The organism is Pseudooceanicola antarcticus, from assembly GCF_900215355.1.
Taxonomy (GTDB): Bacteria; Pseudomonadota; Alphaproteobacteria; order Rhodobacterales; family Rhodobacteraceae; genus Pseudooceanicola; species Pseudooceanicola antarcticus.
In genome coordinates, this window is record NZ_OBEA01000007.1 from 226,685 (window position 1) to 273,026 (window position 46,342).

Sequence of the window (46,342 nt, forward strand, 5' to 3'; positions counted from 1 at the left end):
CGTCTAATTCCTATGTAAAAAACATATAAAAAGCTGACATTTGCCAAAACGGAGATGAATGGTGAAAAGCCGACCCTATCTGGCGACATTCCGAAAAGTACCAGCATCATCAGGCCTACAAGAACGTGAAGCCCGATCATGTATCTAATTGCTTGGAGAGTAAGAGACACAAGTTTTTCCTATACCGACTGTACGTAAGCCGTAAGACACATGCGGCGACTTCATAGGACCTAGAGATCAATGTCAACAAGGGCTCTAGCCGACCTTCGCGGCATTTGCACAGACCGCTCAAAAACGACCGTTTTTGACATGGCCGAAACCGCCAAAGCCGACCTTGGCGCAACCGCAGCGAAACGGTGCTTCGTTCGCAGTGTGGCAGTCCCTGAGGGGAACAACGAAGGTCTGCTATCGCAAATTGGCGTGGAGGGCCATGGGTCCGCTCCGGGCTGGCTCCGGTCATTCGCTGCGCCTGGCGTGAAGGTCTGCTTCGGGCTGATTGTGGATGATCTCGCTCGATACTCCAGAACTCGCCTGTCTATCCGCACACTCCCTTCCTGCCTGCACGCTCAGCCAAGCGCACTGTTGCACATCTACCGCAGCAGATTCCTCCGCCTCACTGCTTCCTTAGTGCTTCCGCGCGCCAAATCGCCCGCCCCAAAGAACAAAGGGGAGCGACGTAAGCGCATGATATTAAAGTGAAAAATGGTGCCCCCACACGGACTCGAACCGCGGACCCACTGATTACAAATCAGTTGCTCTACCAGCTGAGCTATAGGGGCAGTTCCTGCCATTTACGCGGAATGGAATGCGGGATCAAGTGGGGCCTCAGCGGTTCGCGCGGGCCAGAAGCGCCACGGCCGTCAGGCCGACGAAAATGACCATCAGGGCGGCGGGAGCGGCCTCGCCAAGCTGCTCGAGGCTGGCTTTCTCGTGCACGCGCGTGGCCAGCGTGTCGTAGTTGAACGGGCGCAGCAGCAGGGTGGCGGGCAGCTCCTTGACCGCATCGACGAAGACCAGCAGCAGGGCCGAGGCGAGAGAACCACGGATCAGCGGGAAATGGACCTCGCGCAGCACCGCGCGGCGATTGCGGCCGAGAGAGCGGGCTGCCATGGGCAGAGAGGGCGCGATGCGGCCCATGGCGCTGTCCGTGGCGCCCTGGGCAATGGCGAAGAAGCGCACCGAATAGGCCAGCACCAGCGCAAAGCCCGTGCCGGTCAGCAGAAGGCCCGGATCACGTCCCGTCAGCGCGGCCAGCGTATCGGCCAGGCGATGGTCGAAGGCGGCCAGGGGCAGCAGGATGCCGACCGCCAGCACGGCGCCGGGGGCCGCGTAGCCGATGGTGGTGACCGGCATCAGCAGCCGCGGCAGCACCGCGCCCGAGAGGCGCACGCCGTAGACCAGGAAGACCGCCGCCAGCACGGTCACCAGCGCCGCCGTGCCGCAGACCGTCAGGGTGTGGACCAGGGCCCGCAGCAGCCCCGGATCGGTCCAGGCCCCGGTCTCTCCCACGGCATGAGAGGCGATCACCGCGCCGGGCAGCACGAACCCCAGGGCGAAGGGCAGCGCACAGGCTGCACAGGCCAGCCAGCCCTTCGGCCCGCGCAGGGGCAGTTTCTCGACCGGGCGGTGGCGGCTGGACAGGTTGTAGTAGCGCAGCCGGCGACGCGAACCGCGCTCGAGCAGCACCAGCGCCACCACGAGGCCTAGGATCACGCAGGCGATCTGCGCCGCGCCGCCGGCGTTGTAGCTTTGCAGCCAGACCGAGAAGATCCCCGTGGTCAGCGTCTGCACGGCGAAATAGTCAACCGTGCCGAAATCATTGACCGTTTCCATCATCACGATGGCCACCGAGGCGGCGATGGCGGGCCGGGCCATGGGCAGGCCGACGCTGAAGAACCGCCGCCAGGGGCCGCGTCCCAGCGACCGTGCAACCTCTTCGGCACCGCCCGATTGCTCGCGGAAGGCGGCGCGGGACAGCAGGTAGACATAGGGAAAGAGCGAGGCCGAGAGCACCAGCACCGCCGCCCCCATGGAGCGCACCTCGGGGAACCAGTAGTCGCGCGAGGTCTGCCAACCGAAGAGGTCTCGCAACATCCGTTGCACAGGGCCGGAGTACTCGAGGAAGTCGACCAGCGCATAGGCGCCCACATAGGCCGGGATCGCCAGCGGCAGCAGCAGCAGGTATTCCAGCCAGCGACTGGCGGGGAAACGGTAGCGGGTGATCAGCCAGGCGGCACCGCTGCCGACCATGCCGGTCACCGCCCCGACCGAGGCCATGAGGATCAGCGAATTGCCCAGGTACCGCGGCAGGGTGGTCGAGACGAGATGCGGCCAGATGTTGGTTTCGGGCCAGAGCGCGGTCCAGATCACCGACAGGATGGGCAGAAGCACCACCGCCGCGATCACCGCCGCACCGATGGACCAGCCCGAAAGCCCCATGGGGCCTGCTCTTTCGGCACCGGGGCCGATTGTCCTGCGTCCTGTTCTCATGAGGACACTGGTTGCCCGAAACGACTTTGCCTGTCCAGACGGCTTACTGTACATAGGCGCGGACGAGACAGAAGGCGGGCCGGTATGGAAGTCGTTCTACATGCGGGGGTACATGAGACCGAGGCGGACCGTGTCGTCAAATGCCTGCTGCGGAACATCGACCGGCTGCATGCCGAAGGCGTCTCGGTCCCCAGCCCCGGCAGCTATCGCCGCCCGCTGCGCGACGCGCTCGCCCTGCTCTCGGATCGCGCCCCCGACCCCGGTGCCCGCCAGCAGCTGCTGACACGGGTACTCGACGGCAAGGAGACCGACCGGCTCATCCTGTCGAACGAGAATTTCTTCTGCGTGCCGAAGCTTGCGGTGTCGCGGGGCAAGTTCTACCCGCTGGCCGAGACCAAGATGGCCGATTTCCGGGAGTTCTTCTCGGAGGATCATATCGAGCTCTTCCTGGCGATCCGCAATCCGGTGACCTATCTGCCCGCGGTCTTTGCCGCCTCTCCCCATGACGACTTTGCCACCTTCCTCGATGGCACCGACCCGCTGACCCTGCGCTGGTCCGAACTGATCGACCGGCTGCGCCTGACCCTGCCCGATGTCGAGCTGACGGTCTGGAGCCAGGAGGACACGCCGCTGATCTGGGGAGAGCTGTTGCGCCAGCTGGGCGGCCTTGCGGAAGGTCCGGCCATGGCCGGTGAATTCGACATCCTGCAAGAGATCATGTCCGGCGAGGGGATAGAGCGCTTCGTGTCCTATCTCACCGATCACCCCGAGCTCTCGGAGCTGCAACGCCGACGGGCGGCAGCAGCCTTCCTCGACAAATTCGCCCTCGACGAGGCGATGGAGGAAGAGCTGGAGGGACCGGATTGGGACGAGCTGACGGTCGATCTGATGACCGAGCTCTACGAAGACGATATCGAGGAAATCGCCGAGATGCCCGGCGTGCGCTTCCTGAACCCGTAGCGGGGAAAGCCGCACCGGCGGGGCGGCGCAGGTCGCAGGAGGGGCGGTCGTGCCGCCCCGCCCTCGGCCTCAGCTCATGCCGAGCGCTTCCTTGTACATGTCCAGAACCGCCTCTTCTTCGGCGATGTCGTTGGGCTCACGCTTGCGCAGGGCCACTATCTTGCGCAGGACCTTCACGTCGTAGCCACGGCCCTTGGCCTCGGCCATGACCTCTTTCTGCTGGTCCGCGATATCCTTCTTCTCGGCCTCGAGCCGTTCGTAGCGCTCCACGAAGGCGCGCAGTTCTCCGGCGGTGACGCGGTAGTTCGCTTCGGCCTTGGTGTCTTCGTCTTCCATCATGATCCGTCTCCTCAGAGCTGCGCGGGCAGGGTCTCTTGCTAGCCTCGGGCGTCCGCGGCTGCAAGGGGGCTTTCGCCTTGCCCGGCGGCACGACGCTTGCATGCGGCGTCCCGGCAGGCTAGGCGCGAGGCTGCATCATCAGGAGGCGTTGATGGAGTTTCTGATCTGGGGCGGAGCCGCCCTTTCGCTGGCCGGGCTGACGCTGCTGGTCTGGTCCATCGTCAAGGTGGCCAAGGCGCGCGCCGCGCAGCTCGAGGACGAGGCCCTGCGCGCGGTCATCGCCCGTGCCATGCCGCTGAACCTCGGCGGTCTGTTGTTGTCGGTTTTCGGGCTGATGCTGGTGATCTTCGGCATCTGGCTGGGCTGAGCCCCGGCGCGATTCGCTCCACAGGGCGGCAGAACGGCCCCTGGGGGCCATGCCGCGTCGCCGCATCACGGGCGTTTGCCCCGGCGATATCCGGGCCCCCGCCGCCCGCGGCGAGGACCCGATGGTCACGGAGTGCACTCCGGATCGGCAGCCTAGATCGGCAGATTGTCGAAACGGCTTTCGATCGCCTCGTTGGTCAGGTCTTCCTGCAATTGCCTCAGGCGGGGCGGAACCCCCACCCCCTTGCGGGCAAAATCCCCCACAAGCGCATGCAGTTGCGGCAGATGCCGATGACGGTTTCCGGGCCTCGTGCCCGAAATCAGATCCGAAACATCGGCCAGTTTCCGGTGCAGCTCCTCGGTGGTGATGGCATTCATGAATGTCTCCTCCGGGGTTACGGGGGAATGCTGCAACGCAGAGCGAATGCGGCAGTCTTCCCGGCTATTTCGGTGAACGGGGCCGCGCTCCTCCTGCGGACCCCCGTGCCTTCAACTATAGCGAAAGTCGGGCGATGCTCCCAAGGGAAATGCGCAGCAGGTGGCAGAAGGTCGCTATACTCCGCACACGGAGCTTCAAGCCATCTGGACAGGGCTGCGTTGCCCTCTTAGGACTTGCATATGGATATTCGTCAGATCACCGCCAGCTACTCCGTCACGCCCCAGATCGACCCTGCCGACATGGCAGCGATCCGCGACGCCGGCTTCACCCGCATCATTTGCAACCGTCCGGATGCCGAGATCCCGCCGCACCTTCACGCGGCCGAGATGGCCAAGGCCGCCAGCGCGGCCGGCCTGGAGTTCGAGGTCCTGCCGCTGACCCATGACACGATGACGCCCGAGAACATCGCCCGCCAGATGTCCCTGATCGACGCATCGGGGCCGGTGCTGGCCTATTGCGCCTCGGGCACCCGTTGCTCGGTCATCTGGTCGCTCGGCAAGGCCACTGAAGGCGAGCTGAGCGTCGACGAAATCCTCTCGACCACCGCCCGCGCCGGCTACGACCTCTCTGGTCTGCGCCCGCGCCTGGAACAGATCGCCGGCTGAGCCGCGCAAAGGCCCGGAGCACTCCGGGCCGCCTTCCGGCAAGAGCGCCCGAACCAGGCTTGCCGCCCTTCTTGCCCCCCTGCCCTTTCGACATCCATTGCCCTGCCCTGACCCCCGACGGCCTTCGCCTGCCGGGACGGGCGGCGGCCTATCTGACGGTATCTGCGCCGCGCCAGCCCCCCGGCGCACATCGGTCTAGCCCCAGGGCCGGCAATCGGCCCAGCCTCTCTACGGCGGGTCATGATCCCGCCCCTAGTCCTCGAGATCCGGAAGATCCGCGAGCGACATTGAGGGGAAGCCCCCATCCTCGTCGCCGCCATCCTCCGCGTTGAGTTCGGGCAGGTCCGAAAGGTCGGGGAGGTCCGGCAATCCGCCCACGGCGGGGAAATCACCCGCTCCGCTCTCGTCATCCTCCTGCGCAAGCTCCGGCAGGTCCGAGAGATCGGGCAGTTCACCAAGGTCCGGCGACGCATCTTCGGGATCGGGAAGATCGTCGAAGGCGGGCAGATCGGGCAAGGCCTCGGCCTCGGGCGCATCGAAGTCCAGGGACAGCCCGCCGCCGCCGCCCTCCTGCGCGGCCTCGGCGGCGGCGCGGGCTTCGGCCAGGCCCGCCATGGTCAGTCGCACCGCACGGAAGCCGTTCATCTGTCCCAGCCGCACCTTGCCCAGGCAGGTCTTGCGCCCGTCCTCGCCGGGCGTTTCGAGCCGTGTCTGCTCCAGCGTCTCGCGGGGAATTTCGATCACGTCGCCGGCCGCCAGCCCGCGGACCTTGGCGAAGGGCATGGTGACCCGGTGCAGCACCGCCTCGATCGAGGCAGGCGCGGCCATCACCGCATCCCCGACCGTGGCCCCGCCGCCCGCCGCCTCGCCCTCGTGCTCCGGCGCAGGCAGGTGGCTGCGGTCGGGTAGCGCGATCAGCATCTCGCCCTGCCTCGTGTTGCCGAACTCAATGTGCAGACGGAAGACGTGAAACTCGGGCGTCTCCAGCGCCAGGGTCAGCAGGCGCACGTTTTCCAACCGCACCCCGAAGGTGTAGCCGGTCATCCAGGCGGCGCTGCGGTCGCCTTCCAGCATCATGGCGATGCGCAGGAAGACATCGTCGATCAGCGGCCCGACCAGCGCCGCATCGGTTGTGGTGGTCGCCCGCGCCTCGGGCTGCAGCGGGCTGACCCGGCCCATGGTATTCTGCTCTACCAGTGCCGATGTCGCGTTCAGATCCAGCATCAGCGCCCCCGGCACCCGCTGCGCCCCGTCCAGCAGGATCAGCAGCGCCTCGTCCGACAGATGCTCTGACAGCTCTTCGGCGGTCAGGAAGTCATAGGTGCAGGACAGCACCACCAGCGGCAGGTCCAAGAGCTCATCCGCGCTCTTGGACAGCGACAGGCGCAGGGCCTTGTCCGGGGACATGGCCCGGGCCTGATAGGTTTCGCGCGCAGCTGACGCCTTCTTGCGCAGGACTGCGTTTGATTCGCTGGATGCCATTGTACCGCCACCGCACTTCGCGGACTCCTTGCAGGGGTTTTAGGCGTCAGATGGTTACCATTAGCTTTAGCCGTCCCTAGCGAGCCGCAATCGCCCGCGCCTGCGGCAAGACCACGCGGAAGGCCGCGCCCCGCTGTCCCGGCAGGTAGGAGATGCCACCGCCCAGCCGGGCCATGATCTCGCGGCAGATCGCCAGCCCCAGGCCGGCGCCGCCGGCCTTCTGCTCACCGATGCGCGAGAACTTCTCGAAGATCATCGCCTGCTGGTCGGTCTCGATGCCGGAACCATTGTCGATGAAATCCACCATCATCTGGCCCTCGGACTGGCGCAGTGAAATGCGCAGCTCGGGCTGGGCCGCGTCGCAATACTTCTCTGCGTTGGCTATGAGATTGATGAAGACCTGTGCCAGACGGTCGCCATCGGTCTCCAGCCAGATCTCTTCCTGCGCCGGGGTGCGGCGCAGAACCATCAGCCCGCGATCCGCGCCGGTGGCCGAAACCGCCTGGTCCAGCACATCGCGCAGCCTGACGCGGGTCACGTTCAGGTTCACCTGGCCGTTTTCCAGCACCGAAAGGTCCAGCAGGTCGTCCAGCAGGCGGGTCAGCCGCAGCGCCTCGTCGTGGATCACCTGGGCATAGCGCGCCTTCTGCCCCTCGCTCAGGTCGCCGGAATCGCGCAGGATCTCCGAGAAGGAACGGATCGAGGTCATCGGCGTGCGCAGCTCGTGGCTGATCTGGCTGAGGAAGGCATCCTTCTGCACCGAGAGCTGGGTCAGTTTCTCGTTGGCCAGCCGCAGCTGCCGCGCGGTGCGGGCCAGCTCGGCGGACTTGGCCTCGAGCTGGCTGGAATACTCCATGATCTGCGCGGTCTCGTCGGCCACGGCCATCAGGTCCTCGACCGAGACGGCCGTGCGGCCGACGATCTGACCCACCATGGCATGGGCCGTGGCCGCACCGACCGAGCCCGAGAGCTCGCGCTCCAGCACCTGCAGGAACTCGCCCGTGGGCTCCGGCAGGTAGCCCTGCACCCCCTGCCGTGCCGCCTCGCGCTGGAACAGCAGCTGCGCCTCCCCGGCCCCCAGCAGGCGCTGCGCCATGACCATCAGGTCCTCGCTCTGTGCCGTGCCGCCCTCCCAGCCGCGGGGGCTGGCGGAATGCTGAAAGACATTGACGAATTGCGCGCCCTGAAGACGCTCCATCGGCGAGGGGAAGGAAAACAGCGAAATGCCGGTGAAGAGCGCGGCGTTGATCAGAATCGACCAGAGCACCCCATGCACCAGCGGGTCCATGCCCTCGATCCCGAAGAGCGCATAGGGCCGCAGCCAGCTCAGCCCCAGCGGGCCCTGTTGCATGACGCTGGCCGGGATCACCACGCCCTCGCCGAAGGAGGGCAGGAAGAGGCACCAGAGCCAGATGGCAAAGCCCGCGCCAAGCCCCGCCAGCGCCCCGCTGCGCGCCGCGCCCCTCCAGAAGATGCCGCCGATCATCGCCGGCAGGAACTGCGCCACGCCCGAGAAGGAGATGAGGCCGATGGCCGCCAGCGCCGCGCCACCGCCCGAGAGCCGGTAGTAGAGGTATCCCAGGAAGAGCACCGCCACGATGGAGATCCGCCGCGCCATGATCACCACGTTGCGCACATCGCCCGAGACCACGGCCCCGCGGCCCGGCTCCAGCTTCAGCCAGATCGGCATGACGATATGGTTCGACACCATGGTCGACAGCGCGATGGCCGCCACGATCACCATCGAGGTGGCCGAGCTGAAGCCGCCGATGAACGAGAAGACCGCCAGCCCCGACTGCCCCTGGCTGAGTGGCAGGGTCAGCACGAACATGTCCGGGTTGGCCCCGCGCGGCAGCATGGTCAGCCCCGCCACGGCAATCGGCATGACGAAGAGGCTCATCAGCATGACATAGGTCGGGAAGGCCCAGGAGGCGGTGCGCAGGTGGCGCTCGTCCTCGTTCTCGACCACCAGCACCTGGAACATGCGCGGCAGGCAGATGAAGGCGGCGGCGGCGAGGAAGATCAGCCCCGACCAGCGCCCGCTGGCCACGTGCCATTGCCCCAGCCGGGGCGAGGCGTCGATCCGCGCCAGGGTCTCGACCACGCCGCCGCCCAGGCCCCAGACCACGTAGATGCCCACCGCCAGCAGGGCGCAGAGCTTCACCACCGCCTCGACGGCGATAGCCATGACGACGCCGTGGTGGCGTTCGTTCGCATCCAGGTTGCGGGTGCCGAAGAGCACGGTGAAGGCCGCAAGCCCCATGGCCACCCAGAGCGCGGTGGTCTGGGTCTCTTCGCCGGTCCGTGCCGTGGGATCGGCGGCGGCGAAGACGGCGAAGCTCTGGGTCACCGATTGCAGCTGCAGGGCAATATAGGGGGTGGTGCCGACCACGGCGATCAGCGTCACCGCCACTGCCAGCAGGTTCGACTTGCCGTAGCGCGAGCTGATCAGGTCTGCGACCGAGGTGATGCGCTGGCTGCGCCCGATGCGGACGATCTTCCGAAGCGCCCAGAACCAGCCGATCATCACCAGGGTCGGGCCAATGTAGATGGTCAGGTACTCAAGCCCCGAGCGCGCGGCATAGCCGACGGCACCGTAGAAGGTCCAGGCGGTGCAGTAGATCGACAGCGACAGCGTGTAGACCACCGGAGAGCGCAGCCAGCCCGACTTGCCCTTCAGCGCGGCGCGTTCGGCGCCGAAGGCCACGAGAAACAGGAAGGCGCCATAGGCGACGCAGACCCCGATCAGCAGGTTGAGAGAGGCCATCAGCGCGCCTCCCCGCCGGTCTCGCCCCCGGCGCCCGGCGCAGCATCGGGCCCCTCATCCGGAATCGCATCGCTTTCCGCATCGGCGCGCAGGGGCGGCAGGGGCGGCACCTCGGCGGCATGTCCCTGCCGGAGCAGCCCCCCGTCCAGGCGCTCGACCGCCTCGGCCGAAAGCGCCCGCACAAGGATGCCCGAGACAAGCGCCAGCCCGGCCCAGGTGGCAAAGATGTAGATGATGGCGCGCGAGGTGGGCAGACCTTCGCCCGGACTGCCCTCGCCCAGACCCGTGGTGCTGCTGTCGGCCTCCGGCCAGAGCAGCGGCACCGCCAGCAGGATCACCCCCAGCACCGGCAAGAGCCGCGCGGCGTCGATCAGCCGGCGCTGGCGATAGCCCTGGCGCTCGAGAAAGATGGGGCGGGACGGCGGGCTCATCCGGGCGGGGCTCCTGTCCTGCGGCCGGGCGAGCGGCCCCGGTCCGGCGCGCGTCTGCTCAGCTGCCCCCACATGCCGGCGGTCACAGCGCGATCAGCGCATTGACCGCCTCCAGCACCTCGGCATTGGAAAAGGGCTTCGACATGAAGCGGCTGGCGCCGATCTCTTCGGCCAGCGCACGATCCTTGGTCTGGCCGCGCGCTGTCAGCATCAGCACCGGCAGCTTGCCGGTATTCTCCTTGGCACGCAGCTCTCTCAGGATGTCGTAGCCCGAGCGTCCCGGCAGCATGACATCGAGGATCACCAGGTCGGGCTTGCGGTGTTCCACCGCCTCGACCGCATCCACCCCGTTGGAATGACTGGCCACGCGCCAGCCGTCCCGTGACAGGATAAAGGATATCGCCTCGATGATATTCGGTTCGTCCTCGATCACGAGTACGGATTTGCTCATAAGGTCCTCCCCTCCCTGCAGAGCAATGCTGAAAGGTGATAGCAGCCTTTGCGCCCGGCTGGGAAGGGTGATCTTTGCCGACCCAACTGCCCCCTTCCCGCCAACGCTCCCCTGCCCGCCCGGAGTTCACCCCGAAGGCGCGGACGGGGGACGGTGGCGGCTCCCATGGCCTCAGCCCGCCGCGCGGCGGGTGAAGAGAAGCGCCAGGCCAAAGACGATCATGCCGCCACCCGAGACCCGGTTGATCGCCGGCATGTGGCGCCCTGCGGCACGGGCCGCGAAGTGGCCGGCCAGCGCATAAACGAGAATTGCGAGGGTCTCGAGCACCAGGAAGGTGGCCCCGAGTGCCAGGTAGCTTTCCCCGTAGCGCGACGGATCGACGAATTGCGGAAAGAAGGCGGCGAAGATCAGGATGGCCTTTGGATTGCCCAGCGCGACCAGCGCCTCGCGGCGGAAGGCTCGGGTCAGAGAGGCCGGGGCCTGGCCCGCCTCGCCGCCCTTACCTGAGCGCAGCAGCTTCACCCCGAGGTAGATCAGGTAGGCCGCGCCCGCCAGTTTCACCACCGTGAAGAGCAGCGCCGAGGCCTGCAGCAACAGCCCCAGGCCCAGGCCCGCCAGGACGATCATCGGCACGAAGGCCAGGATACGGCCCAGTCCCGCGCCAAGGGCAAAGAGCGGCCCGCGCTGCGCGCCATTGCCCAGCGCCATCAGGTTGTTGGGCCCGAAGGCAAGGTTCAGCGCGAAGCAGGCGGGAACGAAGAGCAGCAGATCAATCATGGGGCACCAGGTTTGCAACTTGCCGATTTGCAGTTTGCGCTTTGCAATTTGCCATGCGGCCGGAAATCGGCCCCAGCATCGGTCTCACCCGAAGCCTGTCAAGCGCTACCCTCGGCCATGATCGAGGGCTCCCTGCGCCCCCGACAATCGGCCTTGGGGCAGATCCGGCAGGTCACGCCGACGCGCGGCAGATCATCATTTGCCTCCACCGGGCCGGGCTGGATCAACATATGCGCCTCGAAGGTCGGATCTCGGTTGGCCACCTGCGGCCCTGCGGGCTGGGCAATGGCATGGGTCAGGAAGACCCCCTCAGAGCGCCCGGCGAGGCGGATGACCTGGCTCAGTGGCATCATCGGGCGGCTCAGTGCCTGGAAAAGCGGCCAGAGCGGACAGGCCGCACCGAAACGCGGCAGCGGGAAATGATCCAGCGGCTTGCGGAAGGTCAGCGTGCCCGAGGCGTCACAGGCCACCAGGCCAAGCGGTGCCTGCCCCTTTGCGGCCAGCAGATCGGCGGGCAGCGTCGCCAGACGCCGCATCATCCGCCCCGGATCGGCCCCCAGCCGCGCCCCCAGCGCCGCCGGGTCCAGTGCGCCTCCCTCGGGCAGCGCCTCGGCCACGCGCACTACCGGCAGGGCGGCGGCATCGGCGGCATAGCGTTCCAGCACCCGCCCGGCGATGAGCCGCGCCGCGCGCGAGGAAAGCTGCCCGCGCCCCGCCTCCAGCAGATCCTCCACCGCCACGGGCCCCGCGCCACCCTCGAGCGCGGGAAAGTGGAAGCCATTGGCGCTGAGAAACCCCTCGACCGCCTCCTGCGGAGAGGTCACCTCTTCGGCCCGCTCCTCTTCACCCAGGTCCTCGACCAGCCGCCGGGCCCCCTCGGCCAGGCGGGCGCTGTCCTCGTGGATGTTGCGGTGGAAGCGGGCCCGCCACTCGGGCTCGATCGGCTCATCGCCGACGAGGATCTCCGAGGTGGCGTGGATCGCGGTGACGGTCGAGAGCACCTCGTGCAGCGAGGCCGCCAGGTGGGGATCATGGGCCAGGCGGTCGGTCAGCGCCTCTACCGTGCGCTCCAGCGTGCCCAGCCTGCGGCTTTGCTGCGCCACCAGCTGCGCCCAGCCCGGAAAACGGCCGGTGAACTCCTCGATCCGCTCCAGGTCGGCCCCCGCTTCGGGGCGGTCGGCGGCGGCCTGCCTGAGCTGCGCCAGCAGCGCCGCCTCGGCCCCCTCGGAGAGCGCCGAGGGTTCAACCTCCAATGTCTCGGCCAGCGAAAGCAGCAGCTTACCGCCGATTCTGCGCCGATTATGCTCGATCAGGTTGAGGTACGAGGCCGAGATCCCCGCCCGTTTCGCCAGTTCCGACTGCCGCAACCCTAGCAGCATTCGCCTTTCCCGGATTCGGGTGCCGGTCAGCACCGCCCCCCTGTGACCCTGGACCATGGATTTCCCTGCACTTTCAACGATCTTCTGCGGCGCAAAAGAATTTATTTACAGATTTCTATCCCTCATTGTCGATTTCTTTACAAAAAAATCAAGTATTCAAAGTGACTTGTTGCGAGGTTTTCATATGTTCTGTCATGATCCCCTTGCACCATAGCCCGAGACCATACGCTCGGGACGGTGAAGTGGCCGGGCGGAGGAGGTCCGGACTGCACCTGATAAAGGGAGGAATCTATGAACAATAAATTGACCCGTCGCGGGCTGCTGAAGACCGGTGCCGTTGGTGGTGCCGGCCTTGCGCTGCCTACCATCTTCACCTCGGGCGCAAGCGCGTTCACCAACGAACCCATGGGCGGCACCGTCACCCTGGGCTTCAACGTGCCCCAGTCGGGCCCCTATGCGGACGAAGGTGCTGACGAACTGCGCGCCTACCAGCTAGCGGTCGAGCACCTGAACGGCGAAGGCGACGGCGGCATGCTGAACACCTTCAGCTCCAAGGTGCTGGAAGGGAACGGCATCCTGGGCAAGAAGGTCGAATACGTGACCGGCGACACCCAGACCAAGTCGGACGCGGCCCGTGCCTCGGCCAAGTCGATGATCGAGAAGGACGGCGCGGTGATGATCACCGGCGGCTCCTCCTCGGGCGTTGCCGTGGCCGTGCAGGGTCTGTGCCAGGAAGCGGGCGTGATCTTCATGGCCGGCCTGACCCACTCCAACGACACCACCGGCAAGGACAAGAAGGCCAATGGCTTCCGCCATTTCTTCAACGCCTACATGTCCGGTGCGGCGCTGGCGCCGGTGCTGACCAAGATGTACGGCACCGACCGCAAGGCCTATCACCTGACCGCCGACTACACCTGGGGCTGGACCCAGGAAGAGTCGATTGTCGCCGCCACCGAGGCCCTCGGCTGGGAGACCGTCAACACGGTCAAGACGCCGCTGGCCGCGACCGACTTCAGCTCCTACATCACGCCGATCCTGCAGACCGACGCCGATGTGCTGGTGCTGAACCACTACGGCGGCAACATGGTCAACTCGCTGACCAACGCGGTTCAGTTCGGCCTGCGCGACAAGATCGTCAACGGCAAGAACTTCGAGATCGTCGTGCCGCTCTACTCGCGTCTGATGGCACGTGGTGCCGGTGAGAACGTGAAGGGCATCTTCGGCTCCACCAACTGGCACTGGTCGCTGCAGGACGAGGGCTCCAAGGCCTTCGTGAAGTCCTTCGGCACCAAGTACGGCTTCCCGCCGTCCCAGGCCGCGCACACCTGCTACGTGCAGACCCTGCTCTATGCAGATGCCGTGGCCCGCGCCGGTTCGTTCAACCCCTGCGCAGTCGGCGAGGCCCTGGAAGGCTTCGAGTTCGACGGCATGGGCAACGGCAAGACGCTCTACCGCGCCGAAGACCACCAGTGCTTCAAGGACGTTCTCGTGGTGAAGGGTAAGGACAACCCCACCTCCGAGTTCGACCTTCTGGAGGTGGTGGAAGTCACCCCGGTCGAGCAGGTCACCTATGCGCCCGATCACCCGATGTTCGCGGGCGGCGCACTGGGTTCCTGCAACCCGGGCGCCTGAGCCAGAGGCTGAGGGGCGCCGGGACACACCCTGCCCCGAGGTCCGGCGTCCAGGCGACGCCGGGCCGCGTGGCACCCTCGCCCCTCGACCGATCCTCGGGCCGCGCCATCACGGTGCGGCCCATCCTCAACCCGCAACCTGCCGCAAGAGCAAGGCGGGCCTCCTGACAGATCCAAGGTAGGGCCATGGACGCTATCATCCTTCAAATCCTGAACGGGCTGGACAAGGGCAGTGCCTACGCACTGATCGCCCTCGGTCTGACCCTGATCTTCGGCACGCTCGGCGTGGTGAATTTCGCCCATGGCGCGCTGTTCATGATCGGCGCCTTCTGCGCCGTTTCGCTGAACAAGCTGCTCAATCTCTCGTTCGAGACCGTGGACCCGACCCGGACCGACTTCCTGGGCAACCCGGCCAAGATCAAGACCCCTTACGTCGAAAGCTGGTTCGGACCCGAGTTCGGCGCGGCGCTGATCGACTGGTCCGTACCACTGGCCATCCTCTTCTCGATCCCGATCATGATCGCCATCGGCTTCATCATGGAGCGCGGGCTGATCAAGCATTTCTACCGCCGCCCCCATGCCGACCAGATCCTGGTGACCTTCGGCCTGGCAATCGTGCTGCAGGAGCTGATCAAGCATTACTACGGGGCCAACCCGATCCAGACGCCGGCACCGGACGCCTTCCGTGGCTCCTTCGACTTCGGCGCGATCCTGGGCTTTGATCCCAACACGATCATCTATCCCTACTGGCGCATGATCTACTTCGCCTTCGCGGCGGTGGTCATCGGCGGTGTCTTCGCCTTCCTGCAGTTCACCACCTTCGGCATGGTGGTCCGCGCCGGCATGGCCGACCGCGAGACCGTGGGACTGCTGGGCATCAACATCGACAAGCGCTTCACCATCATGTTCGGCCTCGCCGCCGCGGTCGCGGGCCTTGCGGGGGTGATGTACGCGCCGATCAACTCGCCAAACTATCACATGGGCATGGACTTCCTCGTGCTCTCGTTCGTGGTGGTCGTGGTGGGCGGCATGGGCTCGCTGCCCGGCGCCGTCGCCGCGGGCTTCCTGCTGGGCATCCTCGAGAGCTTCGCCTCGATGAACGAGATCAAATCCATCCTTCCCGGCATCGACCAGATCATCATCTACGTCGCCGCCATCATCATTCTGCTGACCCGTCCGCGTGGCCTCCTGGGCCGCAAGGGCGTGATGGAGGACTAAATCCATGCTGGGTCTTAACAAAAAAGACGCAACCCTCCTGGGCGTGGTCGCCGTGCTGGTGATCTTCGCGCCCTTCATCCTGAACCCCTTCCCCGCCGACAGCGCCATGGCGCAGTTCAACGCGGGCTACCCGGACCTGATGCAGCGCTTCGTGATCTTCGGCATCTTCGCCGTCGGCTTCAATCTGCTCTTCGGCCTGACGGGCTACCTCTCCTTCGGCCACGCGGCCTTCCTGGGGGTGGGCTCCTACTCCGCCGTCTGGATGTTCAAGCTGCTCAGCATGAACGTCATCCCGGCGATCCTGCTGTCGATGGTCATCGCGGGCCTCTTCGCCCTGCTCATCGGCTTCATCTCGCTGCGCCGGACGGGGATCTACTTCTCGATCCTCACCCTGGCCTTCGCCGAGATGTCCTTCCGCCTGGCCTATTCGGTGCTGACGCCGATCACCAACGGCGAGACCGGCCTGCAGCTGACGCTGGAGGACCCCCGCATCCTGGGCCAGACCGCGACCGAGAGCGGTGGCATTCCCGTCACCAACCTCTTCGGCCTCGAGATGCGTTCGACCGAGGTGCTGAACCTCGGCGGCTGGAGCTTCCAGTTCAACAATGGCTACTACATGGCCGGCGCGCTGCTTCTGGTGGCCTTCTACATCTCGATCCGCATCTTCCGCTCGCCCTTCGGCATGATGCTGCGGGCGGTGAAATCGAACCAGCAGCGGATGAACTACACCGGCCTGAACACCAAGCCCTACACCCTGGCGGCCTTCGTCATCTCGGGCATGTATGCCGGCCTGGCCGGTGGCCTCATGGCCTCCATGGACCCGCTGGCAGGCGCCGAGCGCATGCAGTGGACCGCCTCCGGCGAGGTCGTCCTGATGACCATCCTCGGCGGTGCCGGCACCCTGATCGGCCCGGTCCTGGGCGCGGGCTTCATCAAGTACTTCGAGAACATCTTCTCGAAGATCAACGAGGCCGTGCTGCACAGCTGGTTCCACGCCCTGCCCGACGGGCTCGAGAACGCCATCGTCTGGGTGTTCGAGCACTTCGTCGGCTCCGGCTGGCACCTGACCCTGGGCCTGCTGTTCATGCTGGTCGTGACCTTCCTTCCCGGCGGCCTCGTCGAAGGCGGTCAGCGGCTGGGTCGTCTCTTCGGTCGCAAGAAGGACGCCGAAGAGAAGACCGCCACCCAATCCACCCCGGCCGAATAGGAGGCGACGATGGGAATTCTCGAAGTCAAGAATGTCGGCAAGCGTTTCGGCGGCCTCCAGGCCCTGGGCGATGTGAACCTCTCGGTGGCCGAGAACTCGGTCCATGCGATCATCGGGCCGAACGGGGCGGGCAAGTCGACGCTGCTCAACTGCCTCGTCGGCAAGCTGATCCCCGACACCGGCTCGGTCATGTTCGACGGCCAGTCGGTGCTGGGCCGCACCCCCTACGAGATCAACCAGATGGGCATCAGCCGCGTGTTCCAGACGCCCGAGATCTTCGCGGATCTGACGGTGATGGAGAACATGATGATCCCCTGTTTCGCCAAGCGCGACGGGGCCTTCAAGCTCAATGGCATCAAGTCGGTGGAAAGCGAGGCAGAGATCCGCGACCGCGCCGAGGCGATGATGGAGGACATGAACCTGGCCGAGAAGCGGCACATGCACGCGGCCTCGATGTCGCGTGGCGACAAGCGGCGGCTGGAAATCGCCATGTGCCTGGCCCAGGAACCGCGTCTGCTGCTGCTGGATGAGCCGACCGCGGGCATGGCCCGCGCGGACACCAACAACACCATCGACCTGCTGAAGGAGATCAAGCAGAAGCGCGACATCACCATCGTCATCATCGAGCACGACATGCACGTGGTCTTCTCGCTGGCCGAGCGGATCACCGTGCTGGCCCAGGGCACCCCCCTGGTCGAGGACGTGCCCTCGAAGATCAAGGGCCATCCCAAGGTGCGCGAAGCCTACCTTGGCGAAACGGCTGCGGCCTAAGGGCGAGGAGAGACACCAATGAACGTCAAACCCGATTTCTCGAAGGGCAAGAACTACGCCGAAACCGCGCCCGCGTTCCTGTCGGTCTGGAACATGGAGAGCTATTACGGCGAGAGCTACATCGTCCAGAACATCTCGTTCAACGTCCACGAGGGCGAGATCCTGGCCCTGCTGGGCCGCAACGGGGCCGGCAAGACCTCGACCCTGCGCTCCATCGCCCGGATGAACTCGCCTCAGGTGACCCATGGCGAGATCTGGCTGGATCACCAGCCGCTGCACACCATGTCCAGCTACCAGGCCGCGCAGGCCGGGATCGGGCTGGTGCCCGAGGACCGCTGCATCATCCCCGGTCTGACCGTGGAAGAGAACCTGCAGCTGGCGCAGATCGCTCCGCCGATCGGCTGGTCGCTGGACCGTCTCTATGGCCTCTTCCCCCGCCTCGGCGAACGCCGCAAGCAGGAGGGGGTGACCCTTTCGGGGGGCGAGCAGCAGATGCTGTCGATTGCCCGCGCCCTGGCGCGCGACATCAAGGTGCTGCTGCTGGATGAACCCTACGAGGGCCTGGCCCCGGTCATCGTCGACGAGATCGAGAAGACCCTGCGGATCATCAAGGAGCAGGGGATCACCACGATCCTGGTTGAACAGAACGCGGTGCGTGCGCTGGAACTGGCCGACCGCTCGGTCATCCTGGACACCGGCTCCATCGTCTTCGACGGCTCCGCCGCCGAGGTTCTGGGCAACGAGGAGCTGCGCGCCGAGTACCTGGCGATCTGATCTCCGGGATGCGGAACCGCAAAGTCGGCCGGGCGACCTGCTTGCAGGGCCCCGGCCGACGGACTTATGACTAACGCGTAAGATCACGCGAGGAGGAGCCCGTGATGAAAGACACGACCTATCCGCCATCCGATGCCATCGTTGCAGGCGCCCATGTGGATGCCGCCGGGTACGAGGCGATGTACAAGGCATCGGTCGAGACCCCCGACACCTTCTGGGGCGAAGAGGCCCGCCAGCGACTGGATTGGATCGAGCCCTTCACCAAGGTGAAGGACACCGATTTCACCCTCGGCCAGGTCAAGATCAAGTGGTTCGAGGACGGCGTGCTGAACGTCGCCCACAACTGCATCGACCGCCACCTGGCCACGCGGGGCGAGCAGACCGCGATCATCTTCGAGCCCGATGATCCCCAGACGCCGGCCCAGCACATCACCTACAACGAGCTGCACGAGAAGGTCAGCCGCTTCGCCAATGTGCTTCTGGCCCAGGGCGTGATGCGTGGCGACCGCGTGATCATCTATCTTCCGATGATCCCCGAAGCCGCCTATGCCATGCTGGCCTGCGCCCGCATCGGCGCCATCCACTCGGTGGTCTTCGCCGGTTTCTCGCCCGATGCGCTGGCCAACCGGATCAACGATTGCCAGGCCAAGGTGGTGATCACTGCCGACAGCGCGCCCCGTGGCGGCCGTCGCACGCCGCTGAAGTCCAACACCGATGCCGCCCTGCTGCATTGCTCGGACAAGGTGCGCTGCCTCGTCGTGAAGCACACCGGCGACCAGACCACCTGGATCGAGGACCGCGATGTCGACGTGAAGGCGATGATGGAGCAGGTGGCGCCCGATTGCCCGATCCGTCCGATGGGCGCGGAAGATCCGCTCTTCATCCTCTACACCTCGGGGTCGACCGGCAAGCCGAAGGGCGTGGTGCACAGCTCGGGCGGCTACCTGCTCTATGCCTCGATGACCCAGCAGATCACCTTCGACTACCACGACGGTGATGTCTTCTGGTGCGGCGCGGACGTGGGCTGGGTGACCGGCCACACCTATATCGTCTATGGCCCGCTGGCCAATGGCGCCACCACGCTGATGTTCGAGGGCGTGCCGACCTGGCCCGATGCCAGCCGCTTCTGGCAGGTGATCGAGAAGCACAAGGTGAACCAGTTCTACACCGCCCCGACCGCCATCCGCGCCCTCATGGGCCAGGGTACGGGCTTCGTGGAGGGCCATGACCTCAGCACCCTGAAGGTGCTGGGCACCGTGGGCGAGCCGATCAACCCGGAAGCCTGGAACTGGTACAACGACAATATCGGCAAGGGCAAACTGCCCATCGTCGATACCTGGTGGCAGACCGAGACCGGCGGCCACATGATCACCCCCCTGCCCGGCGCGACGCCGACGAAACCCGGCTCGGCCACCCTGCCCTTCTTCGGCGTGCAGCCGGTGGTGCTGGACCCGACCGCCGGCACCGTCATCGACGAGACCAAGTGCGAGGGCGTGCTGGCCATCGCCGACAGCTGGCCTGGCCAGATGCGTACGGTCTGGGGCGATCACGAGCGCTTCGAGAAGACCTACTTCAGCGACTACAAGGGCTATTACTTCGCCGGCGACGGCTGCCGCCGCGACGAGGATGGCTATTACTGGATCACCGGCCGGGTCGATGACGTGATCAACGTCTCGGGCCACCGGATGGGCACGGCAGAGGTCGAGTCGGCTCTCGTCGCCCATGCCAAGGTCGCCGAGGCTGCCGTGGTGGGCTACCCGCATGACGTGAAGGGCCAGGGCATCTACGCCTATGTCACCCTGATGAACGACATCGAGCCCACCGACGAGCTGCGCAAGGAGCTGGAGACCTGGGTGCGCACCGAGATCGGCCCGATTGCCAAGCCGGACCTGATCCAATGGGCGCCGGGCCTACCGAAGACCCGTTCGGGCAAGATCATGCGCCGCATCCTGCGCAAGATCGCCGAGAACGACTATGGCGCCCTGGGCGACACCTCTACGCTTGCCGACCCCTCGGTGGTGGATGAGCTGATCGAGAACCGCATGAACCGCGGCTAAGCCATCGCCAGCCACCCATCGAAACGGCCCCGGAGCACAGAGCTTCGGGGCCGTTTCACGTTCCGGAGCCCCCTCACCCGAAGGGGCTTGGTAATGCACGAGAGGCCAAAAAGTTCCAAAAACATTTCTCGGAACATCCATGGGGGGTGCGGGTGTTGTGTGGTCAGGAAACGGAAGTCGAAAAGGAGATCCGACATGACCTCGATCAAGACCCTGATGACCAGCGCCGCCGCTCTTGCCATTGCAGCCACCCCGGTTCTGGCCGACATGAACAGCTCCACCTCGGCCGAAGGCGATCTTAAGATCGGCCAGTCGGGTGCCGAAGCACAGGTTGAAGCCGAAAACTCCACCGCCATCGACCTGAACAACGACGGCGAGACCATGGGCGAAGAGATCGCCGATGGCGTCGAAGCGACCGGCGAATACATCGAAGACACCGCCACTGACGTTGCCAATGCTGCCGAAGACGGCATGCAGGAACTGGAAGAAGGCATCGACGGTGCCATGCCGCAGACCATGACCGCCGGCGCCCTGGTTGGCTTTGAAGTTGCCACCGACGAAGGCGAAGTGATCGGCGAAGTCGACAATGTCGTGCTGGTGAACGGCACCGAGATGGCCGTGGTCGGCATCGGTGGCTTCCTGGGCCTGGGCGAACATGACGTTGCCCTGCCGCTGAGCGATCTGGACAAGGTTGCCGAGGACGACACCACGCTGAAGGCCTCGGGCTACACCAAGGCCCAGCTGGAAGCCATGGCCGAGTTCGATCCGGAAGCTGCTGACGAAATCAGCGACGACGCTCCGGTGATGCTGGGCAAATCGTAAGATTGTCCTGACCCGAGGGACCACTCTCCTTGGGTAGACACGGAAGCCGCCCCGTCTTCGGGGCGGCTTTTGTCGTTGCGGTCCCCTCCATCCACCGTCGATTGCCCGGCGGTCCGGGCGCCAGGCCAGCGCCGTTCGCCCCCTCCTCGGCCTCCGCCGGCCCTGCCTGCCTTGGCAAGGCTATGCACATGCGATGCGTTCCACGGCTTTTCTCCGCTGCCGACAATCTCTATAGAGGATGCAATCAACGGCTCCCGGCATGGGACCGGCATATCCGACCGAGGGTACAATGACCGAAAAGACGCATGATGCAGACGTTGCCTTCATCAAGGCCCTGGCAGAACTGCTGCGCGATAACGATCTGACCGAGCTTGAAGTGAAGCGCGAATATGGCAAGGACGACCAGCTGGACGTCCGGGTGAGCCGCCGGCAGGAGGTCGTGCAGGCGCCGACCTACAACTACGCCGCACCGGCAGCTCCGGCCTCCGCCGCCGCAGCCCCCGCTGCCGCTCCGGCTCCGGCCGCAGCTGCCGCCCCCGCCGCTTCGGAAGATCCCGCGGATCACCCCGGCGCCGTGACCTCGCCCATGGTGGGCACGGTCTACCTGCAGCCCGAACCCACCGCCCCCGCCTTCGTCAAGGTTGGCGACAAGGTCTCGGAAGGGGACACGCTGCTCATCGTCGAGGCGATGAAGACCATGAACCATATTCCGGCTCCGAAATCGGGGACCGTGAAGCGCATCCTGGTCGAGGACAAGGCCGCCGTCGAATACGGCTCTCCCCTGATGATCATCGAGTGAGGGCGCCATGTTTGACAAGATCCTGGTAGCCAACCGCGGCGAGATCGCGCTGCGCGTCATCCGCGCCGCGCGCGAGATGGGCATCAAGTCCGTCGCCGTGCACTCCACCGCCGACGCCGATGCAATGCACGTGCGCATGGCGGATGAAAGCGTCTGCATCGGACCGCCCTCGGGCACCGAGAGCTACCTTTCCATCCCCGCCATCATCGCCGCCTGCGAAGTCACCGGCGCCCAGGCGATCCATCCGGGCTACGGTTTCCTGTCGGAAAACGCGGGCTTCGTGCAGATCGTCGAGGACCACGGCATCACCTTCATCGGCCCCCGCGCCGAGCACATCCGGGTGATGGGCGACAAGATCACCGCCAAGGACACCATGAAGAAGCTCGGCGTGCCCTGCGTGCCCGGCTCCGACGGCGGCGTGCCCACCCTCGAGGCGGCCCAGAAGCTGGGCGCCGAGATGGGCTACCCGGTGATCATCAAGGCGACCGCCGGTGGCGGTGGCCGCGGCATGAAGGTCGCCCAGACCGTCAAGGACATGGAGAACGCCTTCTATTCCGCGCGCTCCGAGGCCAAGGCCGCCTTCGGCAACGATGAAGTCTACATCGAGAAGTACCTGACCACCCCGCGCCACATCGAGATCCAGGTCTTCGGTGACGGCAAGGGCAAGGCGGTTCACCTGGGCGAACGGGACTGCTCGCTGCAGCGCCGTCACCAGAAGGTCTTTGAAGAGGCCCCCGGCCCCTGCATCACCGAGGAAGAGCGCGCCCGTATCGGCAAGATCTGCGCCGACGCCGTCGCCGCGATCAACTACGCCGGTGCCGGCACCATCGAGTTCCTCTACGAGCAGGGCGAGTTCTACTTCATCGAGATGAACACCCGCCTGCAGGTGGAGCACCCGGTGACCGAGGCCATCTTCGGTGTCGACCTTGTGCGCGAACAGATCCGTGTCGCCGAAGGGCTGCCGCTGTCGTTCGAGCAGGAAGACCTGCAGATCAACGGCCACGCCATCGAGGTCCGCATCAACGCCGAGACCGTGCCGGGCTTCGCCCCGCGCCCCGGCAAGATCACCGCCTTCCACGCCCCCGGCGGGCTGGGTGTGCGGATGGATTCGGCGCTCTATGACGGCTATTCGATCCCGCCCTACTACGACAGCCTGATCGGCAAGCTGATCGTGCATGGCCGCGACCGGCGCGAGGCCCTGGCCCGCCTCGACCGCGCCCTGGGCGAGCTGATCGTCGACGGGGTAGAGAACACCACTCCGCTCTTCGAGATGCTGCTCGGTGAAGAGGATATCATCACCGGCAACTACAACATCCACTGGCTGGAGCATTGGCTGGAAGAGACCTTCCCCAAGGCCTGATCGCCAGTTGCACAGATCGGGCGGGGCCGCATGGCGGCCCTGCCCGCACCGGCCGCGGTTGCGCCGAAACCCGATCTTCACCCCTTTTGTGACAGGCTGGCTCTGGCCCGCCCCTTGCAAGCCCGTCCGGGCTGCGGAAAACTGCGCTTTCACGCCAGCCCCGTTCCCGGCACCGAAGGATAGGTATGAAAGACCATGATGACGGCATAACGCCCGAGCTGCTGCTGCAGGCCTATATGTCCGGCATCTTCCCGATGGCCGAAAGCCGCGACGACCCCGAGCTCTTCTGGGTCGACCCGCGCCGCCGCGGGATCTTTCCGCTGGACGGCTTCCGCATCTCGCGCTCGCTGCGGCGCAGGCTCAGGCGTCCCGACTACAGCGTCACGACAGACCGCGATTTCACCGGCGTGCTGGAAGGCTGCGCCGACCGTGAAGAGACCTGGATCAACGACGAGATATCAGAGCTCTACCACGCGCTGCACGACCGCGGGCATGCCCATTCCCTCGAAGTCTGGTCCGAGGGTGGCGCGCTCATCGGCGGCGTCTACGGGGTGACCCTGGGCCGGGCCTTCTTCGGTGAAAGCATGTTCTCGCGCCGCCGGGATGCCTCAAAGATCGCCCTGGCCTGGATGGTCGACCGGCTGAACCTCTGCGGCTTCACCCTCTTCGACACCCAGTTCCTGACCGACCACCTGGCCTCGCTGGGCGCGATCGAGATCCCGCGCGCCCGATACCATGCCAGGCTGGCCGAGGCCCTGCGCGGCGCGGCGGATTTCACCCGACCGGCTGCGCCTCAGGATGTGGATGGGTTGCTGGCGCGCCACGACGCGCGCCACATGGGCGCGCAAGACGGGCAGTCCGGGGCTTAGTCGACCGGGCGGTCAGCCTCCTCGCCCTGGGCCTCAGGCAGCGGCTCTTCGGCCTCTGCGGGGGCATCCTGGGGCAGCATTGCGCCTTCCGGCAGCACGCAGTTCAGCACCCAGATATCGTAGCGGAAGTGGTCCAGCGCATTCAGCGCCGGAGACGAGGCCATCATCCAGCCCTCGAAGATCGGGCGGCTCGGGTCATCGGCGCGGCTGTCGCGGATGGTGAGGTAGGCGAAGGCATCGCCCGCCGGGTTGTCCAGCGGATAGCGGCAGTCATCAAGCGTCACGCTGAGAGAGCCGATAAGCCCGGTCTCGCCGGTGGCAAGCTCCAGGTCGCTGGACTGGGCGTTGATCTTGTCCAGCCCGCGCAGCATGGCCCCGAGGCCGGGGCCGACGTCTTCCTGCGCCTGGGCGGCAGGAGCGGCAAGGGAAAGGGCGATCAGAAGCGGTAGCGCGAAGCGGGGCATCAGTTCTCGGTTCCGGACACGTATTTCATCAGCAGCGAAATGAGGCTGACAGCCCCCTGGGTGTCCAGCACCTCATCGCCTGCGGCGTAGTTGAAGGGCGAGCCACCGGGCAGGATCTCGACGAAATTGCCGCCAAGCAGCCCTTCCGAGGAAATCGCCACCTGGCTGTCATCCGGGATCTCGACCGAGGGGTCCAGCAGGAAGTCGGCACGGGCGCGGAAGGTGGCGGGATCAAGCTCAAGCGCGGTGACGGTGCCGACGCGGACACCCGCCAGGCGCACATCGGTGCCGACCGAGATCCCCTCGGCAGAGCGGAAGGAGGCAGAGAGCGTATAGGCGTCGCTGCCCGCGCCACCCAGGTCGACGAAACGCGCGCCATAGGCAAGGAAAGCTGCCGCCACCGCAAGGACCAGGGCCCCGGCGATGATCTCGGCACGGTTCCGGGACAGGGAGTGTTCCGACATGTGGGCCTCCTTCTGGCGGCGCCGGCCGGTCAGGCCCGGAGCAGGATCACTCGGGGCTCCAGGCCTCGTAGTCCTGGCGCGAGGCCGGCTGGGGGCGACGGATCGAGCCGGCGGGCGCATAGGCCAGCGCGGTGCCGGTCAGGTTCTCGTGGTGCGGCTTTTCCCAGGTCTTGTGGGGCAGCGGCTTCTTCTCCGGGGTATCGGCGAAGGTGTGGTGCAGCCAGCCGTGCCAGTCGGGGTCGATACGAGAGGCCTCGGCCTCGCCGTTGTACATGACCCAGCGACGCTTGCCGTCGGCGGTCTGATAGAACACGTTGCCCTGGCTGTCCTCGCCGACCTTCTGGCCCTTGCGAGCAGTATAGAGCTGGGTGTTGAGCGTGGAGCCGTTCCACCAGGTCACGGCGCGCAGAAGCGTGTTCAGAATGCCCATAGAAGCCTCCGGTCTTAGACCCTTCCGATATGGCGCATTCCGAAGCCGAGGTCCAGTGGCCCCGGCCCTCCTATGGGCCGGGTGACGCTTAGATTTTTCAGCACCCTGCAGGCTTTCAGCCCGGCAGGGCCGCCGTCAGCTCGATCTCGATGCGATATTCCGGCGCGATCAGCGCGCATTCCAGCATCGTGGCCGCCGGGGGATTCGCCCCGAAGGTCTCGGCCAGGATCGGCCAGCAGGGCTCGAACTCGCTGGCGTCGGGAAGATAGTAATGCACCCGCACTGCATCGGCGAAGCTGGCGCCCGCCTCTTCCAGCGCCGCACCGATGGTCTTCAGCGCCGCGCGGCACTGGCTGGCCGCATCGGGCCCCTCGCCCACGGTGCCGGACACATGGACAAAGCCATTGGCCACAACGGCGCGGCAGTAGCCCACCTTGACCTCGAAGGGCCCGCCCGAGGAAATACGTCTGATCGTCATGCCTTACTCCTGCGCTGACATGCGGCGATCATGCGCGGGCGCCAGGGCGGCGGCAATGGGGTGCATGCGCAGCCGCAGCGCCCGGCGGCGCAGAACGAGAAAGGCCGGCGCCCTGCAGGGGCACCGGCCTTTCCAAATTGCTCAGCCAAGAGGCAGGATCAGCCTGCAGTGGCTTCTTCCGACTTTGCCTCGGAATAGATCATCAGCGGCGCCGCATCGGCGGTCACGGCCTCGTCGTTGACCACGACCTCGGTCACCTCGTCCATGCCGGGCAGCTCGAACATCGTGTCCAGCAGGATGTCTTCGAGGATCGACCGCAGGCCACGGGCGCCGGTCTTGCGCTCGATCGCCTTGCGGGAGATCGACTTCAGCGCATCATCGGTGAAGGTCAGCTCGACATCTTCCAGCTCGAAGAGGCGCTGGTACTGCTTGACCAGGGCGTTCTTCGGCTCGGTCAGGATGGTGACCAGGGCGTCTTCATCCAGGTCCTCGAGCGTGGCCAGAACCGGCAGACGGCCGACGAATTCCGGGATCAGGCCGAACTTCAGCAGATCCTCGGGTTCGAGGTCCTGGAAGATCTCGCCGACGCCGCGGGCATCGTTGTCACGGACATCGGCACCGAAGCCCATGGCAGAGCCCTTGCCCCGCGCGGCAATGATCTTGTCGAGACCGGCGAAGGCACCGCCGCAGATGAACAGGATGTTGGTGGTGTCCACCTGCAGGAATTCCTGCTGCGGATGCTTGCGCCCGCCCTGCGGCGGAACCGAGGCAACGGTGCCTTCCATCAGCTTCAGCAGCGCCTGCTGCACGCCCTCGCCCGAGACGTCGCGGGTGATCGAGGGGTTTTCCGACTTGCGGGTGATCTTGTCGACCTCGTCGATATAGACGATGCCGCGCTGCGCCTTCTCGACGTTGTATTCGCTGGACTGCAGCAGCTTGAGAATGATGTTCTCGACGTCCTCGCCCACGTAACCTGCTTCGGTCAGCGTGGTCGCATCGGCCATGGTGAAGGGCACATCCAGGATGCGCGCCAGCGTCTGCGCCAGCAGCGTCTTGCCGCAGCCGGTCGGGCCGATCAGCAGGATGTTGGACTTCGCCAGCTCGATATCCCCACCCTTGGCCGAGTGGTTCAGACGCTTGTAGTGATTGTGAACGGCAACCGAGAGCACACGCTTCGCCGTCGCCTGGCCGATGACGTAATCATCGAGGACAGCGCAGATCTCTTTCGGCGTCGGCACACCTTCCGAGGACTTCAGCCCGGTGGACTTCGTCTCCTCGCGGATGATGTCCATGCAGAGCTCGACACATTCGTCGCAGATGAACACGGTCGGACCCGCGATCAGTTTGCGCACCTCGTGCTGGCTCTTGCCGCAGAAGCTGCAATAAAGCGTGTTCTTGCTGTCTCCGCCCGAATTCGTGGCCATATCTACTTACCTTTCGCCCGTCCGGGCCCTGACACGTTCACTGACGACCGCCCTCCGATTGCACCAGACTAGGCCAGCACCTGCGGAGCGACAACACCTCAGTTGAACGTCTGCCGCATCCCGCCGGGCGCGATGCGGCCGTGGCCGATTTACTCGGCACCATCGTCCTTTGCGTCGCGGCTCTCGACGATCTCGTCGATGAGGCCCCAGTCCTTGGCCTCCTGAGCGCTCATGAAATTGTCCCGTTCAAGCGCGTCGACCACGGTTTCATAGTCCTGGCCGGTGTGCTTGACGTAGATCCGGTTCAGCCGTTCCTTCAGCCGCTCGGTGTGGCGGGCGTGGATCAGGATGTCCGTCGCCTGGCCCTGGTAACCGCCGGAGGGCTGGTGAACCATCACCTCGGAGTTGGGCAGGGCAAAGCGCATGCCTGCCGCGCCGCCAGCCAGCAGCAGCGACCCCATAGAGGCCGCCTGGCCGACGACCAGGGTCGAGACCTTGGGCTTGATGTACTGCATCGTGTCGTAGATCGACAGGCCCGAGGTGACGACGCCACCGGGGCTGTTGATATACATCGAGATTTCCTTCGACGGGTTCTCGGCCTCGAGGTGCAGCAGCTGCGCCACGATCAGCGAGGACATGCCGTCATGCACCGGCCCGGAGAGGAAGATGATCCGCTCCTTCAGCAGGCGCGAAAAGATGTCGTAAGCGCGCTCGCCCCGGCTGGTCTGTTCGACCACCATCGGCACGAGATTGTTCATGTAAAACTCTACCGGATCTTTCATCTGCGTGCCCTGCCTGATGCTCACTTCTGTGGTATCCTCGATCCCTATCGACCGAAGCCTAACAGAGTCTTAGTGATGGCAAGGAACGGCTGCAAGGGCAGGTGCCGAATTTGCGCCCTCAGCCTTAACACCCGCGCTGCCTGCTGCGTCATTTCTTCTTCATCATGCGCGGGCTATGACAGGCGCCACTGGAAGAGGAACGACCCATGCCGGATTTTGCCCGCTACGCCATCTACTACCTGCCCGAACCGGGCCCCCTGGCCAGCTTCGGCGCCGCCTGGCTGGGCTGGGACGTCGAGGCTGGCACCGAGGTGCCCCACCCCCAGGTCGAGGGGCTGCCCCGCCCGCTGGCAGAGATCACCGCGACGCCGCGCAAGTACGGTTTTCACGGTACCGTGAAGCCGCCCTTCCGCCTGGCCGAAGGGCATGATGCCGAGGGCCTGGTGGTGGCCGCCGTCAAACTGGCCGCACGACTTGAACCGGTAGAGCTCGACGGGCTGGAGCTGTCGCGCCTGGGTTCCTTCCTGGCGCTGACACCGCAGGGCAGCAAGGCGCAGCTGTCAGCCCTCGGGGCGCTGGCCTCGGAATCGGTGCAGGGGCTCGATGCCTTCCGCGCCCCTGCACCGCAGAGCGAGCTCGACCGCCGCCGCAAGGCCGGTCTCAGCGCGCGCCAGGAAAGCTACCTGCAGCAATGGGGTTATCCCTACGTGATGGAGGACTTCCGCTTCCACCTGACGCTTTCGGGCAGGCTTTCGGCCATCGACGCGCCGACGGTGGAGGACGCGCTGCGCCCCCTCGTCACCCCGGTCATGCCGGAGCCCTTCCGCATAGAAAGCCTCTGCCTCTGTGGCGAGGACGCCGAAGGGCGCTTCCACCTGGTCAAACGCCTGCCCCTTGGCGGCTAGGGTCTAGCCCGCATCAGGGAAACGCATCATCCCCTCCTGCGCGACCGAGGCCACGAGGCGACGGTCGCGCGTGTAGATCCGCCCGAAGGCCATGCCACGCGAATGGCCGGTCCAGGGGCTGTCGATGCAATAGAGCAGCCAGTCATCCATGCGGAAGTCGCCATGCAGCCAGAGCGCATGGTCAAGAGAGGCGACCTTGGCCCCCTCCTCCAGCCAAGTGCGGCCATGGGCGGTCAGCGCGCCCTGGATCAGCCCCAGGTCCGAGGTATAGGCCAGCGCCGCCCGGTGCAGGACCGGGTCATCGCCCAGCGGGTAGCGGCTGCGCACCCAGCGGTACTGCCAGCCCCGGCGCGGGGTCAGGTCGAAGGGCGGAGAGGGCGAGACCGGGCGCACCTCGATCGGGCGGTTGAGGCGCAGATAGGCCAGCACCTCTTCCGGCACCGCCCCCGGATGGGCCTCGGCCAGCTCCAGCTCGTTGGGCAGATCCTCGGGATCGGGGATGCCTTCGGGGAAGGCCTCTTCATGGGCCAGTCCGCCGCTGTCTCCCTGGTAGGAGGCCGTCAGGTTGAGGATCGGCTTGCCGTTCTGGATCGCCACCACGCGGCGGTTCGAGAAGCTGCGCCCGTCCATGTCGCGGGCAACCCGGTAGAGCACCGGCTCGACCGCCATGCCGGGGCGCAGGAAGTAGGCGTGCAGGGAATGGCTGGTGCGGTCCGGTGCGACGGTGCGCGTCGCGGCCATCAGCGCCTGGGCGATGACCTGGCCGCCGAAGCTGCGCCCGCGTCCGCCCGGTGTGGCAATGCCCCGGTAGAAGTCTTCCTCGATCCGCTCGACCGTCAGGATCGGGGTCAGGATATCCGCAGGACTCTGTCCGCATGGCTCGGGCATGGTCTTCTCCGTCGCTGTGCCGGCAGTCCGGCGGGTCGCTCTGCCGGAAATCCGGCGGGTCGGGGGCAAATTTCCTCCGCCCCGCCGGGGATTGCAAGCGGAAGCGGGACTAGCCGGCGGCCAGCCCGTGGCCCCGGCCCGGCCCCCGCACCCTTGCGTCCAGTGCCGTGATGGCCAGCACCACCATCCCCGCCAGCCCCAGACCGGCGCCCACCAGGCCAACCGAGGGCCAGCCTGCTCCGGCCGCCAGGGCGATGCCGCCCATCCAGGGGCCAAGGGCATTGGCGAAGTTGAAGGCAGAGTGATTGAGCGCCGCCGAAAGCGTCGGCGCATCCTCGGCAAGGGTCATCAGCCGCGTCTGCAGCACCGAGCCAAGCCCCCCCGAGCAGCCCAGCACCAGCAGCACCGGCGCCATCAGCCAGACATTGTCGGCCACGGCCCAGAAGGCCAGCATCATCGCCACGGCCAGGCTCAGCGCGATGGCGGCCGCGCCCATCTGGTTCTTGTCGGCCAGCCAGCCGAAGATGAACTGGCCGCAGGTCATGCCGATGCCGAAGATCATCAGCATGAGGGGCACCACGGTCTTGGGCTCTCCGGCATATTCGATGACCACCGAGGCGAGGTAGGAGTAGATGCAGAACATGCCCCCGGTGCCGATGGCGCCGATGGCAAGGGTGAGCCAGACCTGGCGGCTCTTCAGGGTCGAGAGCTCGCGCAGGGGGCTGGCCTCGGCGGTGGCCTCGAGCTTCGGCGCCAGCAGGCGCACGAAGAGCGCGCAGCAGGCGGCGAGAGGCACCACGAAGGCGAAGGTCCAGCGCCAGCCCAGCTGGGCGCCGAAGAGATTGGCCAGCGGCACGCCGACCACGTTCGCCACGGTCAGCCCGGTCAGCACCGAGGCCACGGCGCGGGCGCGCCGCTCGGGCGGCACCAGGGAGGCCGCCATCAGGCCCGCGACGCCGAAGAAGGCGCCATGGGGCAGACCGGCGGCAAAACGGGTGGCCAGGAACATCTCCCAGCTGGGCGCCACCGCGGACAGGCCGTTGGCCAGCGCATAGGCCGACATCAGCACGACCAGAAGGCCGCGCCGCGACACCCGCGCCGCGCCGAGCGCGATCAGCGGCGCGCCGACGCAGACCCCGAGCGCATAGGCCGAGATGGCCCGGCCCGCGATCGCCTCGGAGACGCCGAAGTCCTCCGAGAAGAAGGGCAGAATCGACATGGTTGCAAATTCGGCCACCCCGATGGCGAAACCGCCAAGGGCTAGGGCCAGGGTCACCAGCATGGGATGGGTGACCGTCTCCTGACGGATCATGGCAGGAACTCCCGCAAGCAGAGCGGCGCCGGAAGGCCTGCCGCGCCCGGCGTGCCGACGCAATCAGGCGGTCCGAGCGGGCCGCGGATATTTCGGATGAGGGCGGCGAGGAAAGGAGGAGGGCCGGCCCTGCCCCCTTTTCCCGCTTGCCGTCGCGCCATGCAAGACCCGCAAAAGACAAAAGCCTGGTTGCAGAGGTGTAGATATGCAGGCTGCCCCCTGCGCAGCCGCAGGGCAGCGCGGCGCGCTCCGGGCCTTTGGGGTCAGGCCGGGTCCGAGATCAGCAGCACGGTTTCCTGGGCTATGGGCAGCGAGGGGCTCAGCCCCCGGTAGCGCTCGATGCGCAGGCCCGTGGCCGCGATGGCGCTGCGGTAGCGGGCACGTTGGGTATTGCGGAAGACGATCATGCCGCCCGGCGCCAGTCGCGGCACCGCGTGTTTCAGGCAGCCGATCCGGGCGCGCCCGCCAATGACAATCAGGTCGTAGCTTTCGCCATCGGTCTCGATGGACCGCGCATAGCCGCGAAAACTGTTGCCCTCTTCCCGCGTCCTGCCGGCGATATACTCGGAGGCCTCCGAGAGGGAGCTGTCGGGAAAGACCAGCCGCAGATCCACCGGAGCCAGCCCGTCCAGGCGCTGCACCAGCCCCTGCACCTGGTAGCCCCAGCCCGCGTGGTGTTCGATGCTGGTCACATGGGCGGCACGGCGGGCCAGCCAGATGGTGCCCGCGCCCGCGCCGTATTCGAAGACCCGCGCCGCGCCATCGCGCTCCGCGAGAAAGGCCTCGACGCGCTCGATGGCGTCATAGCTCCACCAGGGCACATCCAGGGCGACCAGACCTTCCATGTCGTGGATCGAGAAGAGAGTGAGCATCCAGTGGGCAAGACGGGAGCGTCCGCGAAGGCGCTCGAGCAGCGCGATCACCCCGAGGAAACGGGCGCCGCGTTCGATCCTGCGCATGGCGCCTACATATCCGGACCTGGCCAGATCTGCCGTGTGCATTCCTACGTCCCCTTCCCCCAATACCCCGCCTGGCCCTCACCAATATACAGCCGCAGTTTCGGATCACTTGCCGTCAGAGGCAACCTTCATCTGTCTAGCGGATCACGACATTTTTGAAGCATCCCGATGCGGCACAGAGGCAGCCGCCACTGCGGTCAGGATGGCGCACAGCCCGGTAAAGGCTGTCACGGGAAAAGAGCTGGCGAAAGGCAATGCCCCGCGCACAACTCGGTCAACGCGGCGCCTGCTGACGCAAAGCCGGACAGCAACTTATTGGAAACAAGACACTTTGCCCGAGGTCCGGACGGACAACGGCCAGATGGGATCGCAGCGATCCAGAGGATCAGGCCCGACAATGTGTAGGGGGGGGAAGCGCCGGCGGCTGCCGGCTTTCCAGATTGGTGCGGTCGAGAAGACTCGATTTTCGACCTTCTCCACCGGAGACGGATCAAGGCATTGATAAGAAACGATCATCCAAACGCCTGACCGCAAAAAAATTCTTCGGTGTGCAAGGCGTGTGCAAAAGTAGTTCAAACCCATAGCCCGCGTCAGCGGGCCTTTTTCGTGTGCCCGGAAGACTCGCAGGGTTACATCCGAATCAGCCGTTCGGGGCGGAAACCTTGACTCGCTGCAACAATTGTGATAGCTTGTCAATATCAAAAATAAAACCCTCCCTCATGAGGCCTTGCAGTGCCCATCACGTTTACCAACAAGAACCTTCGCGCCGCGCTGGGGTTCCACCCGAACACCGTCTACACGTGGACGAAGGACCTCCCTCGGAGTAGCCCGGAAGGGCGCTACCCCCTTCGCTTTGACGTCGCCCATATTTTGCCGCGCCTCACGCATGCGCAGGCCTGCGACTTGCTGCCCCGCTGCGAGTCCGACAATGAGCTGTGGGTAGGCGACGAAGGGACGATTATGCCCGCCTGTCGTCGCCTCTCGGACTGGTTCGAGACGGACGAAGGAATGTCCCGCCGGGCCGCGCAGGTTCGCGCCACGTTCTTCAACTCTCTTAGCGGGACGCCTTCGGGGGCAATCGCCGCCGATGCCGAGCGCGTCCGGCAGCTCCTTCCGGCGAGCTGCTACACCCTGCCTTACATCGTCACCGGGGAGACCGCAGACCTGCCCACGGCGGAGGGCTGGCCCGCTTTCTCTCGCGCTTTCGCTCTGGTGCATAGCTCGATGCCCGCCCGTGGCGAGGTGCTTGCCGCATGACCGAACTTGAAGCCTACCGTCAGCATGTTCTGGCCTCCCCGAAGGCCTGCAAGGCTCTGGTGAGCCGCGCGGTCACCGACGCCGACCTTGAGGCTATGTGGGGGGACCCCATGGTTCTGGGCGGAGCTCTTCGCATCGCCAACCGCCTCACCGCGCCCGAAATTGCCTCTCTCATCGCCCCCATGCTCGATGCCCCGGCGCGTCCCATCCACCTCGAACAGGTCCGCATGATCGCGGCCTATGCCTGAAAGGCTCTCTTGAATGTCTGATTTTGACTCCATCCTCACCGCCCGTGACCGGGCACGGCTCGACGCCGCGACCGACGCAGTAGCCTCCCGCGCCAAGGCCGCTGGCGTGACCCTCGACAAGGAAACCCTGAGCGTTCTTCCCTCCATTCGCCTCGCAACGCTCACGGAGAACTCGCTTAACCTCGATACCGCAATGGCAGAAGCACGCGCGGAATTCGCGGAGGCCTTCCGGTCCGCCGATGTTCGCATGGCGCTGGACGCCAAGGACAAGGACGCTCTCGACGCAATCAACAGTTTGCCGCCTAGCGAGCGAATGAACGTCGGGCGGCGACTCGACGCCCTCCGCCCGGCTGAGGCCAAGAAGCCGCTTTCGCCTGAGGACGCCGCAGCCGCTATCCTCATGATCCGCAAGATCAAGTCGCCTGCTGCGAAAATCGCCGCAGCGCGTGCCGCAGGCCTGTAAGAATGGCCCTCCGAGACATCATCAAGCACATCGAAGGGCACCCCGGCGGGGCTGCGGGCTGGACTTCCTTTTTCGGTCGCCGCCCCGACGGGGTGACCGTGTTCCTTCCGACCGGTGAAGACGTTTCGCACCTTGACCTGCTTGCCGTTCGCAACCGGTTCTCGCCTGCCAAGGTCGAATTGTCCCCGGCTGCCAAGGCCCGCGCACTCCGCGCGGTGGACCGCAACGATTAGGAACGCGCAGGGCGACGTCGTAACGCCCTACGCAAAGCCGCTGCCACCCACAGACAGCGCACCCCCGCCGGACGGCCCACAGGTGGCCCACGGGGCCGTCCGGCGACCTCCCCCAACATCACCAGAAACAAGGTAGGACCATGACCTTCTCCCTCGAATACATCGAGCATTCCCTGCTGCGCGAGTGCGCCGCGCTCATCACCGACCGCTGCGCGAAGAAGGACGGCAACTACACCATCAGTGCCGAGCAGGTAGCCCAGATCGAAGAGCAGATCGGCCCCCGTGCCTGTCGGACCGCCCTGCGTGTTGCACGCTTCAAGCCTGCGACCGATGACTCGGGTGATTGGCACCGGGGCAAGTTTCCCGGCAGCGCCAAGGAGTGTCTGCCCCTCGACCCTGAGGATTTCGGCCTCGCTCTCGACGACCTCGACCCCGGCAACGCGCTGGGCCTGCGCGAGGCCGCGTAATGGGTTGGCCCGACGACGCCCCGCTTCGCAACGTCCCCCGTCGCCAGCGAACTGCTGAACAGAAGGCCCGCGCTGAACGGCGCCACGCTCGCGACTCTCTCTGGCGGAAGGCACAGCGCGTCTGGGAGGGATGGAACCCGGAACAGCACGACGAAGAATCCGCCCGTCTCGAGGTTGAGATTCGCCAGTTTCTGGCTCGACGTGAGGCCGAGAAGCAGGACCGAAAGGCCGCTTGAGACACCCGGCCTAGTAGGTGACGCTACGTCATCATGATGGGCCGGGATGTGACGTTTTCCGATTGTCATTTTCCGTGACACGCCCCGCGTCGGAAATTTCCAATGAACCAAAGGACCTGCGCGAGGCGGGATTGCTCGGATGTGAGATTTCCCCGAAGCGCCATTTTCCGTGACATCCGACTTCACTCAAAATGTCACAAAATCAAAATGTTACGCTTGATTCGTTCGGGCCTCAGCGACATGTTCCGCTCACCTCAATGAGAAGGAGAAACTGAATGTTGCACAATGTAGCCGGGCAGACGCCCTCTGGACGCATCCGTGACGCCCGCGATGTCGCACTCATCAAGCTCACCGCAGAAATGGCGGAGGTGGCCCAGCTTCCGCTGTCAGCGGAGAGGAACGAGCACCTGAGCCAGCTTGCATCGCTGGTGCAGCAGGTCGCCAACAAGCCGGTCGGTGCGCCCGCCTGACAGTCGACCATACCAAGCCGGGATGCCGCCGTTAGGCGGCACTCTGACACGCCGGGAGAGACCGGCAAACATACCGAAACGCGACCAAGGAGACCCAGCGATGCGCTGCGAACCACAACGATGGCCCACCGGGTGCGGTGGGCCGAACCACAACCACGGAGACACTGAACTTGACCAAGAACACGACCGAAGAAGCACTCGCCAAGGCTTTCGCAGCCGTCGCGCCGGATGACGACGAGCACATCGAGGACGAAGGCAACCTCGAAAGCCCGGAGGACACTACGCCTCGCCGCAAGCGCCCCATGGGTGAGGTTCCCAAGGACCGGCTTAACGTGGACGTCCTTTTCGGGGCACCGCCGCGCCGGTCCCTCTACCACACCGAACGCGCTCAGCGCACGCGTCAGCGTGCCCTTGCCGAACTGGGCAGCGAATTTGACGTCGCAGCGAACACCCTCATCGCTGCCGGAGGCAAGCGGTCTCACCACCTCATCGCGGACAGCATCGACCACAACGCCCTGACGCTTGCATATGCTCTGCGCTATGCTGAATGCGGGCTTCACGTTGCAGATGCCTATGGCATTGATCCTCTGACCGGGGCGGGCATGAGCATGTCCGGTGACGCGAAGGTGCCCTTTGGGGCAGGATGGCAGGAACGGGCCTCCACTGACCGTAATACGATCATCTCCTTCTGGACCGGAAAGGGCCGCTATCCTGAAAACAAGGATGGAAAGGCTTGGCGCTTCAAGCCTGTCCGCCAGTCGCGGAATGTCTCGATTGTCTTGCCCTACGGCTGCAATCTCTTCGTTCTGGACGAAGACGGGGATGATGGCATGTCCGCCATGGCGGACCTCGAAGCCAAGCATGGCAAGCTGCCCTTGACCCCGGACTCCCGTTCCGGGTCTGGCAACGGGCGTCATCGCATCTTCCGAACGACCCGACCGATCCGCAACACCGCTTCGCAGGTCGCGCCGGGTGTTGATATTCGCGGTGAGGGCGGACAGATCATCGCCGCCCCTTCGATCCACAAGACCGGCAATTTCTACCAATGGGCGCAGGGTTGCGCCCCGTGGGAATGTGACATCGCGGACGCCCCCGAATGGCTCGAAGACCTCGCCTTTGATGCCATGAAGGCGAACACCGCGAAGGTGAAGCAGGAACGCCGGAAGGCGCGGGCGGAGGCACGCGCGACCGGCAAGCCCTGCGCCTCTGGCGGGCTGGGATTTGAAGGCCACCTTGCAGCAGTTGGCGACGGGGAAGGCCTCCGGGGCTTCGATGGGCCGATATATGCGGCTGCGTGCTCTTGGTGGGGAAGTAACCCGGATGGCGATGCAGATGAGCTGTTTGACACGCTTCGCGACGTTGTTCTTGCCGCACCGTGCAAGAACGATCGCGCCGAAACCCGGTATGCCAGCGACGACTACCTTGCAGAGCGCATCGATCAGGCCCGCAAGTTCATCGAAAAGCGCCGCTCTGCGGATGAGGAAGCCGACCGTGAGGAAGCAGAGGCGCTGGACGCAGCCCGAGGGGTTTTGCGCGAACGCCTGAGGGAAGAGGACGGCGCGACGACCCTTGCCGCTGACGCGGCGGAGCGTGCCCGTGCGCGTCTCAGGGAACTGGGGCACTCCGAAGAAGATGCAGCGGACTTCGTAGAAGAAGCCGTTGCCGATGTGCTGCGTCAGCTCAAGGAACGCGCCGACGACCGCGCCCATGATCCTGTGGAGGCCGCTAAGGCAGAGGAAGAGGTAACGACGCCCGCCGTCTTTGCACCTCTCTACGATGACCGCTTGGTTGACGGCGAAGGTTTCATGGTTCGCCCCGGAGACAACTCCCGGCTTTACAAGTCCTACAAGATCGACCCCAAGGCAGACCACGCCGAAGAAATGATGCGGCGCGAAATCCGCGCCCAGATCGTCCGTGCCCTCATGGACCGCGTGAGCTACGTCGTGCTGGACGGCGAAGCGAAGTATGCGTTCCACGCCGCGCGGGGCGAGAACGTGCGCCTCTGGAAGGAAGCGACCCTCTCTAAGCTCTATGCCAACCGTGGGGTCAGCTACATGGGCGGTGAGAAGGGAAACACGGTGAAGGACATCAAGCCCGCCGACGTGTTCGCCCGTGCGCGTCAGCGTGACACCTACTTCGATACCTGCTTTGAACCCGACCCGGCGAAGGCCAAGATCGCGGAAGCGCGTGGGGCGTTCAACCTGTGGACCGGCCTCGCGGTGAACCCGACTCCGGGCGATTGGTCGAAGCTCAAGAACCATATCCGTGACCAGATTTGCGGGGGCGACGAGGACCTTTTCAACTGGGTCATGACGTGGCTCGCGTCCCTGTTCGCACGGCCCGGCGTTAAGATTCCGAGCGCCATCGCGGTTCAGGGGGAACAGGGCACCGGAAAGAGCAAGGTCTTCGACTGGGTGCGTCGTGCAATCGGTGCTGCCGCGATCAAGATCAGTAACGGGCGACACCTGACCGGGAACTTCAACGCGCACATGGACGGTAAGATTTTCATGACGTGCGAAGAGTCCTTCTGGGGCGGGGAGAAGGCCGCTGCCGGGATTATCAAGGACCTCATCAGCTCCGACACCCTCCAGATTGAAGGCAAGTTCGCGAACGTCGTGGAACGCCCCAACTACGTCAACCTCGCCTTCGTTTCGAACGACGCATGGATGATCCCCACGGACAACGAAGACGCCCGTCGCTTCTGTGTCCTGACGTGCCTTCCCACCAAGAAGCAGGACGCCGCATTCTTTGGTGCCATCGACGACCAGATGGAAAGCGGCGGTCTCGGGGCCATGGTGTATGAACTGCTTCACTGGGACCCCAAGGCGGTGGGCCTGACGTGGGACAGCCTGCGCAATCCTCCGGTCACTGAGGGCCTGCGTCAGCAGGTCGGTATGGGCTTGCGTGGGGCGATGGCGCATCTTGCCGCGATCATCGAAAGCGGCGAGCTGAGCGGACGCGAGGGGGATGCAACGACCTTCTACTATGACCTCGACGAGGACGTTGCGACTGACGTTGCCCGGACGCACCTGATGGCGGCGCTCTACCCTGACAAGGGTCGCGGCAACATGAACGCAGAAGCCAAGGACGCAATCGTCAAACTGCTGGGCGACGACGCGGACGGCGGTGATAACAAGCGTATCATCCACTACTTCGGGGGCTTCACCACGGGCATCGGAATTCGCGACGACCGTCAGACGGGCAAGGTGAGGTTCGTCACGTTTCCGCCGCTCAGCGTGGTTCGTGCGAAGCTCAAGCAGTATGGGCGTGGCGATTGACGCACCACGGGACCCAGCACGCATGCGAGTTGGGTCCTCACCGGTGGCATTTAGGCCCCTAATTTATATGGCTTAATCTGACGTTAGGGCCACAAACCCATGGAACCCAACTCTTCGCAAGCCCCCAGCTATGGGGGATGCGGGAATGTACTGGACAGCCCCCGCAAAGCCTGTGCCATTCTGATTCTTCTCTCATTAAAAATGAAAAAGCTGGGTCGGTTGGGTCGATGACCCATTTTGGTCAATGATAGAAGGATTCTTTAGTCGACCCAGCACCCCGGAATGGGCTGGGTCGGCTGGGTCGCTTCTACCAGTTCCGTAGGTTGATTTGATCAATTTCGGACAGCAGCTGAGAAATCGATGATCCGGGGTTCGCCAGATCAGCCAGCGTCCGTGAAATAGACGAGCCGGGATCTCCCAAGTCGGCCAGAGTGCGTGAAATCATGGACACCGGATTTCCCAGATCAGCCAGCGTGCGTGAGATTGGCGAGTTCATCTGGTCCAGTTCAGCCAACAGCCGCGCAGTGGCGGAGGTCGGGCGATAAATCTCTTCCAGCAGCCGCGCCGTCGCGGACATGGGCACTGCTCCCCTTCCAGCAGCGCGCATGACAACGCGCGGTTTCTTCCGATCTTCCGCAGCCCGCATGTGGGCTGCTCTATGTTTGTTGAACTTGGTCACGATCCGCTTCCGGGCGGCATCCGGTGAGTGCTCACCCGTGAAGTCGATGACCACCACACGGAAGGCCTCTGTAGCGGTCACGGCCGGGTTGTCGTAGATGTAGTCGGCAATCGCTTCCAGCGCAGCAGCATCGTTTCTCGCAGGGCGTCCAGTCTTTGCCATGGTGCATTCCTTTGTGTTGCAATTGCCTGAACATACCCCTGATCGTGGTGAAGCCGAAGGAAGTTAAGTCCAGCCGCCCTGCATTCCATCGTGGACGAAAGTCGCTCAGGAGTCCCTGCATTTCGTCCATGAGTGAAGGCAGTCAACCCTTGCTATTCTAGCCATGAAGAACAAGATGGGAACATAGTCTAACGACCGCGCCGGGGGAGCCATGCACGACAAGCGATATTCCGTCTTCATCAGTTCGACCTTTGAAGACCTCAAGGACGAGCGCCGGGCTGTTCAGGATACCGTTATCAGCGCTGGAGATTTTCCGGTGCAGATGGAGTATTTTCCCGCCACAGATGAGGCGGCGTTTGATCTGATCAAATCCCTACTCGACAAATGCGATTACTACCTCCTGATCATCGGCGGGCGCTACGGCTCACTTGACGCGGATGGATTGAGCTTCACGCACAAGGAATTTCGGTACGCGCTATCCAGAAACATTCCTGTGATGGTGATGCTGAACGGGGCTAGAGGAAAAATACCGGTGGAAAGGACCGAAGCCACCGACGCTGGAAAACAACGGCTTGAGGAATTCATTGCTGAGGCCTCGAATGGCCGCACACGTAAGACATGGTCCACAATCGGTGAACTTCAGGCGGCTGTGCTTGCCGCGCTTATTCACGCCAAGCAAACAAAGCCCGCAACTGGATGGATGCGAGGCGATGCCGTCGCCAGTGCTGATGCTCTGGAAGAGCTTACCGAGGTGTTAAAAGAGAATGCGAAGTACCGGGATGCAATCGGACACCTTGAGGTTGAGCTTGCATTGCCACCCCTCCCGGCTGGCGACGATCATGTCGAGATCGACCTGATGCCGGTGTCAGTTCAAGGCGGTTATGGCGGCGGAACCAGCGGCACCTATGCGCGCCTTGGCTGCACATGGGTCGGCGCATTCCCAGTCTTCTACAGCAACCTGAAATGGCGAACGTCTGACTGGGATGGGGAGACGAATTACTACATTGAAGAAGATGAATCCTGCGATGCCATCGGCGCGGCGTTTGCTGGTGAGTTGGCATCGTTTGACACCGAGCATCTGTTTCGGATCAACAAGGCAACCTTCGACCGGCTTTGCAGCTACTACATCGAAGTCGGGTTGATGGTTTCGCAGGGCGAACATCCTTTTACGGAACCCGCCCAACGCTTCGCAAGGCGTCATCGCATCAATGGCGGAAAGGGCGTGGTGCCGATCATCCTCGAGGGCAGTATCGAGCGCAAGGTGACAGCACCCGCCAAGTCCACGCTAGATGACGAGATACCATTTTAGACCTATAGGTCGCCGTCGAGAACGAGGTAGGCAACCTCTCAAAGAGTACACATTTTGCTCACGCGTCGCTGTCGAGTTGGGAATACCCCGCTGTCTCGGACATCATGTGGAAATCCTTCCGAAAATTTGAATCAACCCATTGAAATGGATAGAGAATCGACCTTCTTTCCCATACAAACTGGACTAACGGACGTTGCGCCAATTTGGAAAAGGAGGCCCTGCTATGAAGATCGTGACCTACTGCCGAGTCAGCACCCGCTCTCAAGGTCAATCGGGCCTTGGCCTCGAAGCTCAGCAAGCCGCCATCGGGAACTTCGCAGCCGCTAACGCGGCCCAGATCGTCGGGGCGTTCACAGAAGTGGAGTCTGGGCGCAAGGCTGACCGTCCGCAGCTCCAAGCGGCCCTGAAACTGGCAAAGCTCACCAGCTCCAAGCTTGTGATTGCCAAGCTTGACCGCCTCAGCAGGAACGCCGCTTTTCTTCTTAATTTACAGGACTCTGGCGTTGATTTCATTGCGTGCGACAACCCGTCTGCAACGCCGCTAACTGTCGGTATCCTTGCCATCGTCGCACAGGACGAAGCCCGCGCGATCAGCGAGCGCACCAAAGCAGCTCTTGCCGCCGCCAAGGCAAGAGGTCAGCGGCTCGGAAACCCCAACGGCGCAGAGGCCCTGAGACGCGCAGGGAAGGGCAATAAGGCATCCCGGCTGACTGCATCGGCTAACGCCGACAATCGCGCTCAGGACCTCGCTGAGACGCTAGCAGAGGTGCAGGCGAAGGGTATCACGACGCTTGCAGGCATCGCCAAGGAGCTGAACAGACGTGGGATCAATACGGCACGCGGAAAGAGCTGGCATCCTTCGAGCGTAGCGAACCTGCGGGCGCGTCTGGCTGCGTGACGGCAACACGACTTGGAGGGAGCGGCAGGTTGGCAGGCCTCCCCGCGTCGGCGGAAAACCACGACGAAACGCCGCTCTTAGCGATGAGGAATCCTATTTTTAATGTAAATCGATAATCTAGGGTCCCACAGGGGGGGACCCGCCCCCCTTCGCGGGCCGCGCAGTAGCCGCCGCTAAGCAGGTATGCAACTCCACATGACATGTTGTGATAACCCACGTTCGACGATCGCCCCCCCCCGGAAGCGAGTACGCCCGATTTTTCGAACACCAACTGGCCCCTTTTTTGAGGAAACTTCTTAGAAGTTATTAATTCCAAGACGCCGGGCACAACACTAAATATTACAACTTGAAAGGCGATCTATCGAGGAATGAAGGGCACGTGTAATCCTTACACGCCACCTATAGGCAAGTCAAAAAGCTCCGCGGCTATTTCGCTGACTTTCTCGCCCCCCTGCGCCTCATCAATTTCGTTAACACACAGCCTATCAAGTCTAACAAAATCGTACAAGAAGCGCCCCTTGTCAGTAATACATCTATATGATGTAATCTGCTTACTCCCAAACTGGAGTGAAATCCTCAACAAATGATCATCATAAACCTCAATGTTGGGATGCGGTATTAGATATCGACCTGAGTTTCGAAGATCAGCTTCTATGGTTTCAAAATTAACGATGTGGTTTATCTTTTCCCCTTTGTAGGTCATGTTGCAGCGCTTACAAGCTATGGATAAGTTGAAGATATTATAAGATAAGGATTTTTTCTTCCCCTTTGGCACGATGTGCTCCCTATCAGATTCTATCGAAGCATCTTCGAGAGAACGGCGACAGTAGCAGCACTTCTTGGATACTCGAGCAGAGTGAAAATCTTTAATCTTAGCTTTTGCGGTTAGCAGATTCCCCTTGATGGGATCTTCAAAGCTCTCATGACTCCATGGGTTGCCCGCAGTTAACGCGAAATCGATAGCATCGCGCTCACTCTGAGACAAAACCGTTTCGACAAAATCTCGCACCTCTTCCTCAGTTAGATCAGCCATTCTGAGAAAACCGCTTAATATTATCCAAAACGCGGCTCAGCAACTCTCGTTGAGTGTTGTCATAAGAACGTTTCTTAAAGCTATGGATCTCGTTTTCTGCTTCCTGCTGACTGATCTGACCGTCAGTCAGTCTTTGCAAAACTCGCGACAACTCAATGCTCAGGAAGTGGCTTACAGGCGTAATGGTATCAAACGCCTCCCACAGAATTTCCTCTACGCTTTCTGGACCAGAGGTTTGATTAATTTCAACTGGATAGCGCGCATCACCATCAACTCTGACTACCTCTACATCATCGCCGTAACTGGACAACGCCCCTGAAACAACAACCGGGGAATGCGTTGCTAGATAAATTTTTGCCTCATGATATCCTAGCGCCATGTGTAAAATCTCTAAGTATCGTCGCTGCCATTCAGGGTGAAGGCTATTTTCTGGCTCATCAATAAACAGTGCTCCCAAGCTTGGCAGGGTAGAGCGTATGAAAAGAAAAGTTGAGATTAGCGTTTGCTCTCCAGAGCTCAACTCAGCAAAAATCTGGGGCGCTCGACCCCGGTGGCGAAAGATGAGATCATAAGATGCAACAAGCTTCTCGCGCTTCAACTCCCGAATATATTTGAAAAGAATCCTATTCCTTCCACGCAAGCTGCGCATGAATGAATCATTGTGCCTAGATAGTTCGAACCTACCTCCGCCTTCAGCGCCCAGAATGTCCAAGATCGAGCTGAGAGCTTCAACCTCAAATAAATCGGTCGTTATTTTATCAAGGTCAAAATCATTAACCTTATCAACCTTGACATCGAGATCAATATCCGGAAAGAATCCAATAGCCTCGAGTAAGTCCGAAATATCAAATGTGTCCCGCCCCTCGGAGTCAAAGAAGTTTCTGAGATTTTCAGAAACAACCCTGTTAATGCCAGCGGGAGACACTCGAAAAACCTTTCGATTCCTAGTGCGCCTTTCAAATCGCACAAAAGGCGTGTTCGCAATTACCGCCGCCGTGTGATAGGGCCAGTCCCCTATTGAACCTGACTCTCTGACTAGCTCTCTGGTTTTTCCGCAACCATTCGGACCAACCAAAAATGTAATGCGGCTCATACGTATTTCCAATCCAACATTTTGCCCCTTAGACTCGGGACTCACCTCCCGAGAAGGGTAATTCCCTGATGCCGCGCCAAGTAATTTAAGTTTTGGAAGCTCGAAAACTCCAGACATCTTCGCAGTACGCGCGACAGGTACAGTCAAGAATCGGGCAGCATCCCCCTTCCAAGTTCAAGAGTCATCAATTCCTTAATTTTTGCATTCGCAATCCCAGATTTCGGATCCTGCTATTTTTCTATTTTGGCTGCGCCACGAGCGGCCGTTTCGACAGACTTTGTCGCAGCGTTATCGAGTGAGGGTAAACCGCTGCTCTGGGTCGAGGATGGGACCGAACGCCCTGATAGAAGCACCGCATTTCGCGTCGCAAAATATGCCCTACCCTAGTCCCAGTATGCCCCCCAATGGGCTCTGTCCTGATCATCACAGAGGAGCAGCCTACTCGGCAAAGGATCACGAGTACGGTGGCGACCGACCTTGTATGGCGCCATCGTCTCCTCCATTGCTAACGCCTCGTTAGGTCGTGTCGTCGCCTCCACTTTGAAGTAGTTCCCATAAACCCACTTAGGTCTCGATCGTCCGGGGATCAGACCGGCAGCCTCTCGCCCGTTTGCATAATGACGGAGCTGGTCTGAATCTGATCGGCCCGAGGAATCCATACCAACATGGATCAGTCCGGGACAATTGTCTGGCAGCTGCCCCTCTGCATCGGTCAACTTCTTTTTGAAGTGTTTTGCTCGCGCTTTGACCGCAGGTGGAGCAGTGCATGTCCAGTTAACCAAGGATGCACGGGATAACCGGTCAGCATAAGAAGGACGGCTATTGGCGCGCCTGCATCGCACACGCAGATCGTGATATGAACCATCGTCGCACATACCGTTAACAAGTTCCGTCATTCGCGACGACCCAATGAAAACATAGTCTGCCGCAAATACGCGCTGAACAACCGGCCAAGCTACTGGCCTAACCGTTATGCGGGCTCCTTCATGATCGATTGTCCTACTTTCGCGGATGGGTAGAAATTCCCTAACGCAAGACGCTAGGAAATCGTCGGAATATTCCTCAAGTTCTTTTTCATACACAACATCTACAACCACAGAATGCCCCAAAGATTCGCACAAATCGTGAAGGTTTGCTGCGATTTTTCTACCTTTATCTCTTTCCCGCTTTCCGTAGGCAGAAGGCATCATACGCTTTGCCTCGATCGCCCAGCGTGATCGCTTCTTTCGCGCTTCTAGGTCGGGCGTACGAGACCCGCCCAGCTGTTCCGGGATAAATCGGACAGAGTATCCCCTAGCGACCCAAGCACCTGCTACGAGCAGTTCAAAAATCGGGCCGTCAGGTTGTGCACCGTCTCCGTTAATAAATCTAGCTACCCGATCCTCAACACCATCGACACGAGAAAGGTGGTCGCGCAATTGACCGATCCGCCTGATATACGGCACAATTCTGGCGGCCTCATCAGGCGTCCAAAAGCGCCGATCAGTCGCGTAGCTTTCAGCTTGCAAGATATACCATGCAACCGAGTCTCGAGGATCAAATAGGCTCGACGAATATCCGTCCTCAACCGCTTCTCGGCTTTTCTCATAGTGGACCCGGCAGGCATCCAACCGACTCTCCAAGCGAGGTCCTTCCGTTAATGAGCGAAACCATTCGATTGCTCGTAACGTATCCGGACAGGTCCAGTCATGCCCTGTGAGAGGTGCAGTCCATAGAATCGATTCGTCTTCTGGCTTCATTTTAGCCTGCACCCCATTCATCCACCCTTCCGCTTCACGCACCATTTCAACCACTTCTACTTTTGCGGGCAACGTAGTGCCATAGGAATGCATCAATGCCATGATTTGAGCATCCCTTTTCGATCAAAGCAACATACAGGCCATGGCCAGCATCGGTCGGGTTGTTTGGACGAGGCTGGACGCAATGCCTTCGGGATACGTCTGTCTCCTGTGCTCAGCTGCCCTCGTCCTCTTGGACGATGCTGCGCAATGCCATAAAGGTCCGGAATGGGAAAGCCGAGCTGCGGCAATGGCGTTCCCAGCCGACTACCGCAGTGGGCTCGCTCCCCGCCCCCTTGCTCCACTCATGGCGCTGTGTCCCCGTCTTCTGCGCCTCAGCCACTAGTGACCCGCGAGCATGGGGCCTCTCTCGGCTTGAAGCATGCTTAAGCCCGCTCACGCGAGCCGGTCAGTCGAGAATGTTTATACGCTTCAGCGAACGCGCCAGCTCCGACAGCTCGAAACCATGTCCGTAGGCCTTTTCGCTTCTATCTGGAATCCGTTCACCCGTTTCTGAGTCTCGCCCCGCCAGTGCAAGGCGGTTGACGTGCTCCCCTGAAAAGTCCGCGGTTTGAAGTTAGCCTGTTCTCCAAACGAGGAGACAGACGATGCGGAAAAGCCGTTTCAGCGAAGAGCAG

The 46,342-nt window shown here is 63.4% G+C and carries 46 protein-coding genes and 1 tRNA gene (1 of these 47 only partly in view); 23 read left to right on the forward strand and 24 right to left on the reverse strand.

Going from position 1 to position 46,342, the window contains the following annotated elements; genetic code table 11:
* The 3 genes from CRO50_RS19970 to CRO50_RS17305 form a co-directional block, all read right to left on the reverse strand.
* On the reverse strand, window positions 1–140 hold the 5' portion of the coding sequence (locus CRO50_RS19970) for a hypothetical protein (protein ID WP_143516953.1). Its footprint begins 184 nt before the window's first position; 140 of the gene's 324 nt are visible here — the first part of the coding sequence; it begins with the start codon at window positions 138–140; its stop codon lies beyond the left edge, outside the window.
* A gap of 563 nt (window positions 141–703) precedes the next feature.
* Window positions 704–779, reverse strand: a tRNA-Thr gene (locus tag CRO50_RS17300).
* A 46-nt stretch (window positions 780–825) separates the two neighbouring features.
* Window positions 826–2,439, reverse strand: coding sequence for an ABC transporter permease (locus CRO50_RS17305; protein WP_416061081.1), 1,614 nt, complete (start codon window positions 2,437–2,439; stop codon window positions 826–828).
* Window positions 2,440–2,574: 135 nt separating this feature from the next.
* Between CRO50_RS17305 and CRO50_RS17310 the strand changes: the two genes are divergently transcribed.
* Window positions 2,575–3,450, forward strand: coding sequence for a hypothetical protein (locus CRO50_RS17310; RefSeq protein WP_097147188.1), 876 nt, complete (start codon window positions 2,575–2,577; stop codon window positions 3,448–3,450).
* 69 nt (window positions 3,451–3,519) lie between these two features.
* Here CRO50_RS17310 and CRO50_RS17315 read toward each other — a convergent pair whose 3' ends face one another.
* Window positions 3,520–3,789 carry a DUF2312 domain-containing protein gene (locus CRO50_RS17315; protein ID WP_097147189.1) on the reverse strand — a complete coding sequence of 90 codons (270 nt, stop codon included), beginning with the start codon at window positions 3,787–3,789 and terminating at the stop codon, window positions 3,520–3,522.
* A 151-nt stretch (window positions 3,790–3,940) separates the two neighbouring features.
* Here CRO50_RS17315 and CRO50_RS17320 point away from each other — a divergent pair, with 151 nt between their 5' ends.
* Window positions 3,941–4,156 (forward strand): hypothetical protein, encoded by a 216-nt coding sequence (locus tag CRO50_RS17320; RefSeq protein ID WP_179747312.1) that lies wholly within the window; start codon window positions 3,941–3,943, stop codon window positions 4,154–4,156.
* Window positions 4,157–4,308: 152 nt separating this feature from the next.
* On the opposite strand, the gene CRO50_RS17325 is transcribed toward CRO50_RS17320, so the two are convergent.
* On the reverse strand, window positions 4,309–4,533 hold the full coding sequence (locus tag CRO50_RS17325) for a hypothetical protein (protein WP_097147191.1): 225 nt from the start codon (window positions 4,531–4,533) through the stop codon (window positions 4,309–4,311).
* A gap of 240 nt (window positions 4,534–4,773) precedes the next feature.
* Here CRO50_RS17325 and CRO50_RS17330 point away from each other — a divergent pair, with 240 nt between their 5' ends.
* The gene (locus tag CRO50_RS17330) at window positions 4,774–5,199 is read left to right on the forward strand and encodes a protein tyrosine phosphatase family protein (protein ID WP_097147192.1); all 426 of its coding nucleotides are present in this window, start codon (window positions 4,774–4,776) and stop codon (window positions 5,197–5,199) included.
* A gap of 252 nt (window positions 5,200–5,451) precedes the next feature.
* Here CRO50_RS17330 and CRO50_RS17335 read toward each other — a convergent pair whose 3' ends face one another.
* The 6 genes from CRO50_RS17335 to CRO50_RS17360 form a co-directional block, all read right to left on the reverse strand.
* Window positions 5,452–6,606: a FliM/FliN family flagellar motor switch protein gene (locus tag CRO50_RS17335; protein ID WP_157791693.1), complete on the reverse strand. Its 1,155-nt coding sequence runs from the start codon at window positions 6,604–6,606 to the stop codon at window positions 5,452–5,454.
* 151 nt (window positions 6,607–6,757) lie between these two features.
* The gene (locus tag CRO50_RS17340; protein WP_097147194.1) at window positions 6,758–9,448 is read right to left on the reverse strand and encodes a sensor histidine kinase; all 2,691 of its coding nucleotides are present in this window, start codon (window positions 9,446–9,448) and stop codon (window positions 6,758–6,760) included.
* Entirely contained in the window at window positions 9,448–9,879 is a 432-nt protein-coding gene (locus tag CRO50_RS20510) for a hypothetical protein (protein ID WP_332835675.1), read from the reverse strand. Before CRO50_RS20510 ends, CRO50_RS17340 begins: the two co-directional genes overlap by 1 nt.
* An 82-nt stretch (window positions 9,880–9,961) precedes the next feature.
* On the reverse strand, window positions 9,962–10,330 hold the full coding sequence (locus CRO50_RS17350) for a response regulator transcription factor (RefSeq protein WP_097147195.1): 369 nt from the start codon (window positions 10,328–10,330) through the stop codon (window positions 9,962–9,964).
* Between the two features lie 171 nt (window positions 10,331–10,501).
* A complete protein-coding gene (locus CRO50_RS17355; protein ID WP_097147196.1) occupies window positions 10,502–11,107 on the reverse strand; it encodes a LysE family translocator in 606 nt (201 codons plus the stop codon).
* Between the two features lie 98 nt (window positions 11,108–11,205).
* Entirely contained in the window at window positions 11,206–12,543 is a 1,338-nt protein-coding gene (locus tag CRO50_RS17360) for a helix-turn-helix domain-containing protein (RefSeq protein ID WP_097147197.1), read from the reverse strand.
* Between the two features lie 234 nt (window positions 12,544–12,777).
* Here CRO50_RS17360 and CRO50_RS17365 point away from each other — a divergent pair, with 234 nt between their 5' ends.
* From CRO50_RS17365 to aat, 10 genes are all read left to right on the forward strand, one after another.
* Window positions 12,778–14,118 carry a substrate-binding protein gene (locus CRO50_RS17365; RefSeq protein WP_097147198.1) on the forward strand — a complete coding sequence of 447 codons (1,341 nt, stop codon included), beginning with the start codon at window positions 12,778–12,780 and terminating at the stop codon, window positions 14,116–14,118.
* A gap of 185 nt (window positions 14,119–14,303) precedes the next feature.
* Window positions 14,304–15,335 carry a branched-chain amino acid ABC transporter permease gene (locus CRO50_RS17370; protein WP_097147199.1) on the forward strand — a complete coding sequence of 344 codons (1,032 nt, stop codon included), beginning with the start codon at window positions 14,304–14,306 and terminating at the stop codon, window positions 15,333–15,335.
* A gap of 4 nt (window positions 15,336–15,339) precedes the next feature.
* The gene (locus CRO50_RS17375; RefSeq protein WP_097147200.1) at window positions 15,340–16,542 is read left to right on the forward strand and encodes a branched-chain amino acid ABC transporter permease; all 1,203 of its coding nucleotides are present in this window, start codon (window positions 15,340–15,342) and stop codon (window positions 16,540–16,542) included.
* A gap of 9 nt (window positions 16,543–16,551) precedes the next feature.
* Window positions 16,552–17,313, forward strand: coding sequence for an ABC transporter ATP-binding protein (locus tag CRO50_RS17380; protein ID WP_097147201.1), 762 nt, complete (start codon window positions 16,552–16,554; stop codon window positions 17,311–17,313).
* An 18-nt stretch (window positions 17,314–17,331) separates the two neighbouring features.
* Complete coding sequence (locus CRO50_RS17385; protein ID WP_097147202.1) at window positions 17,332–18,087, forward strand: ABC transporter ATP-binding protein; 756 nt, start codon at window positions 17,332–17,334, stop codon at window positions 18,085–18,087.
* 104 nt (window positions 18,088–18,191) lie between these two features.
* Window positions 18,192–20,144, forward strand: coding sequence for an acetate--CoA ligase (gene acs, locus CRO50_RS17390; protein WP_097147203.1), 1,953 nt, complete (start codon window positions 18,192–18,194; stop codon window positions 20,142–20,144).
* A 195-nt stretch (window positions 20,145–20,339) separates the two neighbouring features.
* Complete coding sequence (locus tag CRO50_RS17395; protein WP_157791692.1) at window positions 20,340–20,966, forward strand: PRC-barrel domain-containing protein; 627 nt, start codon at window positions 20,340–20,342, stop codon at window positions 20,964–20,966.
* A 289-nt stretch (window positions 20,967–21,255) separates the two neighbouring features.
* Window positions 21,256–21,765 (forward strand): acetyl-CoA carboxylase biotin carboxyl carrier protein, encoded by a 510-nt coding sequence (gene accB / locus CRO50_RS17400; RefSeq protein WP_097147238.1) that lies wholly within the window; start codon window positions 21,256–21,258, stop codon window positions 21,763–21,765.
* A gap of 7 nt (window positions 21,766–21,772) precedes the next feature.
* Window positions 21,773–23,125: an acetyl-CoA carboxylase biotin carboxylase subunit gene (accC, locus tag CRO50_RS17405; RefSeq protein WP_097147205.1), complete on the forward strand. Its 1,353-nt coding sequence runs from the start codon at window positions 21,773–21,775 to the stop codon at window positions 23,123–23,125.
* Window positions 23,126–23,310: 185 nt separating this feature from the next.
* On the forward strand, window positions 23,311–23,994 hold the full coding sequence (gene aat / locus CRO50_RS17410; RefSeq protein WP_097147206.1) for a leucyl/phenylalanyl-tRNA--protein transferase: 684 nt from the start codon (window positions 23,311–23,313) through the stop codon (window positions 23,992–23,994).
* Here the strand turns inward: aat and CRO50_RS17415 are convergent.
* The 6 genes from CRO50_RS17415 to CRO50_RS17440 form a co-directional block, all read right to left on the reverse strand.
* On the reverse strand, window positions 23,991–24,458 hold the full coding sequence (locus CRO50_RS17415; RefSeq protein ID WP_179747313.1) for a DUF2155 domain-containing protein: 468 nt from the start codon (window positions 24,456–24,458) through the stop codon (window positions 23,991–23,993). The genes aat and CRO50_RS17415 overlap by 4 nt on opposite strands.
* Entirely contained in the window at window positions 24,458–24,907 is a 450-nt protein-coding gene (gene mlaD, locus CRO50_RS17420; RefSeq protein ID WP_097147239.1) for an outer membrane lipid asymmetry maintenance protein MlaD, read from the reverse strand. The genes CRO50_RS17415 and mlaD overlap by 1 nt, the downstream gene beginning before the upstream one ends.
* A 61-nt stretch (window positions 24,908–24,968) precedes the next feature.
* Window positions 24,969–25,352 (reverse strand): NADH:ubiquinone oxidoreductase subunit NDUFA12, encoded by a 384-nt coding sequence (locus tag CRO50_RS17425; RefSeq protein WP_097147208.1) that lies wholly within the window; start codon window positions 25,350–25,352, stop codon window positions 24,969–24,971.
* A 115-nt stretch (window positions 25,353–25,467) separates the two neighbouring features.
* A complete protein-coding gene (locus CRO50_RS17430) occupies window positions 25,468–25,830 on the reverse strand; it encodes a RidA family protein (RefSeq protein WP_097147209.1) in 363 nt (120 codons plus the stop codon).
* A gap of 158 nt (window positions 25,831–25,988) precedes the next feature.
* Window positions 25,989–27,254, reverse strand: a complete 1,266-nt coding sequence (clpX, locus tag CRO50_RS17435) for an ATP-dependent Clp protease ATP-binding subunit ClpX (protein ID WP_097147210.1) — start codon at window positions 27,252–27,254, stop codon at window positions 25,989–25,991.
* Window positions 27,255–27,403: 149 nt separating this feature from the next.
* Window positions 27,404–28,036, reverse strand: coding sequence for an ATP-dependent Clp protease proteolytic subunit (locus CRO50_RS17440; protein WP_097147211.1), 633 nt, complete (start codon window positions 28,034–28,036; stop codon window positions 27,404–27,406).
* 206 nt (window positions 28,037–28,242) lie between these two features.
* Between CRO50_RS17440 and CRO50_RS17445 the strand changes: the two genes are divergently transcribed.
* Window positions 28,243–28,941, forward strand: coding sequence for a DUF1045 domain-containing protein (locus CRO50_RS17445; RefSeq protein ID WP_097147212.1), 699 nt, complete (start codon window positions 28,243–28,245; stop codon window positions 28,939–28,941).
* Between the two features lie 3 nt (window positions 28,942–28,944).
* On the opposite strand, the gene CRO50_RS17450 is transcribed toward CRO50_RS17445, so the two are convergent.
* From CRO50_RS17450 to CRO50_RS17460, 3 genes are all read right to left on the reverse strand, one after another.
* Window positions 28,945–29,829 carry an acyl-CoA thioesterase gene (locus tag CRO50_RS17450; RefSeq protein ID WP_097147213.1) on the reverse strand — a complete coding sequence of 295 codons (885 nt, stop codon included), beginning with the start codon at window positions 29,827–29,829 and terminating at the stop codon, window positions 28,945–28,947.
* 109 nt (window positions 29,830–29,938) lie between these two features.
* Window positions 29,939–31,141 (reverse strand): MFS transporter, encoded by a 1,203-nt coding sequence (locus tag CRO50_RS17455; RefSeq protein WP_097147214.1) that lies wholly within the window; start codon window positions 31,139–31,141, stop codon window positions 29,939–29,941.
* A gap of 263 nt (window positions 31,142–31,404) precedes the next feature.
* Window positions 31,405–32,142, reverse strand: a complete 738-nt coding sequence (locus CRO50_RS17460; protein WP_097147215.1) for an O-methyltransferase — start codon at window positions 32,140–32,142, stop codon at window positions 31,405–31,407.
* Window positions 32,143–32,832: 690 nt separating this feature from the next.
* On the opposite strand from CRO50_RS17460, the gene CRO50_RS17465 reads away from it, so the two are divergent.
* From CRO50_RS17465 to CRO50_RS17495, 7 genes are all read left to right on the forward strand, one after another.
* On the forward strand, window positions 32,833–33,357 hold the full coding sequence (locus CRO50_RS17465) for a hypothetical protein (protein WP_097147216.1): 525 nt from the start codon (window positions 32,833–32,835) through the stop codon (window positions 33,355–33,357).
* Entirely contained in the window at window positions 33,354–33,605 is a 252-nt protein-coding gene (locus tag CRO50_RS17470) for a hypothetical protein (RefSeq protein WP_097147217.1), read from the forward strand. The genes CRO50_RS17465 and CRO50_RS17470 overlap by 4 nt, the downstream gene beginning before the upstream one ends.
* Window positions 33,606–33,618: 13 nt before the next feature.
* Window positions 33,619–34,068, forward strand: a complete 450-nt coding sequence (locus tag CRO50_RS17475; protein WP_097147218.1) for a hypothetical protein — start codon at window positions 33,619–33,621, stop codon at window positions 34,066–34,068.
* A 2-nt stretch (window positions 34,069–34,070) separates the two neighbouring features.
* Window positions 34,071–34,301 carry a hypothetical protein gene (locus CRO50_RS17480; RefSeq protein WP_097147219.1) on the forward strand — a complete coding sequence of 77 codons (231 nt, stop codon included), beginning with the start codon at window positions 34,071–34,073 and terminating at the stop codon, window positions 34,299–34,301.
* 140 nt (window positions 34,302–34,441) lie between these two features.
* Entirely contained in the window at window positions 34,442–34,768 is a 327-nt protein-coding gene (locus CRO50_RS17485) for a hypothetical protein (protein ID WP_097147220.1), read from the forward strand.
* A gap of 511 nt (window positions 34,769–35,279) precedes the next feature.
* A complete protein-coding gene (locus CRO50_RS17490; RefSeq protein ID WP_097147221.1) occupies window positions 35,280–35,474 on the forward strand; it encodes a hypothetical protein in 195 nt (64 codons plus the stop codon).
* Between the two features lie 170 nt (window positions 35,475–35,644).
* The gene (locus tag CRO50_RS17495) at window positions 35,645–38,752 is read left to right on the forward strand and encodes a bifunctional DNA primase/polymerase (RefSeq protein WP_097147222.1); all 3,108 of its coding nucleotides are present in this window, start codon (window positions 35,645–35,647) and stop codon (window positions 38,750–38,752) included.
* 307 nt (window positions 38,753–39,059) lie between these two features.
* Here the strand turns inward: CRO50_RS17495 and CRO50_RS17500 are convergent, their stop codons facing one another.
* Complete coding sequence (locus tag CRO50_RS17500) at window positions 39,060–39,593, reverse strand: hypothetical protein (protein ID WP_097147223.1); 534 nt, start codon at window positions 39,591–39,593, stop codon at window positions 39,060–39,062.
* Window positions 39,594–39,804: 211 nt separating this feature from the next.
* Here CRO50_RS17500 and CRO50_RS17505 point away from each other — a divergent pair, with 211 nt between their 5' ends.
* Both CRO50_RS17505 and CRO50_RS17510 read left to right on the forward strand, forming a co-directional pair.
* Window positions 39,805–40,902: a DUF4062 domain-containing protein gene (locus tag CRO50_RS17505; RefSeq protein WP_097147224.1), complete on the forward strand. Its 1,098-nt coding sequence runs from the start codon at window positions 39,805–39,807 to the stop codon at window positions 40,900–40,902.
* Between the two features lie 223 nt (window positions 40,903–41,125).
* Entirely contained in the window at window positions 41,126–41,800 is a 675-nt protein-coding gene (locus CRO50_RS17510) for a recombinase family protein (RefSeq protein WP_097147225.1), read from the forward strand.
* Window positions 41,801–42,188: 388 nt separating this feature from the next.
* On the opposite strand, the gene CRO50_RS19975 is transcribed toward CRO50_RS17510, so the two are convergent.
* From CRO50_RS19975 to CRO50_RS19980, 3 genes are all read right to left on the reverse strand, one after another.
* Window positions 42,189–42,833, reverse strand: a complete 645-nt coding sequence (locus CRO50_RS19975; protein WP_143516954.1) for an HNH endonuclease — start codon at window positions 42,831–42,833, stop codon at window positions 42,189–42,191.
* On the reverse strand, window positions 42,826–43,926 hold the full coding sequence (locus tag CRO50_RS17515; RefSeq protein ID WP_157791691.1) for an ATP-binding protein: 1,101 nt from the start codon (window positions 43,924–43,926) through the stop codon (window positions 42,826–42,828). Before CRO50_RS17515 ends, CRO50_RS19975 begins: the two co-directional genes overlap by 8 nt.
* A 383-nt stretch (window positions 43,927–44,309) precedes the next feature.
* Entirely contained in the window at window positions 44,310–45,767 is a 1,458-nt protein-coding gene (locus CRO50_RS19980; RefSeq protein ID WP_143516955.1) for a hypothetical protein, read from the reverse strand.
* Window positions 45,768–46,342 lie beyond the last annotated feature (575 nt).

Excerpts from the sequence above, each read along its gene's own strand:
- acs (WP_097147203.1), top strand. The coding sequence starts at position 18,192 with ATGAAAGACACGACCTATCCGCCATCCGATGCCATCGTTGCAGGCGCC.
- CRO50_RS17370 (WP_097147199.1), top strand. The coding sequence starts at position 14,304 with ATGGACGCTATCATCCTTCAAATCCTGAACGGGCTGGACAAGGGCAGT.
- CRO50_RS17330 (WP_097147192.1), top strand. The coding sequence starts at position 4,774 with ATGGATATTCGTCAGATCACCGCCAGCTACTCCGTCACGCCCCAGATC.
- CRO50_RS17460 (WP_097147215.1), bottom strand. The coding sequence starts at position 32,142 with ATGCACACGGCAGATCTGGCCAGGTCCGGATATGTAGGCGCCATGCGC.
- CRO50_RS17455 (WP_097147214.1), bottom strand. The coding sequence starts at position 31,141 with ATGATCCGTCAGGAGACGGTCACCCATCCCATGCTGGTGACCCTGGCC.
- CRO50_RS17320 (WP_179747312.1), top strand. The coding sequence starts at position 3,941 with ATGGAGTTTCTGATCTGGGGCGGAGCCGCCCTTTCGCTGGCCGGGCTG.
- CRO50_RS17305 (WP_416061081.1), bottom strand. The coding sequence starts at position 2,439 with ATGGGGCTTTCGGGCTGGTCCATCGGTGCGGCGGTGATCGCGGCGGTG.
- CRO50_RS17335 (WP_157791693.1), bottom strand. The coding sequence starts at position 6,606 with ATGTCCCCGGACAAGGCCCTGCGCCTGTCGCTGTCCAAGAGCGCGGAT.
- CRO50_RS19980 (WP_143516955.1), bottom strand. The coding sequence starts at position 45,767 with ATGGCATTGATGCATTCCTATGGCACTACGTTGCCCGCAAAAGTAGAA.
- CRO50_RS17490 (WP_097147221.1), top strand. The coding sequence starts at position 35,280 with ATGTTGCACAATGTAGCCGGGCAGACGCCCTCTGGACGCATCCGTGAC.
- CRO50_RS17445 (WP_097147212.1), top strand. The coding sequence starts at position 28,243 with ATGCCGGATTTTGCCCGCTACGCCATCTACTACCTGCCCGAACCGGGC.
- CRO50_RS17355 (WP_097147196.1), bottom strand. The coding sequence starts at position 11,107 with ATGATTGATCTGCTGCTCTTCGTTCCCGCCTGCTTCGCGCTGAACCTT.
- CRO50_RS17450 (WP_097147213.1), bottom strand. The coding sequence starts at position 29,829 with ATGCCCGAGCCATGCGGACAGAGTCCTGCGGATATCCTGACCCCGATC.
- CRO50_RS17415 (WP_179747313.1), bottom strand. The coding sequence starts at position 24,458 with ATGCCCCGCTTCGCGCTACCGCTTCTGATCGCCCTTTCCCTTGCCGCT.
- CRO50_RS17510 (WP_097147225.1), top strand. The coding sequence starts at position 41,126 with ATGAAGATCGTGACCTACTGCCGAGTCAGCACCCGCTCTCAAGGTCAA.
- CRO50_RS17485 (WP_097147220.1), top strand. The coding sequence starts at position 34,442 with ATGACCTTCTCCCTCGAATACATCGAGCATTCCCTGCTGCGCGAGTGC.
- CRO50_RS17375 (WP_097147200.1), top strand. The coding sequence starts at position 15,340 with ATGCTGGGTCTTAACAAAAAAGACGCAACCCTCCTGGGCGTGGTCGCC.
- CRO50_RS17505 (WP_097147224.1), top strand. The coding sequence starts at position 39,805 with ATGCACGACAAGCGATATTCCGTCTTCATCAGTTCGACCTTTGAAGAC.
- CRO50_RS17365 (WP_097147198.1), top strand. The coding sequence starts at position 12,778 with ATGAACAATAAATTGACCCGTCGCGGGCTGCTGAAGACCGGTGCCGTT.
- CRO50_RS17480 (WP_097147219.1), top strand. The coding sequence starts at position 34,071 with ATGGCCCTCCGAGACATCATCAAGCACATCGAAGGGCACCCCGGCGGG.
- CRO50_RS17315 (WP_097147189.1), bottom strand. The coding sequence starts at position 3,789 with ATGATGGAAGACGAAGACACCAAGGCCGAAGCGAACTACCGCGTCACC.
- CRO50_RS17310 (WP_097147188.1), top strand. The coding sequence starts at position 2,575 with ATGGAAGTCGTTCTACATGCGGGGGTACATGAGACCGAGGCGGACCGT.
- accC (WP_097147205.1), top strand. The coding sequence starts at position 21,773 with ATGTTTGACAAGATCCTGGTAGCCAACCGCGGCGAGATCGCGCTGCGC.
- CRO50_RS17325 (WP_097147191.1), bottom strand. The coding sequence starts at position 4,533 with ATGAATGCCATCACCACCGAGGAGCTGCACCGGAAACTGGCCGATGTT.
- CRO50_RS17385 (WP_097147202.1), top strand. The coding sequence starts at position 17,332 with ATGAACGTCAAACCCGATTTCTCGAAGGGCAAGAACTACGCCGAAACC.
- CRO50_RS17475 (WP_097147218.1), top strand. The coding sequence starts at position 33,619 with ATGTCTGATTTTGACTCCATCCTCACCGCCCGTGACCGGGCACGGCTC.
- CRO50_RS17350 (WP_097147195.1), bottom strand. The coding sequence starts at position 10,330 with ATGAGCAAATCCGTACTCGTGATCGAGGACGAACCGAATATCATCGAG.
- CRO50_RS17360 (WP_097147197.1), bottom strand. The coding sequence starts at position 12,543 with ATGGTCCAGGGTCACAGGGGGGCGGTGCTGACCGGCACCCGAATCCGG.
- CRO50_RS17425 (WP_097147208.1), bottom strand. The coding sequence starts at position 25,352 with ATGGGCATTCTGAACACGCTTCTGCGCGCCGTGACCTGGTGGAACGGC.
- accB (WP_097147238.1), top strand. The coding sequence starts at position 21,256 with ATGACCGAAAAGACGCATGATGCAGACGTTGCCTTCATCAAGGCCCTG.
- aat (WP_097147206.1), top strand. The coding sequence starts at position 23,311 with ATGAAAGACCATGATGACGGCATAACGCCCGAGCTGCTGCTGCAGGCC.
- CRO50_RS17380 (WP_097147201.1), top strand. The coding sequence starts at position 16,552 with ATGGGAATTCTCGAAGTCAAGAATGTCGGCAAGCGTTTCGGCGGCCTC.
- CRO50_RS19975 (WP_143516954.1), bottom strand. The coding sequence starts at position 42,833 with ATGGCTGATCTAACTGAGGAAGAGGTGCGAGATTTTGTCGAAACGGTT.
- CRO50_RS17500 (WP_097147223.1), bottom strand. The coding sequence starts at position 39,593 with ATGGCAAAGACTGGACGCCCTGCGAGAAACGATGCTGCTGCGCTGGAA.
- CRO50_RS17470 (WP_097147217.1), top strand. The coding sequence starts at position 33,354 with ATGACCGAACTTGAAGCCTACCGTCAGCATGTTCTGGCCTCCCCGAAG.
- CRO50_RS17430 (WP_097147209.1), bottom strand. The coding sequence starts at position 25,830 with ATGACGATCAGACGTATTTCCTCGGGCGGGCCCTTCGAGGTCAAGGTG.
- CRO50_RS17440 (WP_097147211.1), bottom strand. The coding sequence starts at position 28,036 with ATGAAAGATCCGGTAGAGTTTTACATGAACAATCTCGTGCCGATGGTG.
- clpX (WP_097147210.1), bottom strand. The coding sequence starts at position 27,254 with ATGGCCACGAATTCGGGCGGAGACAGCAAGAACACGCTTTATTGCAGC.
- CRO50_RS20510 (WP_332835675.1), bottom strand. The coding sequence starts at position 9,879 with ATGAGCCCGCCGTCCCGCCCCATCTTTCTCGAGCGCCAGGGCTATCGC.
- CRO50_RS17340 (WP_097147194.1), bottom strand. The coding sequence starts at position 9,448 with ATGGCCTCTCTCAACCTGCTGATCGGGGTCTGCGTCGCCTATGGCGCC.
- CRO50_RS17395 (WP_157791692.1), top strand. The coding sequence starts at position 20,340 with ATGACCTCGATCAAGACCCTGATGACCAGCGCCGCCGCTCTTGCCATT.
- CRO50_RS17515 (WP_157791691.1), bottom strand. The coding sequence starts at position 43,926 with ATGAGCCGCATTACATTTTTGGTTGGTCCGAATGGTTGCGGAAAAACC.